We start from the raw sequence: 57,120 nt of genomic DNA on the forward strand, positions 1-57,120 counted from the left end.
GCCAGCGTGATCGTGATCGCGGCCGTCAGCGTCGTCTTGCCATGGTCAACGTGACCGATGGTGCCGATGTTGCAGTGCGGCTTATTACGTTCGAACTTTTCCTTGGCCATCTTCTTAGCTCCAGGACCCCAGAACCCTTCGAGATGGGGGGGCCTTTATCAAAACGGTTGGACGTCTGGGGTTGGTTGGAAGGGGCCCATAGAGCCCCTTCCCATTCCGGCGTCTAGGCTTTTCCGCGAGGAAAAACTTAGGCGTACTTCTTGATCACTTCGTCGGCGACGTGTTGCGGCACCGGATCGTAGTGATCGTAGACCATGCTGAACTGAGCCCGGCCTTGCGACATGCCCCGCAGGGTGTTCACGTAACCGAACATGTTGGCCAGCGGGACGAAGGCGTTCACGACGGTGGCGTTGCCGCGCATGTCCTGACCCTGGATCATGCCGCGACGGCTGTTCAGGTCGCCGATGACCGAACCCAGGTACTCTTCCGGGGTCACGACCTCGACCTTCATGATCGGCTCGAGCAGCTTCGGAGCGCCCTTTTCACGCAGCTCCTTGAAGGCGGCGCGAGCGGCGATTTCGAAGGCCAGGACCGACGAGTCGACGTCGTGGAACTTGCCGTCGGTCAGGGTCGCCTTGAAGTCGATCAGCGGGAAGCCGGCCAGCAGGCCGTTGTCCTTGACCGATTCCAGGCCCTTCTGGACGCCCGGGATGTATTCCTTCGGCACGGCGCCGCCGACGATCGAGTTTTCGAACACGAAGCCCGAACCCGGCTCGCCCGGCTCGAAGGTGATCATGACGCGGGCGAACTGGCCCGTACCACCGGTCTGCTTCTTGTGCGTGTAGTCGATGTCGACCTTGCGGCCCAGGCTTTCGCGATAGGCAACCTGCGGCGCGCCGATGTTGGCTTCGACCTTGTAGGTCCGCTTCAGGATGTCGATCTTGATGTCCAGGTGCAGTTCGCCCATGCCCTTCAGGATCGTCTGGCCGCTTTCGAAGTCGGTCGAGACGGTGAAGGACGGATCTTCGGCGGCCAGCTTCTGCAGGGCGACGCCCAGCTTCTCCTGGTCGGCCTTCGACTTGGGCTCGACGGCGATTTCGATAACCGGGGCCGGGAACTCCATGCGCTCCAGGATAACCGGCGACTTCAGCGGATCGCACAGGGTGTCGCCCGTGCGGGTTTCCTTCAGGCCAGCCAGGGCGACGATGTCGCCGGCGTAGGCTTCCTTGATGTCTTCACGGTTGTTGGAGTGCATGAGCAGCATGCGGCCGACCCGCTCGCGCTTGTCGCGCGTCGAGTTCAGCAGGCTCATGCCGGTTTCCATCTTGCCCGAGTACAGGCGGCAGAAGGTCAGCGAACCGACGAAGGGGTCGTCCATGATCTTGAACGCCAGAACCGACAGCGGCTCTTCGTCCGAGGCCTTGCGAACGATTTCTTCTTCGGTCTTGAAGTCGATGCCCTTGGTCGGCGGGATGTCCACCGGCGAGGGCAGGTAGTCGACGACAGCGTCGAGCAGGGGCTGCACGCCCTTGTTCTTGAAGGCCGAGCCGCAGAGGATCGGGTAGAAGGCGCCGGTCAGCACGGCCTTGCGGATGCACTTCTTGATGGTCGCTTCCGACGGCTCTTCGCCGCCCAGATAGGCTTCCATGGCGTCGTCATCGAGCTCGACGGCGTTCTCGACCAGGTAGGCGCGAGCGGCCACGGCCTTGTCCAGCAGGTCGGCCGGGATCTCTTCGTCGCGGTAGGTCGCGCCCAGGCCGTCGTTGTCCCAGACCACGGCCTTCATGCGGACCAGGTCCACGAGGCCCTTCAGGTTCGACTCCGAACCGATCGGGAATTGGATCGGCACGGCCTTGGCGCCGAGGCGGTCGCGGATCGACTCGACCGACTTGTCGAAGTCGGCGCCGATCTTGTCCATCTTGTTGACGAACACGATCCGCGGAACCTTGTACTTGTCGGCCTGGCGCCAGACGGTTTCGGTCTGCGGCTCGACGCCGGCGTTACCGTCCAGCACCGTCACGGCGCCGTCGAGGACGCGCAAGGAACGCTCGACTTCGATGGTGAAGTCGACGTGCCCGGGGGTGTCGATGATGTTGAGGCGCTTTTCGTTCCAGAAAGCGGTCGTCGCGGCCGACGTGATGGTGATGCCGCGTTCCTGCTCCTGCTCCATCCAGTCCATGGTGGCGGCGCCGTCGTGGACTTCGCCGATCTTGTGGGACTTACCGGTGTAATACAGGATCCGCTCGGTCGTCGTCGTCTTGCCCGCGTCGATGTGGGCCATGATGCCGAAGTTGCGGTAGTCTTCGATTTTATGCGTGCGGGGCATAGCGATCGCTCTGCGAAACGGGGCGGCCCTGACGGACACGACCGGGATTTAAACGTGCGGCGCGGGCGGTTTATCGCAAACCGCCCGCGCCTGAAAGGGTGCTGGTAAGAAAGCTTACCAGCGGTAGTGCGAGAAGGCCCGGTTGGCTTCAGCCATCTTGTGGGTGTCTTCGCGCTTCTTCACGGCGGTGCCGCGGTTGTTCGAAGCGTCGAGCAGCTCACCAGCCAGCTTTTCGGTCATGGTGTTTTCACCGCGCTTGCGAGCGGCGGTCACCAGCCAACGGATGGCCAGGGCGCGGCGACGGTCCGGACGGACTTCAACCGGCACTTGGTACGTGGCGCCGCCGACGCGGCGCGAACGGACTTCGATCGCCGGGGCGACGTTGTCCAGAGCGGAGTGGAAGGTTTCAAGCGGACCTTGGTCCTTGCGCTTGGCTTCCAGGATGTCGAAAGCACCGTAGATGATGTTTTCGGCGACGGCTTTTTTGCCTTCGTACATCACGTAGTTCATGAACTTCGTGACAACCAGATCCCCAAACTTGGGGTCCGGCAGGACTTGACGCTTCTCTGCGCGGCGACGGCGGGACATTCTTCTTCTTCCTTACTTCGGACGCTTGGCGCCGTAGAGCGAACGACGCTGCTTACGATCCTTGACACCTTGGGTGTCGAGGACGCCGCGCAGGATGTGATAGCGGACGCCGGGCAAGTCCTTGACGCGGCCGCCGCGGATGAGCACCACCGAGTGCTCCTGCAGGTTGTGGCCTTCGCCCGGAATGTAGCACACGGCTTCGATGCCGGTGGTCAGACGGACCTTGGCGACCTTACGCAGAGCCGAGTTCGGCTTCTTCGGGGTCGTCGTGTAAACGCGGGTGCAGACGCCGCGACGTTGGGGGCAGCCCTTCAGGGCGGGCACCTTGTTCCGGACCGGCTTCGGAGAGCGCGGCTTACGGATGAGCTGGTTGACGGTAGGCATTAAGTCTCTGCTCTGATGGAAGCGTGTGCCTTTCGGCCGAGGCGCTTCAGGGTCCTTGTTGTTCTTCTTTCCGGCTTCAAGGCTCCGGTTGGAGACCTGATAAACACGAAACTCGCCGGGACGCGGAAAGCGTTCCGGCGGGCCTGCCGTCGGTTAAGAGACGGACGCTCATCAGGACGGGCGCAAGACCCACCTCGAAAAGAGCGCGGAACCTACTCGCGAAGGGGCTCCACGTCAATCGTCGCCTTCTGCGTCGGTTAATGGGACGTTTACCCGTCCCGCGAGACGGCCACGCTTTCGCCATCAGCGATCGCCAGCCTGGACCTGCAACCCTCCCTTGTCGTCGAGTCCCTCGTGGTCGAAGCCGCCGCGCGATCCATAACCCTGCTGCTGGATCGTCCCGTCGAAGCCAAGCCCGACAAGCGGTTCTGGGCCGTGGCGGGCGGTTCGGCCGCGGTGCACCTGGCGGTTCTGGCGTGGCTGGCCCTGCCCGTGCGCGAGGTGTTCCCCGACCAGGACACGGTCTCGACCGTGACCATCGACCTGATGACCGATGCGCCGCGCGAAGCCCCGCGTGAGACAGCCCAGGCCGCGCCGGCGACGGCGTCCAGCCCGGCGCCGATTCCACGGCAGGCCCGCCGTCCGGCTCCTGCGGGAATCGCCCCCTCCCCGTTCGTGGCCGCGCCGTCGGCAGGCCCGCGCGATCGCGGCGCCTCGGATCATCCAGCGCCCCTGCCCGCCGCCCAGCCCGGCGGCGACCTCAGGAGCGCCCTGCGGGGCAGCAGCACGGGCTGCGCCAACGACAAGGCCGTGGGCCTGAACCGGCGGGAAAGGGAGCGCTGCGACGAGCGCTGGGGCGAGGCGGCCCGCAAGGCGCCCGAATACGCCGCCCCGATCGAGGCGGGCAAACGCCGCGAGCTCGACATGCAGGCCCTGCGGCAGGAGGCCGATCGCGCCTATCGCGACGCGCCCATGGGCCCCGGCGTCGACCATCGCAGCCGCGACGGCCCGGGCCGGGGCAAGGACATCCCGATGGTCGGGGGCCTGGAGCAGGACGGCCTGGGCCGCCAGCGCGACGCCACGCAGCAGAAGCTGCGCCTGCTGGAGATGCAGCAGAAGAAGGCGAAGAAGAACTAGCCGGCGCGACGCAGGCTGGACGGCGCCGCCTGCGAGGTCCGGAAACGGGCGACCATGCCCGACAGCTCGTCGGCGGCGGTCACCAGGTTGCGGCTGTCGCCGGCCGAGCGGCTGATCAGGGCGGCGTTGCGCTGGGCGCCCTGGTCCATCTGGTTGACGGCGGTGTTGACCTGCGAGAGGCCAACAGACTGTTCCTGGGCCCCGGCGGCGATCTGGCTGACGATGCCGTCGATGGCCTCGACCTGGGCGACGATCTTCTGCAGGGCCTCGCCCGTGCGGCCGACCAGCTTCACCCCGGCCTCAACCTGGCGGGCGCTGTCGGCGATGTGGACCTTGATCTCCTTGGCGGCCTCGGCCGAGCGCTGGGCCAGCGCCCGCACTTCCTGGGCGACGACCGCGAAGCCCTTGCCGGCGTCGCCGGCGCGGGCGGCTTCGACGCCGGCGTTGAGGGCCAGCAGGTTGGTCTGGAAGGCGATCTCGTCGATCACGCCGACGATCTGGCCCACCTGGTGCGACGAGGCCTCGACCCCGCCGATGGCGGCGATCGTATCCTCGACCACGGCGCGCGAACGGCCGGCCTCGGTCTGGGCCTCGCGGACGGCCATGTGGGCCCCGCGCGCGCCCTCGGCGGTGCGGCGGACGGTGACGGTGATCTCTTCCAGGGCCGCGGCGGTCTCTTCGAGGCTGGCGGCCTGTTGCTCGGTGCGGTCGGAAATGTCGGACGAGGCGTCGGCGATGCTGCCGGCGCCGGCGTTCAGGGCGCCCACGGCGTCGACCACCGAGCTCATCGCCGCTTCCAGGCGCTCGACGGCCTGGTTGAAGTCGCTGCGCAGGCCCTCGTAGTCATGGGCGAAGGGCTGATCGAGGCGGACGGTCAGGTCGCCGTTCGACAGACGGCCAAGGCCTTCGGCCAGGCTGCTGACCACCTGGCTCTGCTCGCGGGCCGAACGGGCGTCGCGGGCCTGGGCGGCGGCGCGGTCGGACTCGGCCTGGTCGCGCTGGCTGGCGGCGTCGGCCTCGATGCGCTGCTTGGCCTCGGCGTCGTCGCGGAAGGCGTGGACCGCGTCGGCCATCAGGCCGATGTCGTCGCGGCGGCCGGCGAACGGCAGGGCCACGTTGAGGTCGCCCTTCATCAGGCGGGCCATGGCCTCGCGCAGGGTCTTCAGCGGCGACAGCTGGCGGCGGACGGTCAGCACCGAGGCTACGCCGCCCGCCAGGCCCAGCACCACGCCGGCCACGCCCAGCCAGGCCAGCTGGCGATAGACGGGGCCGAAATAGATGTCCTTGGGCACGCCGACGAACATCACGCCGATCACCTGGCCCGAGGCGTCCTTGATCGGGTCGTAGGCCACGAAGTAGTCGCGCTTGAGGATCTTGGTCTCGCCGCGATAGGGCTCGCCACGGCCGAGCACGGCCTCATAGACGGGACCCTGGGCCAGGCTGGTGCCGACCGCGCGCGAGCCGTCCGGCTTTTCGACGTTGGTGGTGATGCGCTTGTCGCCGGCGAACACGGTGGCCACGCCCCCGGCCAGCGCCTTGACGCGGTCGACGCCGGCCAGGTCGCCGTTCAGCACATGGTCGCCGACCAGCAGCTGGTCGCCGTCGCGGCGGAAGGCCTGGCCCTGGCGGCCGATGACGTCCCAGGCCACCCGCATGCTGGTCTCCTGCTGGGCCACGGCCTGGCGCTTGGCGAAGCCGAGCGAGCTCCAGGCGACCACGACGAGCAGCCCGGCCAGGAGGACGGCGAAGGCGGCGGCGATGGTCAGGCTGACCTTGGTGGAAATGTCCGAGCGCATGGGGTCCGGGCGAAGAGGGAAGGAATTTGCACTCCTTTTCAGCCCGCCCGGCTGAAATTTCATTTAACGCCCTGAAATAACGAGAGTCTTTTTACAATACGTCACATTGCCACCGAAGGTTGCCCGGTCACAGCTGGGTCTTCGCCGGCTTGATCTGCGCGCCCTGGCAATAGTCTTTCCAGCCCGTCCAGTAATTGACGTCGATATGCGCGCAACCGGCCTGGTTCATGGCGGTTTCGGCCTCGTACCAATCGACCGCGGCCTCGCCCAGATACTTCAGGACCAGCTTGCGGCATTGCGGCAGAGCGCGGGGCGACAGGCTGTCGCCGGCGATCAGAACCTGGAACTCGTCCTGCGCCGCGCCCTTGCGGACGATAATCCCCTTCCACGCCTCGCCTGGCAGGGCTGCGTCGCCGCACAGGCTCCTGCCCTGTCCGGGCGTGTCGCTGATCGCCAGGTCGCGGAAAACGACCGACGCGCCCAGATCCTGAGCGATGACCTGGGCGGCGCCGTCGACGAAGGCGCGGTCGGCGACGGGAAAGCTGTCCGACGGCTTGGACGCAGGCGGCGCGGCCGCCTCAGGCGCGCAGGCGGCCAGCCCCAGGATCGCGACGGCGGTCGCCTTGACGAAATTGCGAAACATGGACGTCCCCCGACATCCGGCCGCCCCGGCGACCGCGCAAAACAAAAGAGCGGCCGGGTTTCCCCGACCGCTCCTTGTCTAGCACAACCTGTGAGGTCGTCTTCCGCCGAGTAGCCTCGGACGCCTACTCGGCGTCCGAGAGCGCGATCTCGGCCGGCAGCGGCTCCATCGCCTCTTCGCGCTGGGCGGCCAGCTGCTCGTCGCGCTTGGCGGCGACGCGCTGCAGGCTGCGCAGATAGGAACCCGTACCAGCGGGGATCAGGCGACCCACGATGACGTTTTCCTTCAGGCCTTCCAGGGTGTCGGTCTTGCCGTGCACCGAGGCTTCGGTCAGGACGCGGGTCGTTTCCTGGAACGACGCGGCCGAGATGAAGCTCTTGGTCTGCAAGCTCGCCTTGGTGATGCCGAGCAGCACCGGCTGGGTCACAGCCGGACGGCCGCCGCGGGCGATCGCCTTGTCCTGCTCCTTGTCGAACTCCGGCTTATCAAGGTGGTCGCCCTTGATGAGGCCGGTGTCGCCGGGCTCGATGATCTCGACCTTCTGCAGCATCTGACGAACGATCGTCTCGATGTGCTTGTCGTTGATCGGCACGCCCTGCAGTCGATAGACCTCCTGGATCTCGTCGACGAGGAAGTTGGCCAGGGCCTCGACGCCCAGGATGCGCAGGATGTCGTGCGGATCCGGGTTGCCGTCGATGATGTACTCGCCGCGCGTGATGTAGTCGCCATCATGCACCGCGATGTGCTTGCCCTTCGGGATCAGGAACTCGACCGCTTCGGGCTGGTTGCCGTCGGCGTCGACGTCCGGAGTGATCTTGATCCGGCGCTTGTTCTTGTAATCCTTGCCGAATTCGACACGGCCGTCCATTTCCGCGATGACCGCGCAGTCCTTCGGACGGCGGGCTTCGAAGAGTTCGGCGACGCGCGGCAGACCACCGGTGATGTCCCGGGTCTTGGCGCCTTCGGTCGGGATACGGGCGATGACTTCACCCGGCTTCACTTCGTCGCCGTCGGCCACCGAGAGAATGGCGCCGACCGACAGGAGGTAGCGAGCCTCGCCGCCGTTCGACAGGCGCTTGTACGAGCCGTCTTCAGCCAGCACGCCCATGGCCGGGCGCAGGTCCGAACCGCGGGCCGACGCACGCCAGTCGGCGATGACGCGCTGGGCGATGCCCGTCGCTTCGTCGACTTCCTCGCGGACCGAGAAGCCGTCCACCAGGTCTTCGGCGCGGATGCGGCCGCCGACTTCGGTGATGATCGGCGTGGTGTAGGGGTCCCAGTCGGCCAGGCGCTGGCCGCGCTTGACCGTGTCGCCATCCTTCACCTTCAGGCGAGCGCCGTACGGCGGCTTGTAGTTCTCGCGTTCCTTGCCGTCGACCAGCACGCTCACCGAAGTGTTACGGCTCATCACGACCAGGGCGCCGTCCGAAGCGGTGACGGTGGCGCCGCTGACGCGGACGACGCCGTCGTTGCTGCTTTCGAAGAACGACTGCTCGGCCACCTGGGCGGTGCCGCCGATGTGGAAGGTACGCATGGTCAGCTGCGTGCCCGGCTCACCGATCGACTGGGCGGCGATGACGCCGACAGCTTCACCGATGTTGACCGGGGTGCCGCGAGCCAGGTCGCGGCCGTAGCAGGCGCCGCAGACGCCGATCTTGGCTTCGCAGGTCAGGACCGAGCGGACCTTCACCGACTGGACAGCCGCCGCCTCGATGGCGTCGGCCATGTTCTCGTCGATATAGGTGTCGGCCGGAGCGACCAGTTCGCCCGTCGACGGATCCTTGACGTCCTCGGCCGTGAAGCGGCCCAGGACGCGGGTGCCCAGCGAGACCAGCACGTCGCCGCCTTCGACCACGGCGTGAAGGGTGATGCCCTTCGTGGTGCCGCAGTCTTCCTCGACGATGATGCAGTCCTGCGCGACGTCGACCAGACGACGGGTCAGGTAACCCGAGTTGGCGGTCTTCAGCGCGGTGTCGGCCAGACCCTTACGGGCGCCGTGGGTGGAGTTGAAGTACTCCTGAACGGTCAGGCCTTCCTTGAAGTTCGAGACGATCGGGGTCTCGATGATTTCACCGGACGGCTTGGCCATCAGGCCGCGCATGCCGCCCAGCTGCTTCATCTGGGCTTGCGAACCACGGGCGCCGGAGTGGGCCATCATGTAGATGGCGTTGATTTCCTTCTCGCGGCCGTTCTCGTCCTTATGCTTCATCTGAAGCTCGGCCATCATCTCGTCGGCGACGCGATCGGTGGCCTTGGCCCAGGCGTCAACGACCTTGTTGTACTTCTCACCCTTGGTGATCAGGCCGTCGGCGTACTGCTGCTCATATTCCTCGGCCAGGGCGCGCGTCTCGGCGACGATCGCTTCCTTGCGCTTCGGAATGATGATGTCGTCCTTGCCGAACGAGATGCCGGCCTTGGCGGCTTCCTTGAAGCCCAGGCCCATGACCTGGTCGGCGAAGATCACCGTCGCCTTCTGACCGCAGTGGCGGTAGACGATGTCGATGAGGTTGCCGATTTCCTTCTTGGTCAGCGCCTTCTCGATCAGTCGGTGACCGATCGCCGGGTGGCGCGGCAGCAGGGCGGCGATCTTCATGCGGCCCGGGGTGGTGTCGATCACGCGGCGGCGAGCCACGCCATCGGCGTCCACTTCGGTGAAGCGCGACTTGATCTTGGCGTGCAGCGACACGACGCCGGCGTCCATGGCCGCTTCGATCTCGCCCAGGTCCGAGAAGATCTTGCCTTCGCCCGGCTCGCCGTCACGAGCGACCGACAGGTAGTACAGACCCAGGACGATGTCCTGCGACGGCACGATGATCGGGCGACCGTTGGCGGGCGACAGGATGTTGTTGGTCGACATCATCAGGACGCGCGCTTCCAGCTGGGCCTCGAGGCTCAGCGGGACGTGCACGGCCATCTGGTCGCCGTCGAAGTCGGCGTTGAACGCGGCGCAGACCAGCGGGTGCAGCTGGATGGCCTTGCCCTCGATCAGCTTCGGTTCGAACGCCTGGATGCCCAGACGGTGGAGCGTCGGCGCGCGGTTCAGCAGCACCGGGTGCTCGCGGATCACCTCTTCGAGGATGTCCCACACCTGGGGCTGTTCGCGCTCGACCATGCGCTTGGACTGCTTGACGGTGCCCGACAGGCCCTTGGCGTCCAGCCGCGCGTAGATGAACGGCTTGAACAGCTCCAGAGCCATCTTCTTGGGCAGGCCGCACTCGTGCAGCTTCAGGTCCGGACCCACGACGATGACCGAACGGCCCGAATAGTCGACGCGCTTGCCGAGCAGGTTCTGACGGAAGCGGCCTTGCTTGCCCTTCAGCATGTCGGCCAGCGACTTCAGCGGACGCTTGTTGGCGCCCGTGATGACGCGACCGCGACGGCCGTTGTCGAACAGGGCGTCGACCGACTCCTGCAGCATCCGCTTTTCGTTGCGGATGATGATGTCGGGCGCGCGCAGTTCGATCAGGCGCTTGAGGCGGTTGTTACGGTTGATGACCCGGCGGTACAGGTCGTTCAGGTCCGAGGTCGCGAAGCGGCCGCCGTCCAGCGGCACCAGCGGGCGCAGTTCCGGCGGAATGACCGGAACGACGGTCAGCACCATCCACTCGGGACGGTTGCCCGACTCCTGGAAGGCTTCCAGGATCTTCAGGCGCTTGCTGAACTTCTTCTGCTTCATGTCCGACACGGTGCCGGCCAGTTCCTCGCGCAGACGCTCGGCCTCTTTCTCGAGGTCGATGGCCTTCAGCAGGTTCTGGACGGCCTCGGCGCCGATCTCGGCGGTGAAGCTGTCGTCGCCGTACTCGTCCTGAGCGCGGATGTAGTCGTCTTCGCTCAGCAGCTGGTGCTGCTTCAGCGGGGTCAGGCCCGGCTCGGTGACGATGTAGTATTCGAAGTACAGGACGCGCTCGATGTCCTTCAGCGGCATGTCGAGCATCATGGCGATGCGCGAGGGCAGCGACTTCAGGAACCAGATGTGGGCGACCGGCGAGGCCAGCTCGATGTGGCCCATGCGCTCACGGCGAACGCGGGCGAGGGTGACTTCCACGCCGCACTTTTCGCAGATGATGCCCTTGTACTTCATGCGCTTGTACTTGCCGCACAGGCATTCGTAGTCCTTGGTCGGGCCAAAGATACGGGCGCAGAACAGGCCGTCACGCTCGGGCTTGAACGTGCGGTAGTTGATGGTCTCGGGCTTCTTGATCTCGCCGAACGACCACGAGCGGATCTTTTCCGGCGAAGCGAGCGAGATGCGGATCTGGTCGAAGGTCGGCGTGGCCTGGACCGGATTGAAGATGTTCAGGACTTCCTGGTTCATCTTGGTTCCTTCTGCGGGACTACCCGCGAAAATTCAAAGTGGAGAAGAGGCTGATGGGGCCCCTCCCCGGCTCCGGGAGCCGAGGAGGGAGATCCAGATCAGCTGTTCTCCAGCTCGACGTTCAGGCCGAGCGAGCGCATTTCCTTGACCAGCACGTTGAAGCTTTCCGGGATACCGGCTTCGAACGTGTCGTCGCCACGGACGATCGACTCGTAGACCTTGGTCCGGCCAGCCACGTCGTCCGACTTCACCGTCAGCATTTCCTGCAGGGTGTAGGCGGCGCCGTAGGCTTCCAGAGCCCAGACCTCCATTTCCCCGAAGCGCTGACCGCCGAACTGGGCCTTGCCGCCCAGCGGCTGCTGGGTGACCAGCGAGTACGGACCGATCGAACGGGCGTGGATCTTGTCGTCGACCAGGTGGTGCAGCTTCAGCATGTAGATGTAGCCGACCGTGACCGGACGCTTGAACTGCTCGCCGGTGGTGCCGTCGAACAGGATCGACTGACCCGAACGGTTCACGCCGGCCATCTCGAGGTGATCCTCGATGTCTTCCATGCGCGCGCCGTCGAAGACCGGGGTGGCGATCGGGATGCCCTTGCCGAGGTTCTTGGCCAGTTCGACCAGGTCTTCCTCGGTGTCCGGCAGCTCTTCGTCCGGGCCGTAGACGTCACGCAGACGCTGGACCAGGGCTTCCTTCTGGCCGCCGTGCTGCCAGTCCTCGAGCAGACCGGTGATCTGCTTGCCGAGGTTGGCGCAGGCCCAGCCCAGGTGGGTTTCGAAGATCTGACCGACGTTCATGCGCGAAGGCACGCCCAGCGGGTTCAGCACGAGGTCCACGTGGGTGCCGTCGGCGAGGAACGGCATGTCCTCGATCGGCAGGATGCGCGAGATGACGCCCTTGTTGCCGTGACGGCCGGCCATCTTGTCGCCCGGCTGCAGCTTGCGCTTCACCGCGACGAAGACCTTGACCATCTTCATGACGCCCGGGGGCAGTTCGTCGCCGCGCTGCAGCTTGTCGACCTTGTCTTCGAAACGACGGTCGAGGCGCTTGCGGTTCTCGTCGAACAGGCGGCGGAGCGACTCCAGTTCGCCCATCGCCTTCTCGTCTTCGAGAGCGATCTGCCACCACAGGCCCGAAGCCACGGCGGCCAGGCCTTCGGCGGTGATTTCACCGCGCTGCAGGCCCTTGGGACCCGACAGGGCGACCTTGCCGATCAGCAGGTCCTTCAGACGGCCCGAGATGTTGCGGTTCAGGATCGCGAACTCGTCGTCGCGGTCCTTGCCCAGACGGTCGATTTCCGAACGTTCGATGGCCAGGGCGCGCTCGTCCTTGTCGACGCCGTGACGGTTGAAGACGCGCACGTCGACGATCGTGCCGGCGACGCCCGGGGGCAGGCGCAGGCTGGTGTCGCGGACGTCCGAAGCCTTCTCGCCGAAGATGGCGCGCAGCAGCTTCTCTTCCGGGGTCATCGGGCTTTCGCCCTTCGGCGTGACCTTACCCACGAGAATATCGCCGGGTTGCACTTCAGCGCCGATGGCCACGATGCCGGCTTCGTCGAGGTTGCGCAGGGCTTCCTCGCCGACGTTCGGGATGTCGCGGGTGATTTCTTCCGGACCAAGCTTGGTGTCGCGGGCCATGACTTCGAATTCCTCGATGTGGATCGAGGTGAAGACGTCGTCACGGACGATGCGCTCGGAGATCAGGATGGAGTCTTCGAAGTTGTAGCCGTTCCAGGGCATGAACGCGACGAGCGCGTTGCGGCCCAGGGCCAGTTCGCCCAGCTCCGTCGACGGACCATCGGCGATGATGTCGCCGGCGCTGATCTTGTCGCCCACCTTCACCAGCGGACGCTGGTTGATGCAGGTCGACTGGTTCGAGCGCTGGAACTTCGACATGCGATAGATGTCGACGCCCGAGCGGGCCGGATCGGTCTCTTCGGTGGCGCGCACGACGATACGGGTGCCGTCGATCTGCTCGACGACGCCGGTGCGCTTGGCGATGACCACGGCGCCCGAGTCACGGGCGACGACCGCTTCCATGCCGGTGCCGACCAGCGGAGCGTCCGACTGCACCAGCGGCACGGCCTGACGTTGCATGTTCGAACCCATGAGGGCGCGGTTGGCGTCATCGTTTTCGAGGAACGGGATCAGGGCGGCGGCCACCGACACGACCTGGCGCGGCGACACGTCCATCAGGTCCACCGTCTCCTTTTGCAGGAGGGTCGGTTCGCCGTTGATGCGGCCCGGAACCAGTTCTTCCACGATCTCGCCGCTGTCGACCTTGATGTTCGACTGGGCGATGACGTGCTTCGACTCCTCCATCGCCGACATGTAGACGACTTCGGCCTGCGGCTTGCCGTCCTTCACGCGACGGTACGGGCTCTCGATGAAGCCGTACTTGTTGACGCGGGCGTGGGTGGCCAGCGAGTTGATCAGACCGATGTTCGGGCCTTCCGGCGTTTCAATCGGGCAGATCCGGCCGTAGTGGGTCGGGTGAACGTCGCGGACTTCGAAGCCGGCGCGCTCACGGGTCAGACCGCCCGGGCCGAGGGCCGAGAGACGACGCTTGTGGGTGATTTCCGACAGCGGGTTCGTTTGGTCCATGAACTGCGACAGCTGCGAGGAGCCGAAGAACTCGCGGACCGCAGCGGCGGCCGGCTTGGCGTTGATCAGGTCGTGCGGCATGACGGTGTCGATATCGACCGACGACATGCGTTCCTTGATGGCGCGCTCCATGCGGAGCAGGCCGACGCGGTATTGGTTTTCCAGCAGTTCGCCGACCGAACGCACCCGGCGGTTGCCGAGGTTGTCGATGTCGTCGATTTCGCCGCGGCCGTCGCGCAGGCCGACCAACAGCTGCAGAACGGCCAGGACGTCTTCCTTGCGCAGAACGCGGACTTCGTCCGAGACTTCCTGCTCAAGGCGCATGTTCATCTTCACGCGGCCCACCGACGACAGGTCGTAGCGTTCGGCGTCGAAGAACAGCGACTTGAACATGGCCTCGGCGGCTTCCACCGTCGGCGGCTCACCCGGACGCATGACGCGGTAGATGTCGAACAGCGCGTCCTCGCGGACGGCGTTCTTGTCCACGCGCAGGGTGTTGCGCATGTAGGCGCCGACCGTCACGTGGTCGATGTCGAGCACGTCGATGGTGTCGAAGCCTTGATCGGCCAGGGCCTGGATCGTGGTGACGTCCAGCTCGTCGCCGGCTTCGGCGTAGATTTCGCCGGTCTCGAAGTTGACGGCGTCACGGGCCAGGTAGCGGCCGGTCAGGGCTTCCGGACCGAGCAGCAGGGTCTTGAGGCCGCCGTCGGCGAGCTTCTTGGCCGTGCGGGCGCTGATCTTCTGGCCGGCCGGAGCCACTTCCTCGCCGGTGTCGGCGTCGATCAGGGCGACTTCCGGCTTCACGCCGCGCCAGCGCTCGGCCTTGTACGGGGTGGCCCAGCCGCCCGAACGCTTCTCGAACGGGACGACGTCGTAGAACGTGGTCAGGATCTCTTCGCCGTCCATGCCCAGGGCATAGAGGAAGGTCGTGGCCGGCAGCTTACGGCGGCGGTCGATACGGACGTAGACGATGTCCTTGGCGTCGAACTCGAAGTCGAGCCACGAGCCGCGGTACGGGATCACGCGGGCGGCGAACAGCAGCTTGCCCGAGGCGTGGGTCTTGCCCTTGTCGTGGTCGAAGAACACGCCCGGCGAGCGGTGCATCTGCGAGACGATGACGCGCTCGGTGCCGTTGACGATGAAGGTGCCCTTGTCCGTCATGAGCGGGATGTCGCCCATGTAGACGTCCTGCTCCTTGATGTCCTTGACCGAGCGGGCGCCGGTTTCTTCTTCGGTTTCGAACACGATCAGGCGCAGCTTGACCTTCAGCGGCGCAGCGAAGGTCATGTCGCGCTGAATGCACTCTTCAACGTCGTATTTCGGCTCTTCGAATTCGTACGAGACGTATTCGAGCACGGCGCGCTCGTTGAAGTCCTTGATCGGGAACACCGACTTGAAGACCGCCTCGACGCCCTCGTCGCGACGCTGGCCCGGACGGACCTCGCGCTGAAGGAACTGTTCGTAGGAGGAGCGCTGAACCTCGATGAGGTTCGGCATCTGCACAGCCTCGGGAATGCGGCCGAACGACTTCCGGATCCGCTTCTTGCCGGTGAAGGATTGCGCCATGTTGTTTCCCTGCGGCGCGGATGGACTCCGCGCGTGAGTTCGAATGTCCGTAGCGTCCACCCTCGCCGCTCCCCTTGCCGGAGAGCGCTGGACGCTGGAATTCCCCTGACTGGCGACCGGGACCGGAAGCCTGTCGGGCGCCCCTTCGCGCGGATCGGAGGGCGGCTGATCGCGCCTCGGGGCGTTGAAGAGCGGACGTGCGTGGACGCACTCCGCCGAAATGTCTTCGTGAACGGGTCGATATAGGGGATCGATGCGGGGATGAAAAGGGGGAAATAGCGCCCAATCTCACGGAGAGGTTCCGTTCAACCCGGCGACGCTTCTTTCCTGCGAAGGCCCGCCGATGACCGCCGCGCTCAAGACCCGCCCCGCCGTCCGGCCCGCCTCGCCCCTGCAGCGCATCGCCGCGCGCCTGGACGAGGTCCCCGCCGCCGCCCGCAAGCGGCTGATCGCGGCTGGGGATGCGCTGGCGGACGGCGACTTCGCCAGGGCCGAGAGCCTGGCCGCCGCCACCCTGCCCGAGGGCGCAAGCCTGGCCCTGCGCCTGATCGGCCTGGTGCGCGAGCGGGCCGGCGCCCTGCCCCAGGCCTTCGAGGCCTTGCGCGAAGCCCATCTGAAGGCCCCGGCCGATCCCGACGGCGTGCGCGACCTGGCGCGCCTGGCCCGGCGCATGGGCCAGCCGGCGCTGGCCGCCGACCTGCTGGCGCGTGTGCGCGCCGCCTGCCCCGGTGATCTCGCCGACGCCCAGGACTTAGCGGCCGTGCTACGCGACCTCGACCGCTGCGCCGAGGCCCTGGCCATCGTGCGTGAGGCGATGACAGACGCGCCCGAGGCGCCGCACCTGTGGAGCCTGCTCGGCTCGATCGCCGCCCAGAAGGGCGACGACGCCGACGCCCGGATCTTCCACGACGAGGCCCTGCGCCTGGCGCCGCGCGACGTGCCGATCCTGGCCAATGCGGCGCTGGCCCGCCTCGACGTCGGCGACGCGGGCGCGGCGAAAGCGGCCTGCGACGCCGCCCTGGCCGCCGGGCCCACGCCGCCCCAGGCCGCCGCCGTGCGGCTGGCCCGCGCCACGGCCCGCCTGTGCCTGGGCGACCTGGGCGGCTGGGACGACTACGCCGCCAGGCTCGCCCCGGAGCGGCGCGAAGCGCTGGCCTTCGACATTCCCGGGACACGCTGGACGCCGGCCGCGCCGCTGCGGGGCCTCGGCTTGCTTCTGGTCGGCGAGCAGGGACTGGGCGACGAGGTGATGTTCGGCTCGATGATCGGCGACGTGCTTTCCGCGCTCGGACCGGCGGGCCGGCTGACCCTGGCGGTCGAGCCTCGCCTCGTCCCGCTGCTGGCCCGCGCCTGGCCGGCCGCGCAGGTGGTCAGCCACGCCACCACCAGCCTCGCCGGCCGCCTGCGCCGCACGGTTCCGGACGCCGGACCGGTCCAGGCCTGGGCCCCGATCGGCGACCTGCTGCCGCTGCTGCGTGGGACGCTGGATAGGTTCGAAGGCGCGAAGGCCTTCCTCGAGCCCGATCCGGCGCGGGTGGAGTATTGGCGCGGCTGGCTCTCGAGCCTGGGCCCCGGTCGAAAGATCGGCATCCTCTGGCGCAGCGGCCTGATGGCCGGCCTGCGCTCGCGCCGCTTCGCCCCGTTCGCGGCCTGGACGCCGGTGCTGGCCGCGCCCGGCGCGGTCTTCGTGAACCTGCAGTATGGCGACGCCGGGCCGGATCTGGCCCGCGCGCAGGCCCAGGGCCTGACGATCCATCGCCCGCCGGGCCTCGACCTGATGCAGGACCTGGAAGGCGTCGCCGCCCTCTGCCGCGCGCTCGACCTCGTCATCGGCCCGCCGACCGCCACCACCAACCTCGCCGCCGCGACCGGCGCCGAAACCTGGATCGTCTCGGCCAACCCCAATTGGCCGGCGCTGGGGACGGCGGGCTATCCCTGGTACCCGGCGGTCAAGGCGTTCCAGCCGGATGGGGCGAAGGCGTGGCCGGCGCGGTTGGAGGAGGTGGCGCGGGCTCTGACCCAAACCCCTCTCTCTTAGAGAGAGGGAGGGGCCCGCCGCGAAGCGGTGGGAGGGTGAGAGGTTTCACCCTTGGCCAAGGAGGCCCCTTACGTCTGCGTGGCGCGGCCCAAAGAAAGACCACAACGGCCTCGCGCCATCCTGTGAGATTGTACCCTCTCACCCTCCCATGGCTTCGCCATGGGCCCCTCCCTCTCTCCATGAGAGAGGGGAAGAAAAGGGGAGGACGTTTCCGCCCTCCCCTCTTCGCCTACTTCACCACCTGGACTGCGCCTTGCGCCTGGACCGCTAGGCCCTTGTCGCCGGTGGCGGTCAGCTTGCCGGCCTTGTCGTCCCAGCGCAGCTTCACCGTCTTGCCGACGCCCTTCTCGTAGGCGTTGGTGACGCCGTCATCGTCATAGAGCGAGAACTCGGCGTCGCGGCCCGGATAGACCTTCACCGCGCTGATCGCCTGGGTCTGGCCGGTGTTCATGATCGGCGCGCCCAGCGGCACGATCGAACCGGCGCGGACGAACAGCGGGATGACGTCGATCGGCGCCTTCACGCGGATCGTCTGGCCGCCCGTGAACTTCTGGTTGGTCCAGTAGTCGTACCAGTCGGCGCCGGCCGGCAGGTAGACGTCGCGCTCGGTCTGACCCTGCTGCGTGACCGGAGCCACCAGGAAGGCCGGGCCGAACATGTACTGGTCGCCGATGTTGGCCACCTGCGGATCGTTCGGGAAGTCCATGAACAGGCCGCGCATGAACGGCGCGCCGGTGTCGTAGGTCGTCTTGCCCATCGAGTAGAGGTACGGCATCAGCTCGTAGCGGAGCTTCAGGTACTTGCTGAGCACGCCCTCGGCCTGCTTGCCGAACGACCACAGCTCGGTCTCCTTGCGCATGCCGTGCACCCGCAGGGTCGGGGTGAACACGCCGTACTGGAACCAGCGGGTGAAGAGTTCGGGATAGTCGTTGTTCTGGCCGACCACGGCGCGGGCGTCCGACGGATCCAGCAGCGGCGCCTTGGTCGCCGTGGTGGTCTGCGGCAGCCACTGCCAGCCGCCGATGTCGTTGCCCCAGTACGCGAGGCCGGACGCGGTGAAGTTCAGGCCCGCCGGCACCTGGCGACGCAGGGCCTCCCAGGTGGGCTGGATGTCGGACGACCAGAACAGCGAGCCGTTGCGCTGGGCGCCGGTATAGGCGGCGCGGGCCAGGATCAGGTTGCGCTTGTCCGGCCGATCGCGGCGCGAGCCGTCGGCGGCCAGCTGGGCGTGCATCAGCGGGAAGGCGTTGCGGATGCGGTCGCCCGTGCCGGCGTGGAAGTAGAAGCCCGACGGCACGAGGTCAGGCTCGGTCTCGTCCAGCCACAGCCAGTCGAAGCCCTGCGAGATGATGTTGTCGCGGATCTTGCCCCAGAACCACTCGCGGGCCTGCGGGTTGGTGCTGTCGATCAGCGCGCCGGTGCGGTCGCTGCGGAACGGCAGGCCGTCGACCGGATTGCCGTTCTCGTCCTTCAGGAACCAGCCCTTGCCGGCCAGATAGTTGAAGTAGCGGCCTTCCTGCTCGAAGCGGGGCCAGACGCTGATGATGGTGTGGACGCCGCGGTCGTGCAGCGTCTTGTTCATGCCGGCCGGATCGGGGAACTGCGCCGGATCGATGTCGATCTGGCCCATGCGGGTCCAATGGAACCAGTCCAGCACCATGATGTCGAGCGGCAGCTGGCGCTTCTGGTAGCCGTCGGCCACGGCCATGAACTCGGCCTGGCTCTCGTAGCGGGCCTTGGACTGGATGTAGCCGAAGGCGGCCTTGGGCGGCAGTGGGGTGACGCCGGTCAGGGTGCGGTAGCCGGCGTAGATCTCGTCGGTGGTCTTGCCGGTGATGACGAAGAACGACACCCGCTCGCCGACATTGCTCTGCCACAGGGTGCGGCCGTTGACGCCCGGGTAGATCTTGGTGGCCGACGGATTGTCCCAGAGGACGCCATAGCCCTTGCTGGTCACGAGGAAGGGTACGCAGACGCTCTCGCCGTGGGGCGCGTCATAGTCGTGCTTGCAGTCGATGGTGCGGCCGCGCAGGTCGAGCGCGCTTTCCGACTCCTGGTTCTGGCCCAGGCCGTAGAAGTGCTCGTCGGCGGTCGTCGAGAAGCTGGCGCCGGCGCGGAAGGTCTTCTCGCCGCTGACCACGTGGGGGGCCATCTCCCAGCCGGTCATGTCGACCAGCGAGGTCCCGTCGGGCCTGCGCACCTTGATCGAGACCGGCGGCAGGGCCGGGGCGAAATAGCGCTCCTGCAGGCTGGGCGCGCCCGGCCAGGGCTGGGCGACCACTTCCAGCGACAGTTCGGCGGAGGTGAAGATGTCGGCGCCGGCCTTCTGGTCGTGGCGCCAGCCCTTGTCGGTGGCCGTGCCGTTGACGCCGTAGCCCGGCGCGGCCTTGGCCAGGTCCTTGTCCTGGCTGATGGTCACGCGGATCACGTTGGGGGCGTAGGTCTCGACCGAGACATAGGCGCCGTTGCGGTCCACCGTCGTCTGCGGCGCGGCGACCGCCATGCCCGCCCCGACGCTGAGCGCCAGGCCCGAAACCAGACCCAGGACGCGCGCCTTTGCGCCGTTACCCAGCCAAACCATGCGATTCCTCCACTAAGTTACCGCTATCATTTTCCTGATACCGGCGTAGTGGCGGCTGACAGCGCCGTCAACGCAGAAGGTGCGATTTATGGGATGAATACAAACCTCTCCCTCAAGGGGGAGGTGTCGGCGGATCCGATGGAGGGGGACGTGACCTGTGAGACAGCGACCCGCCAGATCGTCGGAAGGAACTTCCCCTCCGCCCTTCGGGCCACCTCCCCCCCTTCAGGGGAAGGATCTGGGCAAACGAAAACGGGCCCGGAGGTTTCCCTCCGGGCCCGTCTCGTAAGGTCATGAAGACCAGATCCGCGTCAGGCGACGCGGAGCCGGATTACTTCACTTGGACCTTGGCGCCGGCTTCGGTCAGCTTCTTGGCGACTTCGTCGGCCTGCTGCTTCGAAACGTTTTCGACGACGTTCTGCGGAGCGCCTTCGACCAGGTCCTTGGCTTCCTTCAGGCCGAGGTCCGGACGGACGCCGCGGACTTCCTTGATCACGTTGATCTTCTTGTCGCCGCCGTCGACCAGGACAACGGTGAACTCGGTTTGCTCTTCAGCAGCTTCAACCGGAGCAGCAGCGCCACCGACGGCGGCCACGGCGACCGGAGCGGCGGCCGAGACGCCCCACTTTTCTTCCAGCAGCTTCGAGAGTTCAGCGGCTTCCAGCACCGACAGGGTGGACAGTTCTTCGACCAGCTTTTCGAGCTTCGACATGTGTCAGTTCCTTAGAGAGATTGGGATAGATTTGCGGGGATGACCGTTACGCGGCGTCTTTGGTCGCGTAGGCGTTGAAGACGCGAGCCAGCTGGCCGGCCGGAGCCTGCAGGACGCCAGCGATCTTGGTCGCCGGAGCCTGGATGAGGCCGATGAGCTTGCCACGCAGTTCGTCCAGCGACGGCAGGGTCGCCAGAGCGCGCACCGCGTTCTCGTCCAGCACGTTGGTCTGGTCCAGGACGCCACCGACAATCTTAAGCTTGTCGTTTTCCTTGGCGAACTGCACCGCGATCTTCGCGGCCGAGACAGCGTCCGGGCCGTAGGCGATGGCGACCGGACCGGTGAAGAGCTTATCGCCCTGTTCACCGAGCTTGCCGTCCAGAGCCTTGAGGGCCAGGGTGTTCTTCACAACCTTGATCGCGGCGCCTTCCTTGCGGAGGCGAAGACGAAGGTCGGTCATTTCCGCAACGGTCAGACCCATGTAGTGGGTCACGACGACAGCGCCGGCATCGGCGAAGACGCTTTTCAGCGACTCGATCGATTCCTGCTTTTGAGCGCGGTCCATTGCGGTCTCCTACTCAGTTGCAGGCGGCCGGACCATTCCGGCAGCCAGATGCTCGTCCCATGCGGAATTGCTCCCGCGCGCGAGTTGCATCAGCCTGTTCCAAGGAAAGTCGGCCGCGCACCTGACTCGGGCTAGGCCGCGAGTAGGAGGTCTTGGCGTCTCTATCCCTGTCTCCCGACGGCGAGGAAGGGCTCTTCCTCGATTATGGCGCTGGTGACCCCGCGCCCCGCAGTTCTCAAACAGGTTCGCCGCCAAACCGGAGTCCAGCGGAGAGGCGGGCCGTATAGAGGATTTGCGCAAGGAACGCAACGGGTGTCGGAACACAGCGCGCTCGAACGTCTTCAAGGCGGTGAAACCCGTGAAGGAGCCTTGCGATGCTCGGCCAGTTCGACGCCTCCCCCACCCTGCCCGTCAAGGACCTGGCCCGCGCCAGGCGCTTCTACGAGGAGACGCTGGGCCTCGCGCCCGAAGGCGATTCCGAGATGGGCGTACGGGCCTACCGCGCCGGCGGCGTGGTGCTGACCGTCTACGAATCCGAATTTTCAGGAACCAACCAGGGCACCGCCGTGACCTGGCCCGTCGGCCAGCGCTTCGACGCCGTGGTCGCCGCGCTGCGTGACAAGGGCGTGGCGTTCGAGACCTACGACATGCCGGGCGTCACCGTGGAGGACGGCGTGCATGGCGCCGGAGGGATGAAGCTCGTGTGGTTCAAGGACCCGGACGGCAACATCCACCACGTGGGTAGTTTCTGAGGGGGAGAGAGCTCCGCCCGCTCGCTCTTCTTCGCCCCTCTCCTCTGATTTCCCGGGCCTTGCGCCCAGGACCCATGCTTCAGCCTGCTCAGACCCTTCGAGTTCGGTACGGATCTGGGCAGCCGCCAGCCTGGGCCCTCGCCACAACGGCGAGGGAAGCGATGAAGATGATCGAGTTGCCTAAGCGCCCAGCCTCTCCTCCGCAGCCCTGGCCGCGGCCACGCCGGTGGCGAAGCAGGCCTGAAGCAGGTAGCCACCGGTCGGGGCTTCCCAGTCCAGCATCTCGCCGGCCAGGAACACGTCGGGACGCAAAGCCAGGGCCAGGCCGTCCAGTCCCTCGAAGGCGACCCCGCCAGCCGCTGAGATCGCCCTCTCCAGCGGCCGGGGCGCCGTCAGCCGGATCGGCGCGGCCTTGATCGCCGCGGCCAGGGCCGCCGGCTCGCCGGGCAGGTCCAGGCCATGGGCCTCGCGCAGCAGGTTCACCTCCACCGGCGACAGCTTCAGGGCCTTGCGCAGGTGATTGGCGAGGGACTGGCCGCCGCGCGCGCTCGACAGGCGGCGCTCCAGCGTCTCGGCCGGCAGGTCGGGGCGCAGGTCGATGGCCAGCATCGCCTCGCCGTCGCGGCCGATCGCCTCGCGCGGCGCGGCCCCCAGGGCGTAGACCGCCCCGCCCTCGATCCCGTAGCCGGCCACCATGGCGTCGCCCCGGGCCTGACGGCCCCCGCAGGTCAGGCGCACGTTCTTAAGCGGCTCGCCGGCGAAACGGTCGCGGAAGACCTCGCTCCAGCCCACCTCGAAGCCGCAGTTGGCCGGGGCGAAGGGCGCGATCCTGGCGCCCTGCCCCTCCAGCACGCCCGTCCAGGCGCCGTCGGAGCCGAGCTTGGGCCAGCTGGCCCCGCCCAGGGCCAGGACCGTCGCGCGCGGGCGCCAGGCCTCGCGGCCGTCCTGACCATCGACCAGCAGCGCGCCTTCGGCGTCCCAGCCCGCCCAGGCGCAGCGCGTGCGCAAGGTCACGCCCAGTCCTTCCAGACGCGCCAGCCAGGCCCGCAGCAGCGGCGAGGCCTTCATGGCCTTGGGAAACACCCGGCCGCTGGCGCCGACGAAGGTCTCCTGGCCCAGGTCCTTGGCCCAGGCGACCAGATCGACCGGCGTGAACGCCTCCAGCATCGGCCGCAGAACGCCAGCGCGCTCGCCATAGCGTGCCGCGAAGCGCTCGAAATCCTCGGAATGGGTCAGGTTCAGCCCGCCGCGCCCGGCCATCAGGAACTTGCGCCCGAAGGTCGGCATCTTCTCGAACACCACGACGCTGCGGCCCGCTTCGGCGAGGCGCTGGGCCGCGATCAGCCCGGCGGGCCCGCCGCCGACCACGGCGACGTCGATGATCCTGGAAGCGTTGGAAGTCACGCGGCCTCGATATCCGTCAGAGTAAAGTCGCCGCCCTTCGCTATCGCCGAGGTCACGACAACTTCAGCTCCCGCCAACCTCAGGCGAAAGGCATCCGCCTCCGGCTCACCGAGGAGTATGGCCGTCCAGGCCAAAGCATCGACGAACATCAATCGTCGTTGAGGCTGTCGAAGAACGCCTTGTCGGCCTTGAGGCCCGTCCTCGGCACACGAGCCATCCGGTCGCTGATCGCCCGCATGTTCGCCAGCTTCTCCTCCCTCGCCTTCTCGCGCGCCGCTAGGGCCTCGGCGGCGGCCAGCTTTACTGTCTCAGTGATGCCAAGACGCGTCTTCTCGGCCAGCTGGCGCACCAGGGCGTCGGTCTCGGGATCGCGGATGTGGAAGGCCATGACCAATCTCCGTCTAGACGAAAGTTAGCATCGGCTAGCCGCGCCAAACAGAGGGCCTCAAACGCAAGACGGGCGCTGGATCGCTCCAGCGCCCGCCTCCGAAGTCAGTGAACTCCGACCGGTCGATTAGACGCCGATCGAGGCCACGTCGACCTTGAAGCCCGGACCCATCGTCGACGACAGGCCGATCTTCTTGACGTAGACGCCCTTGGCGCCCGACGGCTTGGCCTTGTTCAGGGCGTCGATCAGAGCCTTGACGTTGATCAGCAGGGCTTCCTCGGTGAACGAGGCCTTGCCGATGCCGGCGTGCACGATACCGGCCTTTTCGACGCGGAACTCGACGGCGCCGCTCTTGGCGTCCTTGACGGCCTGGGCGACGTTCGGGGTCACGGTGCCGACCTTCGGGTTCGGCATCAGGCCGCGCGGGCCCAGCACCTTACCGAGGCGACCGACCAGGGCCATCATGTCCGGCGAGGCGATGACGCGGTCGAAGTCCATGAAGCCGTTCTGGATCTTTTCGACCAGGTCTTCGGCGCCGACGACTTCGGCGCCGGCGGCGGTGGCTTCGGCGGCCTTGGCGTCCTTGGCGAAGACGGCGACGCGAACGTCACGGCCCGTGCCCGACGGCAGTTGAACGACGCCACGGACCTGCTGGTCGGCGTGACGCGGGTCGACGCCCAGGTTCACCGAGATCTCGATGGTCTCGTCGAACTTGGCCTTGGCGTTGGCCTTCACCAGAGCGATGGCTTCGGCGACGGCGTGGGTGGCGTCACGGTCGCCGGTCCAGGCCTTGATGCGCTTGGGTTGGGTAGCCATTGGATTAGGCCTCCACGATCTTCAGGCCCATGGCCTTGGCGGAGCCTTCGATGATCTTGGCGGCGGCCTCGATGTCGTTGGCGTTCAGGTCCTTCATCTTCTTTTCGGCGATTTCGCGCAGTTGGGTGCGCGTCACTTCGCCGACGGTCTCACGACCGGTCAGCTTCGCGCCGGACTTCAGGCCGGTGATCTGCTTCAGGTAGTGGGTCGCCGGAGGCGTCTTGGTGATGAAGGTGAACGACTTGTCCTGGTAGACCGTGATCACGGTCGGCAGGGGGGTGCCCTTTTCGACGTTCTCGGTGCGCGCGTTGAACTCCTTGCAGAAGCCCATGATGTTGACGCCGCGCTGACCCAGAGCCGGGCCGATGGGGGGCGAAGGCGTGGCCGAGCCAGCCTTCACCTGGAGCTTGATGTAGCCCAGGATCTTCTTAGCCATACTATCCTCTCGTGAGGGCCGGGGCCCTCGCTGGTGAGCCGTGGTGCGGGCTTGGCGGCCCTGCCACGGATTTGGTTCCGCCTTAACGGCGAACACGCCCCGGAATCAGATCCCGGAGCGAGGTCGCGGCGTGTAGCAGGCGTGGGGCGGAGAGTCCAGCCGGCCAGGCGGGAGCGCTTCAGACGCGGGCGGCGACCAGAGCGGCCAGGTCGCGTGCCGCGGCCTCGACAGCGGGGATCCAGCCCTCCTCGAGCGAGGCCTGCCGATAGAGTTTCATCGAGCCGTACCACGCGGTGTCCGCCCCGGTCACGCCCCAGCGCCAGTCGGGCGCGAACGGGATCATGGTCCAGACCGGCCGCCCCAAGGCCCCGGCCAGGTGGCACGGGGCCGAATCCACCGACACGACCAGATCCGCCAGGGTCATCACGGCGGCAGTATCGGCAAAGTCCTTCAGTTCGCCGCCCAGATCGAGCACGCCCAGCCGGCGAGGCAGGTCGGCGGCCGCCGGCCCCTTCTGCAGGCTGATCCAGCGCACGCCGGGGACCTGCAGCAAAGGCGCGAGGTCGGCCAGCGCCATCGAGCGGTTGTGATCGTTGGTATGGTCGGGGTTGCCCGCCCAGACCAGAGCGACGGTAAGGTCGGCGCTGTCGCCCAGGCGGGCCTTCCATGCCGCCACGCGCCCCCGGGGGCGCCGACAGGTAGCCGCCGCGCGCCGGAATCGTCTCCAGCCGGGTCCCGCAATAGAGCGGCAGGCTGGGCAGGGGGCAGCAGACGTCGAACGAGGGCCTGTCTCCCGGCTCCAGCACCCGTACGCCGCCCAGCGAGGCGCGGGCCAGGGCCGTCAGCGGGCCGGGAACCATGGCCGTGACCCCCACGCCTTGCTCCGCCAGCCGCGGCAGGAACCGCAGAAACTGCAATCCGTCGCCCAGCCCCTGTTCGCCATAGGCCAGCAGGGTGCGTCCACGAATGTCCTCGCCTCGCCACTGGGGCGCAAAGCCGGGATCGGCGCCTTCCACCCGCGACTCGCGAAATTCGTAGTCGATCAGCCCGGAGGCGAAGTCACCTTCGAGCAGGCTGAGGAAGCCGCGGCCGAAGCGAGCGTCGATGTGATCCGGCGCCAACTGCAAGGCCGCCTCGAAGGCGGCCCTGGCCTCGGTCAGCCGGCCCAGATAGCGCAGGATATTGCCCAGGGCGGCCATGATCAGCGGATCGTTCGGGTCGGCGGCGGCAGCCCGGCGGGCATGCGGTTCGGCCGCTGTCGGCGACACAGTCTGCAGAAGCATCAAGGCCAGGGACGCCTCGGCGCGGGCGTTGGCCGGATCGAGGGTGACGGCGGCGCGGAACGCCTGCCCGGCGGCCTTCCACTTGCGCTCCCCGCGCAGGGCCAGGCCGAGATGATAGTGCGCCGGAGCCGAACGCGGATTCACCGCCACCACGGCCCGCAGGGCGACCTCCGCCGGCCGCGTCCGCCCCGCCTGCAGGTGCGCGATCGCGGCGTCGTACTTGTGCTCCTGCCTCATACGATCGTGGCGCACGGCCCGCCCTCCTCTCGCGACACGCGAGGGCTAAAGGCGCCAAGGCGCCGCGCCACTGGCCTTTAGCACAGCGACAGACGGGAAAAGCGGAGCCCGAAAAGCAAAAACCCCGCGCCGTCGCCGGCGCGGGGTTTTCGAAAGCTCGATGGAGGGATCGCCTAGGCGATCTTCTCGACCTGGCTGTATTCCAGTTCGACCGGAGTGGCGCGGCCGAAGATCGAGACGGTGACCCGCAGGCGGGCCTTCTCCTCGTCGACCTGCTCGACCGAGCCGTTGAAGCTGGCGAACGGACCGTCGATGACGCGGACGTTCTCGCCGACTTCGTACAGCACGACGGTCTTGGGCTTCTCGACGCCCTCTTCGATCGCGCCGACGATGCGCTGGACTTCCTTTTCGGAAACCGGCGTCGGCTTGGAGCCGCTGCCCAGGAAGCCCGTCACCTTCGGGGTGTTCTTGATCAGGTGGTAGGCCTCGTCCGAGAGGTTCATCTTCACCAGGACGTAGCCCGGGAAGAACTTGCGCTCGGCGTTGACCTTGCGGCCGCGGCGGATCTCGACGACGTCCTCGGTCGGCACCAGGATCTCGGAGAAGCTGTCTTCCAGGCCCTGGGCCTTGGCTTGCTCACGGATGCTCTCGGCCACCTTCTTCTCGAAGTTCGAGTAGGCGTGGACGATGTACCACTTGTGGTTCGGGTTGGTCGCGGTTTCGGTGCTCATGGTCTTTATATGTCTTATCCGGCCGCGAACTTCAGCAGCAGATTGGCCAGCGTACCCAGAATCCAGTCGACGCCGAAGAAGAACACAGAGGCGACGATCACCATGATGAAGACCATCACCGAGGTGATCCAGGTCTCCTTGCGGGTGGTCCAGGTGATCTTGCGGGCCTCGGCGCGCACTTCACGGATGAACTGCACCGGGTTGAAAGGCTTCTTGGGGGCGGCGGCCGCCGCGGACGGAGCCTGACCGGCAGGGGCCAGCGCCGCGGCCGTACGGGCGGCGCGGTTCTTGATCGCTGACGGGCTGGATCCCGGTTTCCTGGCCATGGTTTCAGAGGCTCGCGTATCTGACAGGCCGGGCCGAACGCCGGACCGGCCGATGACATATAGTGGCAGGAGTGGAGGGACTCGAACCCCCGGCCCTCGGTTTTGGAGACCGATGCTCTACCAGCTGAGCTACACTCCTGCAGAACTCCGGTCCCGATAGAGAGGACCGCAGCCTTGGCGTCGGTCGAGGCCGGAGGGCCGCGAGCGGCGCCGCCGACGCTTCCCAGCGCCAGAGCGGCGTCGTGTAGCAGGGTCGTTTGCGCCCGGCAAGCGGATCAGGAGGCCTTCGACACGCGTTGTTGCGTAAGTCGCGGGCCAAACGGCGCCTTTTCACAGGTTTCTTGGCCCGCCCCGCCCTTGAAAGGATGAAATATGGCCGCGAACACCGGCGAGCGCCCCTCCAATCGAGAGGTCGAGCACGAGAATCAGCGACCGAATCCGAACGCAGACGGCAAGCCGCCCCGCCCCGCCACCGAACCGGCCGGCGCCGAAGACAGCGTCGATACGTCGAAGACGCGAACCGACCCCGGCTCCGGCGAAGGCTGAAGCGCAACCTTCACCGAAGCCCTAGAGCCGTTCGAAGAGCGGACGGCGAAGCGATCGGGCGGCCTCAGCCGTCTTTCTTTTCCTCCGCGCCCGTCGAGGCGCTCGGCGTCGCCGCCGCGCACTGGACGTTCAGGTAGGACCATTTGACGTCCGTGAGCTCACGGCCGCATTCGGTGTTCTTGCCCTGGTCGCGACCACGCAGCGAGACGCCGACCCCCTTGGCGGGGTCCGGAGCCGGGCTGGCGCTGGAAACGTCGTAATAGCCGCCATTGGGGCCGCGCACGACGAGGCACTTGGTGTTCTCGACCGGCCGCACGCAGCCGCTCGCCGTCACCGACTTGCCTTCCAGGGTCACTTGTTGGGCCTTGGCGGCTTTGGATTGGGCGCCGCCTTCACAACCCGCTACGCCTAACGCAAACAGACTGGCCGCCGCGGCGGCCATCACGAACCTTACCCGCATACGTTCCTCCGTATCGTTGGCTTCGCGAACGAAGCAAAAGGAAGTCTGCGCCCCGTTTGGGTGGCCGGCAATCACATTTTTGACACAGTCGGAAAAAGCGAACCGCGTTATTTTGGGCTGCTCGTAGAATTTTTTCTCAAAGCGGGTTCAGAGAGCAAAAGTTGACATCCGCTCTCAACTTCTCACATGAGACGCGGGTCGCTTTCAGGGCCGGAGCGACGCCCGACTTTTCTTACGCACGTCGCGCGCGAACAGGATCGATATCACAGACATGACGGCCGAGACCGCCACCGCCGCCGCCCCTGCTCCCGCCAAGGAGTCCCCGCATCACCTGGAGACCGTCCTCTGGGTCAAGCACTGGACCGACCGGCTGTTCAGCTTCGCCATCACCCGTCCGGCCAGCTTCCGCTTCCGCTCGGGCGAGTTCGTGATGATCGGCCTGCCCGCCCGCGAGGAACTGGGCGAGAAGAAGCCGGTCCTGCGCGCCTACTCGATCGGCTCGCCCTCGTTCGCCGAGGAGCTGGAGTTCTTCTCGATCAAGGTGCCCGACGGCCCCCTGACCTCGCGCCTGCAGCAGATCAAGGCCGGCGACCAGATTCTTCTCGGCAAGAAGCCGACCGGCACCCTGGTGCTGGACGCGGTCAAGCGGGGCAAGCGCCTGTTCCTGTTCGGCACCGGCACGGGCCTGGCCCCGTGGCTGTCGGTCGCCCGCGACCCCGACGCCTACAGCCGCTTCGAGAAGGTGATCGTCGCCCACGGCGTGCGCGAAGTGCAGGAGCTGGCCTATCGCGACCTGTTCACCAGCGAGATCCACGAGGATCCGCTGGTCGGCGACGAGGCCAAGGCTCAGCTCGTCTACTACCCCACCGTCACCCGCGAGGCGTTCGAGCGGCAGGGCCGCTTCACCGACCTGATCACCAGCGGCAAGCTGTTCGAGGACCTGGGCCTGGAAGGCGGCAAGTTCGATCCCGAGCACGACCGCGCCATGCTGTGCGGCTCGATGGCCATGATCAAGGACACCGCCGCCCTGCTGGAGGCCCACGGCCTGGTCGAGGGCTCCAACGCCGAGCCCGGCGACTTCGTCATCGAGCGCGCCTTCGTCGGCTGATCCAGCCAGGGTCGCTTCAAACGAAAAGGCCAGCCGCGAGGCTGGCCTTTTTGCTGTCTGGCCTGAGCCCTCATCGCCTCCGGGTGTTCGGCAGGAAGGCGGCCAGCAGGCCAAGGGCCGGCAGCACGGCGCAGACCTTGTAGACGGTCTCGACGCCCTTCCAGTCGGCCAGTTCGCCCAGCACCGCAGCCCCCAGGCCGCCCATGCCGAACGAGAAGCCGAAGAACAGGCCCGAGATCATGCCGATCCGGCCCGGCGCCAGCTCCTGGGCCAGCACCACGATGGCCGGGAAGGCCGAGGCCAGCAGCAGGCCGATGATCACGACCAGCGGTCCGGTCCAGAACAGGTCGGCGTAGGGCAGAGCCAGCGTGAACGGCAGCACGCCCAGGATCGAGATCCAGATCACCGCCTTGCGGCCGAAGCGGTCGCCCACCGGTCCGCCGGCGACCGTGCCCAGGGCCACCGCCGCCAGGAAGGCGAAGAGGTGCATCTGGGCGCTCTCGACCGAAACGTGGAAGCGCTCGATCAGGTAGAAGGTGAAGTAGCTGGTCAGGCTGGCCATGTAGACGTACTTCGAGAAGATCAGCACCAGCAGGATGGCGATGCCCTTGCCGGCCGCGCCCTTGGGCAAGTCGAGGGCGATCTTGCGGCCGCCGCCCGCCGCCAGGCGCGCCGCGCCGTGATGGCGGGCCCAGACGGCGACGTTCCACAGCACCGCCCCGGCCAGCAGGGCCAGCAGCGCGAACAGCGCCAGGCTCGATTGGCCCCAGCGCACGACGACCAGGGCCGCGGCCAGCGGTCCAAGCGCCTGGCCGGCGTTGCCGCCCACCTGGAACAGCGACTGGGCCAGGCCCGGCCGGCCGCCCGCCGCCATCCGCGCCACCCGCGAGGACTCCGGGTGGAACACCGACGAGCCGACGCCCAGCAGGCACGCGCCCAGCAGGACAAGGCCGTAGACGTGGGCCACCGACAGCACCGCCAGGCCCGCCAGCGAGAACAGCGTCCCGCCCGGCAGCACCCACGGGTTGGAGCGGCGGTCGGCATAGAGCCCCACCAGCGGCTGCAGGATCGAGGCGGTGATCTGGTAGGCCAGGGTGACCAGGCCGATCTCGCCGAAGCTCAGGTGCAGGTCGATCTTCAGGTTCGGATAGATGGCCGGCAGCAGCGACTGCATCATGTCGTTGAGCAGGTGGCAGCCGCTGATGGCGAGGATCACGCCGAACACCGTGGTCTGCGCCTGCGGGCTGGACGGATCGGCGGCGGGGGATCGGATCGCGGTGTCGGTCATCGAGCTCTTCCAGTGAAGGTGCGACCGCGATAGGACCTGAAACAGCGTCCCGCATTCCGCATCGGGACTTTCACTTTCGCAAGTGGGACAGATGGCCAAGCCCTGGGTCAATCCCGACGACTACGACCGCTCCCCCCGTCCGGTGGTCGCCACCGGCAACGAATACCCGCCCTCGTTCGAGCTGGACTGGCACCAGCACGGGCGCGGCCAGCTGCTCTACGCCGCCGCCGGCGTGGCCGTGGTCTCAACGCCGCACGGCGCCTGGATCGCCCCGCCCGAACGCGCCGTCTGGACGCCGGCGGGCGTGCCCCACTCAGTCCGCATGGTCGGCGCGGTCAGCACCCGCAGCGTGCTGCTCGACGAGCGGGCGTCGTCCGCGCTGGGCGACGCCGGGCGGGTGATCGGCGTCTCGCCGCTGGTGCGCCATCTGCTGATCGCCGCCTGCGACATCCCCGTCGATTACGACGAGGCAGGCCGCGACGGCCTGGTCATGAACCTGCTGCTGGCCGAGCTGGCCCGCGCGCCGGTGATCCCGCTGGCGGTGCCCTTCCCCGCCCTGCCCGCCCTGGCCCGCCGCTGCCACGCCTTTCTCGAGCGCCCGACCCCGCACGAGACCATCGACGACTGGTGCGGCGAACTGGGCCTTGGCCGCAGGGCCTTCACCCGCGCCTTCCGCCGCGAGACCGGCATGAGTTTCGGCGCCTGGCGGCAACAGGCCCTGTTGCTCGCCGCCCTGCCTCGTCTCGCGGCCGGCGAGCCGGTGACGACCATCGCCCTGGACCTTGGCTACGACAGCCCGGCCGCCTTCTCGACCATGTTCAAGCGCCTGCTGGGCATTCCGCCAAACCGGTACAAGCCGGGCGGGGCCGGCGCAGGTTTCGATTGACCCACGCCGCCCCCTGACGGAGACCTCCGGTCCGTGAGCCAGACCCTGAAGAACCTGACCGTCGAGGACGCCCGCGGCCGCATGCTGGACGGCGCCGCGCGCCTGGGCGTCGAGGCCGTCGCCTTGTCTCAGGCCGTCGGCCGGATGCTGGCGGAAGACATCGTCGCTGACCGCCACCAGCCGCCCTTCGACGCCTCGGCCATGGACGGCTGGGCGATCCGGCGGGCCGACTACGGCGCTGTCGACAGCTTCGCGATCGTCGGCGAAAGCGCCGCCGGCCGGGCCTACCGGCAGGCTGTGCAGGCTGGCCAGGCGGTGCGGATCTTCACCGGCGCCCCCGTGCCGGCCGGCGCCGACCTTGTTGTCATCCAGGAGGAGGCGACCCGCGACGGCGAGCGCGTGACCTTCGCGGCGGGCGACAATCCCAAGACCAACATCCGCCCGGCCGGCGGCGACTTCCGTTCGGGCGATCGCCTGCTGGAGGCCGGCGTGCGCGTCGATCCCTGGCGGCTGTCGCTGGCCGCCGCCGCCGGCCGCGCCGAGCTTTCGGTCGTTCGCCGCCCCAAGGTGGCGATCCTGGCCACCGGCGACGAACTGGTTGCGCCCGGCGGCGCGCCCGCGTCCGACCAGATCTTCGAGTCCGGATCGTTCAGCCTGGCGGCCCTGATCGAGGCCTGGGGCGGACAGGCGATCAAGCTCGCTCCCGCCGCCGACTCCGTCGAGGCCATCGCCGCCGCCGTGGCCGGCGCGGCCGTCGACCTGGTGGTGACGATCGGCGGGGCCTCGGTCGGAGACTACGATCTGGTCAAGCCCGCCATGCAGCGGCTGGGCCTGGATCTGCGCGTCCAGACCATCGCCCTGCGCCCGGGCAAGCCCACTTGGTTCGGCTTCATCGAGGGCGGTCGCCGGGTGCTGGGCCTGCCGGGCAATCCGGCCTCGGCCCTGGTCTGCGCCGAGCTCTTCCTGCGCCCGTTGCTGGCGGCCCTGTCAGGCGCCGATGCGGCCCTGCCGTTCGGCGTCGCGCGCCTGGCCGCCCCCCTGCCCGCCAACGGCCCACGCGAGCACTGGATGCGCGCGGCCCGCACGATCGACGCCGAGGGCCGGGTGAGCGTCACCCCCTTCCCCGACCAGGATTCCTCGCTGGTCGGCGTTTTCGCCCGCGCCGACGCCCTGGTCATGCGCCCGGCCGGCGCGCCAGCCGCCCTGGCTGGCGATCTAGTGACCACCCTGGCGCTGGCCCGCGCCTGAATCGGCCCTGAATCGGCGACGAGCCGTCAGGAGCGTGCTAATCCGCGAAAGTTGAACGGAGTTCGAGCGTCCATGGGTCGCGCCGGCAAGATCGCAGCGCATGTTTTCCTGGCCTTCCTGGCCTTGCTGATCGGGCAGGTGCTGGCCGCCGGCTTCGACACCGACCGGCCGGGCCTGCTGGCCCATGCCGGCCTCTACGCCCTGTCAGCCTTCGTTGTGGAGCTGCTGTTCCGGCTGGAGCGGGCGCCCTGGCGGTTCGTAGCCGCCGCCGACCACCTGCGCATCGCCCGCTCGGCGGCCCTGACGGCCCTGACCTTCTCGCTGCTGGCGCACCTGTTCCTGCCCGACCTCGACGGCGGCCTGCGGACCATCCTGGGCGCCTTCGTCGTGCAGATCGGCCTGCTGGCCGCCCTGCGCGTCGGCCGCCGGGCCCTGCACGAGGGCGTGCTGGCCGAGGCCCTGCTGCGCCTGCGTCCTGCGCCCGCCCACCCGGCCCTGCCGCGCCTGCTGATCATCGGCACGGCCGCCGAGGCCGAGGCCTTCCTGCGCGAGCCGGCTCTGGCCGAGCGCTACGCCGTGGTCGGCCTGCTCACTCCCCAGGCCCGAGAGACCGGCGACGAGATCCGCGGCGTCTGCGTGCTGGGCGCCATCGACCGCTTCGACGCCGTCATGCGCCAGCTCAGCGACGGCGGCCTGTCGCCGGCCGCCGTACTGTTCCTGGCCGAGGCGCCCCTGAGCGCCTTCGGGGCCGAGCGCCTGGGCCGGCTGAAGAGCGAGGGCGTGCGCCTGCTGCGTCGCCAAGGCGTGGTCGAGATGGGCGAAGGTCCCACGGCGGCCGCTCTGCGCGAGATCAGCCTTGAGGAGCTGCTCAGCCGCGCGCCCGTGCGCCTCGACCCCGCCCCCGTCCGCGCCCTGGTCAGCGGCCGCCGCGTGCTGGTCACCGGGGCCGGCGGCAGCATCGGCTCGGAGCTGTGCCGCCAGATCGCCGCCAGCGGCGCGGCCCACCTGACCCTGGTCGACGCCTCGGAAGCCAACCTCTTCCTGATCGACCGCGAGATCGCCGAGGCCTGGCCGGCCCTGCCGCGCCGCGAGGCCCTGTGCGACGTGCGCGACGAAGGCCGCGTGACCCGCCTGCTGGCTGCCGAGCAGCCGGACATCGTCTTCCATGCCGCCGCCCTCAAGCACGTGCCGATGGTCGAGAGCCATCCGTGCGAGGGCGTGCGCACCAACGTGCTGGGCACCCGCAACGTCGCCATGGCCGCCAAGGCCGCCGGCGCGTCGCACTTCGCCCTGATCTCGACCGACAAGGCCGTGGCCCCCTCCAGCGTCATGGGCGCCACCAAGCGCGTGGCCGAGGCCGTGGCCCGCCAGTTCGGCGGCGGCGGCAGGATGCGGGTCGGCGTCGTGCGCTTCGGCAACGTGCTGGGCTCGGCCGGCTCGGTCGTGCCGGTGTTCCGCCACCAGATTGCCCGCGGCGGCCCGGTCACCCTGACCGACGCCAATGTCGAGCGCTACTTCATGACCATCCCCGAGGCGGTGTCGCTGGTTCTGCGGGCCGTCGCCCAGTCGGCCGCCGACGCCGCCCCGCCGGCCGGCGTGCTGACGCTGGAAATGGGCGAGCCGGTGAAGATCATCGATCTCGCCCATCGGATGATCGAGCTGCAGGGCCTCGTCCCCGGCAAGGACATCGAGATCCGCATCACCGGCCTGCGTCCGGGTGAGAAGCTCACCGAGGAACTGGTCGACATCAACGAGACCGCCGCGCCGAAAACGGCCGGCGTGATCGAGGCCACGCCCGTAGTGCCGACGCCGCGCATCGACGAGGCGACCCTGGCCGCCCTAGAAGCCGCCGCCGTCGCCGGCGACGAGTTCGGCGTGCGGGCGCAGCTGTTCGCCCTGGTCGAGCGCCTGCGGGCGACGACGGCGGAGAAGGCGACCGCCTGATCTTTCCACCTCGCGGCTCGAACGCGCGAGACAGTCGTCCATAACCGTAAAACCCCCGCGAAGGCGGGGCCCCAGGCGTTTTATCGTCGAGCGCCGCGCGTTTCAGAAAAAGCCTGGGTCCCCGCCTTCGCGGGGATTTTACGGAAGGAAGAGCAAGCGCCTTCCCTGTTCTCCTCAGTGAAAATCCCGGCTGCGCAGCAGGCGCCCGGACACCTTCTGGCGCACTCTCGGCGCCGGCGCGCCCGGCTCGTCCCTCAGCGTCGACAGCTGCGCCGACAAGTCGGTGAAGCCCTCGGCGACGATGTGGATCACGCCCTCGGCCGCCTGTACGCGGCCGTGCACCACCAGGAAGGAGGCGGTCATCACCACGTTGCGGTCGGCCTCGAAGCGGTCCTTCCAGACGACCGCGTTGGCCACGCCCGTCTCGTCCTCCAGGGTGACGAACACCACGCCCTTGGCCGTGCCCGGCCGCTGGCGGATCAGGACAAGCCCCCCGACCGACACCTTCTGGCCGTTCCTGAACCTGGGCAGCTGGTCGGCGGTCACCGCGCCCATCTTAGCCAGCATCGGCCGGTAGAAGCCGCACGGATGGGCCTTCAGGGAAAGGCTGGTGGTGCGGTAGTCCTCGGCCACCTCCTGCGGCGCGCCCATGGCCGGCAGGGCGACCCTGTCCTCGAACAGCGGCAGGCCGGCCAGCAGCGGGGCCTGGACCGGCGCCTTGTGTTCGCCCTTCAGCCCCTTGACCGCCCATAGCGCCTCGCGCCGCGACAGCCCCACCGAGGCGAAGGCGTCGGCCTCGGCCAGCAGCTCCAGGGCCCGCTGGGGCACGCCGCCCTGCGCGAACTCGGCCGGGGTGCGCGCACCTTCGTCGCGGGCTTTCGACAGGGCTTTGACGTCGGCTTCCTTGAGTCCCTTGATCTGGCGGAAACCCAGGCGCAGCGCCTTCCAGCGGGGACGGGTGTCCTCGTTGGAGACGAAGCGTGGGTCTCGTCGCTCCTCCCCCGAGAAACGGGGGAGGTGGCGCGGTGCGGATACGCACCGTGACGGAGGGGGCGAGTGACGGAGCGCGGCGCTTGAACTCGCCCCCTCCACCGCTTCGCGGTCCCCCTCCCCCGCTGAAGCGGGGGAGGAACGATGTTCCAGCGTGCAGTCCCAATCACTGCTCATCACATCCGGCGGCCGCACCTCGACCCCGTGCTCGCGGGCGTCGCGCACCAGCTGCGAGGGTTGGTAGAAACCCATCGGCTGGGAATTGATCAGGGCCGCGCAGAACACGTCCGGCCAGGCCCATTTGATCCAGGCCGAGATGTAGACGAGCTTGGCGAAGCTGGCCGCGTGGCTTTCCGGAAAGCCGTAGTGGCCAAAGCCCTCGATCTGCTTGAAGCAGCGCTCGGCGAAGTCGCGCTGGTAGCCGCGCGCCACCATGCCCTCGACGAACTTCACCCGATACTCGGCCGGCGTGCCCAGGTTGCGGAAGGTGGCCATCGCCTTGCGCAGGCCGTCGGCCTCGTCGGGCGAGAACTTGGCCGCCTCGATGGCCAAGCTCATGGCCTGTTCCTGGAACAACGGCACGCCGTAGGTCTTGCCGAGAATGCCCTTCAGTTCGTCTTCAGAACCATGCTTCGGATCCGGCTTGGGCCAGTCCACCGGCTCCAGCTTGTTCCGGCGCTTGAGATACGGATGCACCATGTCGCCCTGGATCGGCCCGGGGCGCACGATCGCCACCTCGATGACCAGATCGTAGAACTCCCGGGGCCGCAGCCTGGGCAGCATCGACATCTGCGCCCGGCTCTCCACCTGGAACACCCCGATGCTGTCGGCCACGCACAGCATGTCGTAGACGCCCGCCACCTCCTTGGGCACGTCGGCCAGGTCATGGATCGGCTCGCCGTGATCGGCCCGCAGCATGCCGAAGGCCCGCTGGATCGCCGTCAGCATGCCAAGCGCCAGCACGTCGACCTTCATCAGCGACAGGCTGTCGATGTCGTCCTTGTCCCACTCGATGAAGGTGCGGTCCTTCATCGCCGCGTTGCCGATCGGCACGGTCTCGTCCAGCCGCCGCTTGGTCAGCACGAAGCCGCCCACGTGCTGCGACAGGTGGCGGGGAAAGCCCATCAGCTCGGTGGCCAGGGCCACGGCGCGGGCGATCTCCGGGGCCTTGGGATCCAGTCCTGCGTTCTTCAGGTGCTCCTCGGGCAGGCCGTCGCCCCAGCTGCCCCAGACCGTGCCGGCCAGCAGGCTGGTGACGTCCTCGGTCAGCCCCAGCGCCTTGCCGACGTCGCGGATGGCGCTGCGCGGGCGGTAATGGATCACCGTGCCGCAGATGGCCGCATATTCCCGGCCATAGCGCTTGTAGACGTACTGCATCACCTCCTCGCGCCGCTCGTGCTCGAAGTCGACGTCGATGTCGGGCGGCTCGCCCCGGTTCTCGGAGATGAAGCGGGTGAACAGCAGCCGGTGCTCGGTGGGATCGATGGCCGTCACCCCCAGGCAGAAGCAGACCGAGGAATTGGCCGCCGAACCGCGCCCCTGGCACAGGATTCCCATCGACCGCGCCTCACGCACGATGTCGTGCACGGTGATGAAGTAGTTGGGGTAGTCCATCTTGGCGATCAGCCGCAGCTCTTCCTTCAGCTGGGCGGCCACCTTTGGCGGAACCCCGTCCGGATAGCGCCAGGCCGCCCCGGCCCAGGTCAGGTCGGTCAGGTGCTGCATCGAGGTCTTGCCCGGCGGCACCGGTTCGTCGGGATACTCTTCCTTCAGATCCTTGAGGTCGAAGCCGATGCGATCGACGATCTCGACGGTGCGCGCGATGGCCCGCGGCCAGCGCTCGAAGAGGCGCGCCATCTCGGCCGGGGCCTTGATGTGGCGCTCGGCGTTGGCCTCCAGCCGGAAACCGGCCTCCTGGATCGTGCAATGCTCGCGCACGCAGGTGATCACGTCCTGCAGGGGCCGCCGCTCGGGACCGTGATAGAGCACGTCGTTGGTGGCGACCATCGGCGCCCCGGCGCCCTCCCCCAGGGCGTCCAGCCTCGCCAGGCGCTTGAGGTCCTGGGCTGCGTAGGCGCGGGACGCGGCCAGCCATACCCGGCCTTTCAGCGCGGCGGCGATGCGATGCAGGTCGGCCTCGAAGGCCGCGTCCAGCGTCTGGGGCGGCACGACCAGGACCAGTTGCCCCTCGCCGTGCTCGACGAAGTCGGCCCACGACAGGATGCATTCGCCCTTGCCCGCCCGCCGCTGGCCCACCGTCAGCAGGCGGGTCAGCCGCGCGAAGGCCTCGCGGTCGGAGGGATAGCACAGCAGGCTCGGCGTTCCGTCGGCGAAATCCAGGCGACAGCCGGCCAGGGCCCGGACCTTCAGCTTCCTGGCGGCCGTCCAGGCCCGCACCACCCCGGCCAGGCTGTTGCGGTCGACCACGCCCACGGCGGCAAGGCCCAGGGCCTCGGCGGTCAGCATCAGCTCCTCGGCGTGGGAGGCCCCGCGCAGGAACGAGAAGTTGGTCGTGGCCTGGAGCTCGGCATAGGCTGTCATGAAGCTCCTCCCTCGCGAAGCGGGGGAGGTGGCGCGCTGCGGATACGCAGCGTGACGGAGGAGGCGACGGCTCGCACGGCGCCCAGTCTAGCCCCCTCCACCGCTTCGCGGTCCCCCTCCCCCGTTTCACGGGGGAGGAGCAAGGATGAGCCGGCCAGCAAGATCCTCCCCCCGTGGGGGAGGTGTCCGCGAAGCGGACGGAGGGGGGAGCGGCTGGTGAACGTCAGCCGTCGCGGAAGCTGAGAACGGCCCCCCTCCGGCCCTACGGGCCATCTCCCCCAGAGGGGGAGGATCTGATCAACCAAACAGGCCATGCAGCCACCACTTCGGCAACGCATCGTCGCCATAGAGCCCTTGCCGATAGATCCAGAACCGGCCGCCGGCCTCATCCTCCACCCGGTAATAGTCGCGGATCCGGCCCGGACCCGTGTCGTCGAAATCGCCGCGCCACCATTCCTGGCCGATGCGCTCGGGCCCCTCGGCGGCGCGCACGCGGTGACGCCGGTTGCGCCAGGTGAAATGCATCGGAGGCTCATCAGGAAGCATGGCCATCACCTCGATGGGTTCGGGACGCTTGAGCAGCCGCGTCGGGCGCGGCAGGTCGGGGTTCCATGGCTGGGCGGTCGTCGGCGCGGCCAGGGGCGCGGCGCGGGCCACGGCGCGCTCGGGCACGTGGCTCTCCACCGGATCGGGCCGCCAGACCCGCCCTTCTCCCAGGCGATTGACCAGCCGGTCGACCAGCGGCGCCAAGGCCTCGGCCGCGTCGAGCTCGGCGTCGATCCGGCCCTGTCCCTGCGCCAGGGCCTCGACCGCATGGGCATGGACGGTGATCACGTCGATCCCAAAGCCCGGATCGACCCGGTCGAGCTTGGGCGCCACCAGCCTGGCCAGCCGCACCGCGTCGCGCCCCGGACGCGCCAGGCCGACGGGTACGGGAAAGGTCTTGCCGTCCAGGCGGTGGAACACGACCTCGAAGCGCTTGGCCCCGCGCCCCCCGCCCTCCAGCCGCTTGCAGATCAGGGCCAGCACGTCGGCGGCGACGCGGGCCAGGTCTTCGGGCGCGCTGATCGGCTCGAAGAAGGCCAGGCGCTCGAACCAAGGACTGGCTGGCCGGCGGAAGGCCAGGGCCTCGCCCGCAGCCCCCAGGGCCTGGTCCAGGCGCTGGGTGAAGGAAAGTCCGAAGCGCTTGGCCATCTGGGCGCGCGGCAGGGCGTAGAGCTGGCCCACGCGATGCAGGCCAAGGCGCGGCAGCTGGGCCTGCGCCGCCTCGTCCAGCCGCAGGGCCGCCACCGGCAGGTCGGCGAGCGCCTCGCGCTGGCCGCCGGGCGCAACCACCGCCTGGCCCCGTCCGAAACGCGCCTCTCCATAGCGAGCCAGGGCCCAGGCCGCGCCGGCGGTGTCGGCGATCGCCCCGCGGGCCGGAACGCCCCAGCGTTCCAGCCGCTCCAAGAGGTCGACCAGCATGGCCTCCTCGCCGCCCCACAGGTGGTCGGTCCCGGTGATGTCGAGCAGCAGGCCGTCATCGCCGTCGACCGCCACGGCCGGCGAGAACCGCACGCACCAGTCGCAAAGGCTCTCCAGCGCCCGGCGGTCGGCGTCGGGATCGTGGTCGGCGGTGACCAGTTGCGGAACCAGGGCCAGGGCGTCGGCGGCCTTCTGGCCGGCGGACAGGCCCAGGCGCCGCGCGGCGGCGTCGACGGCGGCGAGACGACGGGTCCCGCGTTCGGAGACCAGCAGGGCGAAGGGGGGATCTTGCGAAAAAGACCCCCTCCGGCCCTCCGGGCCACCTCCCCCAGGGGGGGAGGATCTGGCTGGCGCGGCGCCAAGATGCTGCCCCTTTGGGGGAGCTGTCGGCGAAGCCGACTGAGGGGGTCCCCCCTCACCCGGCCCTGCGAAGACGTTCGGGTGGTGTCTGCGCCAAGTCGTGATCGGCCAGTTCGGACACCACACGGAAAGGATGCGGGCCATGATCGGCCTCCGAATGTTCCAGGATCCACGCCCCCGGGCGTCCGCCACGGCAGCGTTCCAGCGCCACGCGCCAGGCGGGCGGGCCAAGGCCTAGCCCATCCGGCGGCGCACGCCCTGGCGCCGGCCCCACCCGCCAGCGACTGAAGGCGGCCGAGCCGGTCGCGCCCCTGGCCGGTCCGCCATAGGGCCGGCGATGCAGCACCACCCCAAAGCCTCCCGACCGCTCGCAGGCCAGTTGCAGGCGGCGGCCGGCCACCAGGTCGGGAGCCTCGGCCTCGCCGATGGCGACGGCGACGCCGGGCGTGGCCAGGGCGTCCTCCAGCACGCTCAGCCCCTCGGCCTCGTCGCGGACCCGCACCATCACCAGCCGCTCGACCGGAAAGCCCAGGTTCACCAGGCCTGGGACATAGAGATCCGAACGCCGCAGCACCCAGACCACCGCCCCCTTCGCAGCCCCCGAAAGCGCCTTGGGCCGGGCCAGCAGCGCGGCGAAGGCCGCCGTCGCCGCCCCGCTCTCGCCCTCCAGCCCCTCGCCGACCACTTCGTGCCAGCCTGCCCTTGGCAGCCCCCCGCCGGGCAGGTGGCCGTCGATGCTCGGATCGCCGAACGGCAGGACCTGAGTCGGAGTCCGAGTCCCCGCCTCAATGGCGGCGATCCGACCTCTCAGGGCCTCGATACGCGCCTCGCGCGAGCCGGGCATGGCGACCTCCGTTCACATTTTGTTCTGATCCCGATGGAGGCCGGAGTCAAGGTCGCGAGATGCGGCGGGGTGTCGCCAGCGGCGTCCCTAGACCCGCTCCACCCGCCGCCCCGCAAGGGCGCTGACCAGCGCCTCGGGGGCGGCCGGCTTGTGCAACACGGGACCGTCGTCGAGGCCCGGCTCCTGGTAGCCGGTCAGGTAGACGAAGGGGATCGCCCGCTCGGCCAGGGCCTTGGCAACGGGGGTGACCATCCGCCCGCCGAGGTTCACGTCGAGCACGGCGCGGTCGATCAGGCTGCTCTCGATCAGTTCCAGGGCCTCTTCGACGTCGCCGGCGGGACCCACCACCTGGGCGCCGGCCAGGGCCAGCACGCGGGCCAGCTCCATGGCCACCAGGGCCTCGTCCTCGACCACCAGCACCCGCTGGTCCTGCAAGCCGCCGTCGGGCGGAGCGCTGGTCGTGGCGGTCGAGCGCTCGCCGCAGCTCGCATGGGGCAGCGCGCCTCGCGACAGCTCGATCCGGCAATGCAACCCCTCGGCCCGCCAGTCGTGCGCGACCTGCGCGCCCAGCTGCTTGCCGGCGTTCTGGATCAGGGTGGAGCCGAAGCCCCGCCGCACCGGCGCCGCCGTCGGCGGCCCACCGCTCTCGCGCCAGTCGACGATCAGGCGCCCGGCCTCCCAGGTCCAGCGCACCTCCAGCACGCCGCCGGGGGCCGACAGGGCGCCGTACTTGCTGGCGTTGGTGGCCAGCTCGTGCACGACCAGGCCCAGCGACTGGGCCGCCTCGGCGCGGATCAGCACCGGCGGGCCGTCGAGCACCACGCGGCTCTCGTGTTCGACGCTGTAGGCCTCCAGCTCCTGCTCCAGCAGGGCGCGCAGCACAGCCCCGGTCCAGCGGGTGGTCGACAGCAGGCTGTGCGAGCGGGCCAGCGAGCCGATGCGGCCGCTGAGCGCGGTGACGTACTGGCGCTTGTCGACAAAGGGCGTCAGCTGAACCAGCGACTGCACCACCGCCAGCACGTTCTTGGCCCGGTGGTCGACCTCGCGGATCAGCAGGCGCTCGGTCTCCTCGGCCTGGCGCAGGGCCGCATCGGCCCTGGCCCGGCCGCTGGCGGCCCAGATCAGCTCAGCCACGTCGCCGACGAAGGCGACCTCGTCGACGCCCCAGGTGCGGGCGCATTCCTGGCAGACGAAGAGGTAGGAAACCAGCCGCCCGGCCTTGACCAGCGGCACGGCCACGAAGGCCCGGATATCGAGCGCCACGTAAGCTTCCAGGCTGTGACGGGTGCGCACGTCCTCACGGACATCGTCGATGACCACCTGCACGCCGGCCCGCAGGTCGTCGCTCATCGCCGGACCGAAGTCGTCGAGCACGAACAGCGGCCCGACCAGGGGCTGCACGCCCTGCCCGCCCCACTCGCCGATGATCTGGGTCGAGACGCCGGCCAGATCCACCTCGGCATAGCCGGCCCGCTGGGCGCCCAGTTGAGCGGCCAGCACGGCGCAGGCCTTGTCGGCGATGGCCGAAACCTCGCTTTCCTCGCGCAGCTGGCGGCCCAGATCCAGCATCAGGGCCCGGCGCCGCTCGCGCACCAAGAGGCGCGCCAGCTCGGCCTCGGCCCGCTTGCGCGCCGAGATGTCGGTGACCAGCACGTAGTAGCCCAGCACCGCGCCGTCCGGGGCCACGTCGGGCACGTACTTGGCCTCGACATGGCGCAGGCCCGCAGCCTGGTAGGGCACCTCGCCCTCGAAGGTCAGGCTATGGCCTTCCAGGGCCCCATCCACATGGTCTCGCACCCGCTCATAGGCGTCCGCGCCCATGACCTCGAGCAGGGACCGGCCCTCGATCTCCTCGCGGCGGACGCCAAACCAGGTCTCGTAGGCGCGGTTGACGAAGCGGTAGCGGCGGTCGGCGTCGACATAGCCGATCAGGATGGGCACGGCGTCGGCCATGGTCGCCGAGAACGTGTCCCGTCGACCGGCATGCGAGGGCGAAGGGGCGTCGTCGGTCATGGATTACGGCGCTCGTTTCGCGAAGGAGCGGCAGGCTGGCACGCCCACCTCCCCAGGTGGAGTGAGACAAACGGTCGCGCCCCGCCTCCTTGTCGGAGCGCCTTCAGTCTTCCCGGCGGAAGGTGACCACCAGCACGTCGCGCCGCGCCTCCCGGCCCTCATCGAGAGGCCGGATCGCGGTCACCCCGTGCAGCACCCGATGGTCGTCGAGGAACACCGCGTCCCCCGGCGCCGTCAGGGTGAAGGTGCCCAGGGGCCGTCCGTCCGGGGCGAAGATGTCGGTGACGCCGCTGGCCACATTGCAGCGCTCGACCAGCATGACGATCACCCAATCGACGCCGTCGCGGTGCGCGCCCTCGGGCGTCGGCAGGCCGGCCTCTCCGTCGTGGGCCTCGATGCGGAACTGGTGCAATTCGACGTGCCACGCCGCCGGCGGATCGGCGGTCAGCGGCTGAAAGATGTCGAGCCCCGCCTTCAGCACGCCCTGCGTGACCGGATGCTCGGCGATCCCTTGCGTCACCGGCTCGAACCAGCGCTGCACGCCGCCGTTCAAGGCGTTGTAGTCGCGGCTCTGGTAGTGGGGCTGGTGCGGCTTGCGCGCGATCGTCCCGTCGGCGTCCGCGGAAAAGGCGGCGAACCGGCGGCGGCGATAGCGCCCGCCGTCGGCCATGAAGCCGTCGACGCCCAGATCGTTCCAGCTGTCGGCGAAGAGGCCCCAGTCGCTCAGGCCGCCCAGCAGGTCCCGTGTTCGCGCGGCCGGCACGATGGCGAAGCCTTCAGCCTCGATCTTTTCCGAAATCCCGCTCATGCCGGCGCTCCTGGCCGGAAGAACAGCCCCAGTTTCAGAGAGCGGGCGATGCGTTCGGCCTTCTCGCCGATGATCGCCGCGCGCGGGGCGTCGAACAGCTCCACGCAGGTGGCGTGGAACAGATTGAGCCACGGCGTGAACATCCACTCCTGGAATCCCTCGATCCGCTGGTGCACCGCCATCGGCGAGCCCTTGTAGCGGCCCGAGCCCTGCAGCACCGTCGCCCAGAAGTCCTTCAGCATGGCCATGTGGTGCGGCCAGGCCTCCTCGGCGATCTGGCCGTTGAACACCGGCCCGATGCGCGGATGACGGCGGACCTTGGCGTAGAAGGTCTCGACCAGGGCGTCGATCTCGGCGTCGGTGAAGGTCGGTTCTTTGGGAGCGGGCTCGGACATGGGCCCTAGATGGTCCCAAGCGGCCCGCCAGCCAAGCTAGGGATCAGTACCTAATCCTCAACGCCTCCCAAATCGTCATCCCGGCCAGCGGTTCGCGCTTTCCGGGATGACGAGAATTGGGGGAGCGACCTGGGGCTCTAGGCTTTCCCCGTCAGCCCCTGCTGCGGGGCGTTGCCCTGCAGGGTCCAATCGCCGGGCTTGGCCTCAGGCCCACGGTCCAGGCGCAGGTTGTTCTGCACGTTGTCGACGCCGCTGACGCTTTCGGCCAGCAGCTCGGCCCGGCGCTTGTCGTCGCGGGCATGGACCGTGCCGCTCAGCGTCACCTCGCCGTCCTTGACCGCCACCTCGATGGCCGAGGCGTCCAGCCAGCCGTCGTCGGTCAGCCGGTCGCTGACATCCTCGCGGATGCGCTCGTCCGAGCGGCGATAGCCCTTGGGGCCCCGGCCGCGATGATCCGCGCGCACGGCCGCGTCGTGCTCGCGACGGCGCTGGGCGTCGTGGTCGCCCATCCAGGCCGAGACCTCGTCGCGGGCCCGGTCGAACCAGCCGCGATCATCGTCGTGGCGGTCGCGCGGGTGGCGGGCGTAGGCCCAGTGCTCGCGGTCATGGCGCCCGCGCCCCGGACCGTCGGTGTAGTAGTTGCGCTCGCGCTCATGACGGCCGTCGAAATAGGCCCGGTCGCCGTAGTCGGGCGCATCGCCGCGATAGCCGCCCCCGCCGTAGTCGGCTGTCGAGCCGCCGAAGTCGAAGCCGCCCACCTGGCCGTAATCGCCCGGCGCGCGGTAGCCCCGGCCCGACGCGTAGTCCGAGCCCGAGCGGATACTGCCATAACCGATGTCGCCGCCCTGGCTGACCGCCCGGCGCAGCTCGGCCCGGCCCGAAGAACGATGGCGCGGCTCGCCGTAGCTGCGCTGCTCGCGGGCGGCGTAGCGGTCGCGCCAGTCGCCGCCCTCATAGCGTTCCTGGCGGCGTGAAGCGTCGTAGCCGTAGCCGCGCTCCTCGTCGAAATCTCGGTCGCGGTCGATCTCGAAGCGGCCTTCACGGTCGTTCCAGCGGGACTCGGGCATCGTGTCTTCTCCGTGGCGTCTGTGATCCGTGGACGCGTCGAGGCGTCCTGGCCCTGACAACGGGAGGTGTCGGACGGCTGTTCCTAAGGCGCCGTTTTCCACAGGCCGATTGTCAGTTGTTAACGACGCTCCGCCAGGTGTGCACACCTGCACACGTGCACACCAGCACACTCGGCCTTATGTTGGCGCCCTACCGCCATGCGCTTCGACGACCGCTTCCTTGAAGAACTGAAATCCCGACTTCGCCCCTCCGACGTGGTCGGAAAGACGGTGAAGCTGCGGCGGCAGGGTCGCGAGTACGCGGGGCTGTCGCCCTTCACCAAGGAAAAGAGCCCGTCGTTCTTCGTCAACGACGACAAGGGCTTCTATCACTGCTTCTCCAGCGGCAAGCACGGCGACATCATCAGCTTCCTGCAGGAGACCGAGCGGCTCACCTTCTCCGAGGCGGTCGAGCGCCTGGCCGCCGAGGCCGGCATGAGCCTGCCCGAGCCCGACGCCCGCGCCGCCCAGGACGACCGCAAGCGCGCGTCCTTGGGCGACTGGATGGAGCTGGCGGCGGCCTGGTTCGAGGCCGAACTGCGCCGCCCGGTCGGCAAGGACGCCCGCGCCTATCTCGACCGCCGCGCCCTGCCCGAGGACCAGTGGAGCCGCTTCCGCATCGGCTTCGCCCCCAATGGCCGCACCGCGCTGAAGGACTATCTGGTCGCCAAGGGCGCCAAGCCCGGCGACCTCGTCGAGGCGGGCCTGCTGATCGCGCCCGAGGACGGCGGCGCGCCCTACGACCGCTTCCGCGACCGGATCATCTTTCCGATCACCGACACCCGCGGCAAGGTCGTCTCGTTCGGCGGCCGGGCCATGGATCCCAACGCCCGCGCCAAGTACCTGAACGGTCCCGAGACCAGCCTCTTCCACAAGAGCCGCGTGCTCTACGGCCTCTACGACGCGCGCAAGATCCTGCATGCGGCCCAGGCGGCGGCGCCCAACGAGCAGACGCCGATGCTGGTGGTCGAGGGCTATATGGACGTCGTGGCCTGCCAGCGCGCCGGTCTGGCGGCCGTGGCGGCCATGGGCACGGCCCTGACCGAGGAGCAGATGGAGGCGCTGTGGCGCCTGCATCCCGAGCCCACACTGTGCTTCGACGGCGACAAGGCCGGCCAGCGCGCCGCCAGCCGCGCCATCGACCGCGCCCTGCCCCTGCTCAAGCCCGGCCGCTCGTTCCGCTTCTCGATCGTCAGCGGCGGCAAGGACCCCGACGACGTCCTGCGCGAGCAGGGTCCCGCGGCGCTGAAGGCCCAGGTCACCCAGACCACGCCCTTCGTCGAGGCCCTGTTCGTGCGCGAGCGCGACCTGGAGCCGCTGGACACGCCTGAGCGTAAAGCTGGATTGAAGCAGCGCCTGCGCGCGGCGGCCGGAACCATCGCCGACAAGGACCTGGCGTCCGCCTACAAGGACGACCTCTACGCCAAGCTCGACGTCCTCTTTCCCAAGCCGGCCTATGGCGGCGGGCAAGGCGGCGGCCAGGGCGATCGCCCGTTCACGCCGCGCAACGGCGGCGGCGGCTGGAAAGGCCGCGAGCGCGGTCCGCCCGACCCCGGCATCCGCGGCGTCGCCCGCGAGCAGATCGGCCGCCGGCTCAATCCCTTCCACGCCGCGGTGGCCATCGCCGCCGTCGACCATCCGGGCTGGGCGCGCCCCTATGACGAGGCGCTGGAGCGGATCGGCTTTGGCGAAGCGCGTCTCAAGGGCCTGGCCCACGAGATCTTCGAAGCCCTGATCGACGACATCGGCGACGACACGCCGTTCCGCGACATCCTGGTCCGCAAGGGTCGGGGCGAGGAACTGGCCGAGCTCGACCGCCTGGCCCAGACCCTCAAGCCGCCCTTCCTGGATCCCAAGATGGAGCGCGAGCGCGCCCGCGCCCTGTGGGCCGCCTGCTACGAGGCCATCGTCGAGGTCGGCGACGCCCAGCGCGCCCTCCTGGCCATGCGCGAGGAGCCGGTCACCGCCGCCAGCCTCACCGCCACCCGCGACCTGCGCGACCGCATCGCCATCCTCGAGCGCCAGATCAGCAACCTGGAATTCTGGCAGCCCGCGCACTGATCCCCTGCGGGCTTCCAAAACAGGGGCGAGGAAAGCGAATCCAGGAACCTCTTCCCGGTGGAAGGCTCCTCGCGAGCGCGCCCTTCACCGCCAAGCTGCAACCGGCTAACAACGCCGCCATGCGCATCGTCGTCGTCGGAGCCTACGGGCTGATCGGATCCTACGTGACCGCCCGCCTGCTGGCCGACGGCCATGCGGTGGTCGGGGTCGGCCGCGACCTCGTCCAGGCGCGCCGGCGGTTCCCGAACGTCGACTGGCGCGCCGCCGACCTGCGCACGGCCAGCGCCGCCGACTGGACCGCCCTACTGACCGGCGCCGGCGCCGTGGTCAATTGCGCGGGGGCCTTGCAGGACGGCCCGCGCGACGACCTCAAGGCCGTCCATTCCGACGCCGTCGCCCGGCTGGTCGAGGCCTGCCAGGCGACCGGCGCGCGCCTCGTCCACGTGTCGGCGGCCGGCGTCGCGGCCGGCCGCGCCGATCCCTTCGGCGCCACCAAGCAACTGGCCGAGAGCCTGATCGCACAAAGCCGCATCGACTGGATCGTGCTGAAGCCCGGCCTGGTGATCGCCCCGGCGGCCTATGGCGGCACGGCCCTGCTGCGGGCCCTGGCCGCATTCCCGCTCGCCATCCCCGCCGTCCATGCCGACGCCCGCGTCCAGGTCGTGGCCGCCGACGACGTCGCCGCCGCCGTGTCGATCGCCGTCCGGCCCGACACGCCGTCCGGCCAGAGCCTCGACCTGGTCCATGCCGAACCGATCGCATTGTGCGACCTGCTGATCCGGCTGCGCGGCTGGCTAGGCCTGCCGCCCGCGCCCGTCCTTGCCCTGCCCAGCCCCCTCGCGGCCATCCCGGCCAAGGCCGCCGACGCCCTGGCCTTCCTGGGCTGGCGCAGCCCGATGCGCAGCACCGCCCTTCAGCAGTTGCGCCTGGGCGTGGCCGGCGAAGCCGCGCACGCCGAGCGGCTAGGCCTCATTCCCAAATCGCTGGACCAGATCCTGGCGGCCATGCCCTCGGGCGTTCAGGAACGCTGGTTCGCCAAGGCCTGGCTGGCCAAGCCGCTGATCCTGGCGACCCTGAGCGCCTTCTGGCTGGTCTCGGGCCTGATCGGCCTGACCGTCAGCCGAACGGCCGCCGTCGCCCTGCTGACCAGCGCCGACATGCCAGGGCCGCTCGCCAAGGCCTTCGTGGTCGGCGGCGGGATCGTCGACGTCGCCCTGGCGCTGATGGTCGCCCATCGCCGCACCGCACGCCTGGCCCTGCTGGGCATGATCGCGGTGACCGCCGGCTACCTGACCGGCGGGGCCGTCGTGCGCCCCGACCTCTGGCTGGACCCGCTGGGTCCGCTGGTGAAGAGCATTCCCGCCGCCGTACTGGCCCTGGCGGCCCTGGCCCTCCTGGACGAACGCTGATGGACCTCTATCTCCTGCTGAAGGCCGCCCACGTGGTCGGGGCCACGGTGCTGCTGGGCACCGGCGCCGGCATCGCCTTCTTCATGCTGATGGCGCACCGCACCGGCCAGCCGGCCCTGATCGCCCACACCGCCCGCGTCGTGGTGATCGCCGACACGGTGTTCACCGCCACCGCCGTGATCATCCAGCCGATCACCGGCGCCGCCCTGGCCCATGTCGTCGGCTATCCGCTGTTCAGCGGCTGGATCGGCCTCAGTCTCTTGCTCTACGTCGTCACTGGCCTGTGCTGGCTGCCTGTCGTCTGGATCCAGATCCGCCTGCGCGACCTGGCCGACGCCGCCGCCAAGGCTGGCCAGCCCCTGCCCGAGCGCTACCACCGCCTGTTCCGCGCCTGGTTCATGCTGGGCTTCCCCGCCTTCGCCGCCGTGCTGGCCATCGTCTGGCTGATGCTGGCCAAGCCGAGCTTCTGACCATGACCGCCTATTCCAGCGCGGACGTCGCCCAACTCGCGCAGGGCCTGCTCGATCGCAGCCTGCCTAAAGCCGAGTGGACCCATGCAGCCCACCTGACCGCTACCCTGCACCTGGTGCGCACCCGCGACGAGGGACTGGAACGCGACCTGCCCGGCGTCATCCGCGCCTACAACGAGGCCGTCGGCGGGGTGAACGACGACGCCAGCGGCTACCACGAGACCATCACCCAGGCCTATCTGGCCGCCATCCGCGCCTTTGCCGCCGCCCTGCCGGCCGACATGGACGACGGCGAGGCCGCTGCGCGCCTGCTGGCCACCCCGCTGGGCGACAAGGCCTGGCCGCTGGCCTTCTGGTCGCGCGAGCGGCTGTTCAGCGTCGAGGCTCGCCGGGGCTGGATCGATCCCGATCTCGCCCCGCTGGAAAACATGCCGCCGGAGCACGTGCGGTGAGCCTGATCCTCGGCCTGGCCCTGCTGGCGGCCAACCTCTTCTGCTTCCTGCTGTTCGCCCACGACAAGGCCGCCGCCGTGCACGGCGAGCGGCGGGTGCCCGAGCGGGTTCTGCTGCTGTCGGCGGCGATGTGCGCCGCGCCCGGCGCCTTGCTGGCCCAGCGCTGGCTGCGCCACAAGACCCGCAAGCAGCCGTTCGGGGCCTGGCTGACCTTGATCGTCTTCGTCCAGGCCTGCGCCGTCGCCGGCCTCGTCGCCCTGGCCTATAGAGTCCCATGACCCAGCGCCTGCTCACCCTGCTTCGCGGCAAGACCCCCATCCGCCCGCTCGACGCCCTGAAGGGCGGCGGCGGCGCGCTGATCGGCCTGCTGTTCGCGGGCCTCTTGGGTCGCTTCGCGGTCGGCGGCGGCGACTGGCTGCATCCCCTGCTGGTCGCGCCGATCGGGGCCTCGGCGGTGCTGATCTTCGCCGTGCCCGCCAGCCCCCTGGCCCAGCCGCGCGGCGTCATCGGCGGCAACGTCGTCTCGGCCTTCATCGGCATCACGGTGGCCATGCTGCTGCCGACACAGCCGCTGATCGCCGCGCCGCTGGCCGTGGCCCTGGCGATCTCGACGATGATCCTGCTGGGCTGCCTGCACCCGCCCGGCGGTGCGGTGGCCCTGATCACGGTCATCGGCGGCCCGGCCGTGACCAAGGCCGGCTATCTGTTCGCCCTCAATCCGGTGGCCGTGGACTCGATCCTGCTGGTGCTGGCCGGCATGGCCTGGAACCGCCTGGTCGGTCGCTCCTATCCGCACAAGGCCCCTGCCCCGCCGCCCAGCCCGCACGGCACGGCCGATCCCCTGCCCGCCTCGCGCATCGGCTACGACGCCGGCGACCTCGACAAGGCCCTCGCCCGCTACGGCGAGCTGCTCGACGTCAGCCGCGAGGACCTCGACGTGCTGTTCCGCGAGGTCGAGATCCAGGCTCACCAGCGCCTTCACTCGCAGATCCGCTGCGGCGAGATAATGTCGCGCGACGTCATCCGGCTCGACCGGTCGCAGTCGGCGCAAAGCGCCCTGACCTTCCTGCAACAGCACGACCTGCGCGCCGCCCCGGTGGTCGACGAAGACAACCGCGTCATCGGCATGGCCCGCCGAGCCGAACTGCAGGCCAACCGCCGCCACACGGTCGAGGCCGCGCTCGACCCGTTCGTCCACCGGGTGCGCGAAGGCACGCCGATCGCCGCCCTGCTGCCGATTCTCTCCAGCGGCCAGACCCATGAGGCCATGGTCGTCGACCGCGACCGCAAGCTGGTGGGCGTGATCACCCAGACCGACCTGATCGCCGTGCTCTATCGCGCGCACATCGTCGAAAGCGTCCTCTGACAAGGCTTGACTGACGCACGCGTCGCCGCGCCATGCTGACGGCAAATCGCTAGGGGAAAAGCCATGCTCGTCGTCCACCACCTGAACAACTCGCGCAGCCAGCGCGTGCTGTGGCTGCTGGAAGAGCTGGGCGCGCCCTACGAGGTCAAGCGCTACGAGCGCGACGCCAAGACCATGCTGGCCCCGCCCGAGCTGCTGGCGATCCATCCGCTGGGCAAGTCGCCGGTGATCACCGACGGCGACAAGACCATCGCCGAGACCGGCGCGATCATCGAATACATCCTCGACACCTACGGCGAGGGTCGCCTGATTCCCGCGGCCGGCACGCCGGAGCGCCTTCGCTTCACCTACTGGCTGCACTACGCCGAAGGCTCGGCCATGACGCCGCTGCTGCTGAAGCTGGTGTTCACCGCCCTGCCCGCCCGCGCGCCCGGCCTGCTGAAGGGCCTGGTCAAGACCATCGCGGCCAAGGCCCAGTCGGGATTCGTCGACCCGCAGCTGAAGAGCCACATCGACTACTGGAACGCCGAGCTGTCCAAGTCCGAATGGTTCGCCGGCCCGGAGTTCACCGCCGCCGACGTGATCATGAGCTTCCCGCTGGAGGCGGCGGTGTCGCGCGCCGGAGCCGGCTCGCGGCCCAAGGTGAAGGCCTTCCTCGACCGCATTCACGCCCGGCCGGCCTATCGCGCCGCCCTGCAGCGCGGCGGAGAGTACGCCTACGCCGACTGAGATCCGGGCGCGCGTCAAGCCCTGCGACATGGCGACGCTCGCCCCGCTTCTTAAGACTTCCAACACCACGGAGGCGCAAAACCTCTCCCTCCAAGTGACCATTCCATGGTTCAGCTTGCCCGGAGATGAAGGTTGTCCCTGTCGCGTGTTCGAACCTGGCGTGATCTGCTTCACGCCCTGGGTCGAACATTGGCCGCAACCTCCGCGATCATCGTCACGCTGCTGGCCGTCACGTTGTCCAGCGCATCGCCGCGCGACCCGGGCCGGGTCGCCGCGGTCTTCCCGCCCTGGTGGAAGCCCGCCCGCGCGGCCAGCGCGGCCACCTCGGCCGGCGACATCGCTGGCGCCGGGGCTGTCCCCTTCGTCCTGATCCTGCGCGGCGACCCCGCCACGCTGAGCAGCCGTCTGCGCGCCGCCGGCGCCCTCGTCCTGCTCGACCCCGACACCGCCGGCGTCTGCGCCAAGACCGTCCTGGAGCCCCGCCCATGAGCACCAAGCCCTCGAACCTCGACGCACAGCGCCGCTCGGGCGGCCGGCTGATCCTGCTGCTGACCGCGCTGATGGCCCCGATCGTCATCGCCGCCCGCTTCATGGTCGGCGAGCCGGTGCCTGGCATGGCCGTCGCCACCGTCATGGTCACCGCCCTGGCGGCCGGCGCCGTCCTGCATCGCGGCGAGACCGCCACGGGCCGGATCCTGTCGGGCGTGGCCCTTATGGCCCAGGTCTCGCTTCTGGTCGCCGCTCTGGGCGGCCACGCCTGGCAGATCGACATGCACATGGCCTATTTCGCAGCCCTGGCGCTGCTGGTCGTCTACTGCGACTGGACCGTCATCGCCGCCGCCGCCGCCACGGTCGCCATACACCACCTGACGCTCAGCTACCTCCTGCCCACCGCCGTCTTCCCGGGCTCGGCGAGCCTTGGCCGCGTGCTGGTCCACGCCGTCATCCTGATCGTCGAGGCCGGCGCCCTGATCGCTGCGACCTTGAGCATCCACCGCGTCATCGGCCTTGCCGAGCGCGCCCGCGCCAAGGCCGAGGCCGCCATGCAGGAGGCCCGCGACGCGGACGCCGCCGCCGACAGCGCCCGCCGCTCGGAGGAAGAAGGCCGCATCGCCCACGCCGCCGTGCAGGCCGCCGCCGAGCGCCAGCGCGCCGACATGGTCGACGCGCTGGCCCAAAGCCTGTCGCGCCTGGCCAAGGGCGACCTTTCGGTGCGCCTGGTCGAGCAGTTCTCCGAGTCGTACGAGCAGCTTCGCGCCGACTTCAACCAGGCGGCGGGCAAGCTGGCCGGGGCCCTGGCCATCATCGACGAGCGCGCCTCGGGCGTGCGCCATGGCTCGGACCAGATCGCCGACGCCGCCGCCAACCTGTCGCGCCGCACCGAGCAGCAGGCCGCCAACCTGGCCGAGACGGCCAGCGCCATGGACGAGATCACCGCCACGGTGGGCCAGACCGCCGACGGCGCCCGAAAGGCCGCCATCGTCGTAGCCCGCGCCCGCGACGACGCCCGCCGCTCGGGCGAGGTCGTCGGCGAGGCCGTCGACGCCATGGGCGCGATCGAGACCTCGGCCACCCAGATCTCGCGGATCATCGGCGTGATCGACGAAATCGCCTTCCAGACCAACCTTCTGGCCCTGAACGCCGGAGTCGAGGCCGCCCGCGCGGGCGAGGCCGGCAAGGGCTTCGCCGTGGTCGCGTCCGAGGTGCGGGCCCTGGCCCAGCGCTCGGCAGAGGCCGCCAAGGAAATCAAGACCCTGATCACCACCTCGACGCGCCAGGTCGGCGAGGGCGTGGAACTGGTCGGCCGCACCGGCGAGGCGCTTGAGCGGATCGTCCAGCAGATCGCCGAGATCGACGGCCTGGTCTCCGAGATCGCCGCCAGCGCCCAGCACCAGGCCCAGGGCCTGACCCAGGTCAACACCGCGGTGAATCAGATGGACCAGGTGCTGCAGCAGAACGCGGGCCTGGTCGAAGAGACCGCCGCGGCCACCCATGCGCTGAACGACGACGCCGGAGAGCTGGCCCGTCTGGTCGGCCAGTTCCAGCTGCCCGGAGATCGCCTGGCGGGCGCTTCGACCCGCAACGCGAAGCGGGCCTGAGGCCGCGCCGCCCCGATCAGCTTGGCCACGCAACCCTTGCGGCGCGTGAGACTTGCTTATCCGGAATGCGGCGCCTATCCTCTCAGCCCCCGGTCGCGCTCGCCAGCGACTGGAAGTCTTCCTCCCCTTAGGGCGAACCGAGCTAAAATCCACTATGGAAAAAGTGCCGATGACCGTCGTGGGTTATCAAACCCTCGACGAAGAACTGAAGCGTTTGAAGACGATCGAGCGGCCCGCCGTGATCGCCGCGATCGCCGAGGCGCGCTCGCACGGCGACCTCTCGGAAAATGCCGAATACCACGCCGCCAAGGAACGCCAGGGCTGGATCGAAGGCCAGATCGCCGAGATCGAGGACAAGATCGCCCGCGCCCAGGTCATCGACGTGTCGAAGCTTTCGGGTTCGCAGGTGAAGTTCGGCGCCACGGTCAGCGTGGTCGACGAGGACACCGAAGAAGAGGCCCGCTACCAGATCGTGGGCGACCACGAGGCCGACGTGAAGTCGGGCCGCATTTCGCTGAGCTCGCCGCTGTCGCGCGCGATGATCGGCAAGGAAGTCGGCGAGGTGGTCGAGGTCAACACGCCCGGCGGCGTGAAGGCCTATGAAATCCTCAAGGTCGAGTGGGTCTAGGGGTCAGCCCCAAACCCGCCATGAAGTTCGGCCAATCGCCGCGGAGTCGCCTGTCGAGGGCGGTTCCGCGGCGTTCGCCGTTTTGAGGGCTGGAGCGATGAGCGCCAATCAGACGCCAGGTTCCGAACCGCTGACCATCTGGGCCGTCTCGGACGGGCGGGCCGGCATCGAGGCCCAGGCCGTGGGCCTGGCCGAGGCCATCGCGCGCAAGCGTCCGGCCAGGATCATCGTCAAGCGCGTGGGCTGGAAGGGCCGCACCGGCCGCCTGCCCTGGTGGCTGGCCTGGCTGCCGCGCCGCTGGCTGACGCCCGAAAGCGAGATCACCGCGCCCTGGCCCGACCTCTGGGTCGCCGCCGGCCGCGCCACCTTGCCGCTGTCGATCCGCGCCCGGAGGTGGTCGGGCGGCAAGTCCTATGTCGTGCAGATCCAGGACCCGCGCGTTCCGGCCCACATGTTCGACCTGGTGATCCCCCCCAAGCACGATCGGCTGACCGGCGACAATGTCGTGCCGATCACCGGCTCGCCGCATCGCGTGTCGCAGGCCCGCCTCGACGCCGAGTACGAGAAATTCAAGGACGCCATCGAGGCCCTGCCGCATCCGCGCGTGGCGGTGCTGCTGGGCGGCAAGTCCAAGGCCTTCGACCTGCCCGTCGAGCGCGCCGCCCAGATGGCGCACGAGATCCAGCTGCCGCTGGAGCAGGAAGGCGGCAGCCTGCTGATGACCTTCTCGCGCCGCACGCCCGAGCCGGCCCGCGCCCTGCTGGCCGCCCGCCTGCGCGACCTGCCCGGCATCATCTGGGACGGCGAAGGCCCCAATCCCTATTTCGCCTTCCTGGCGGCGGCCGACTACATCCTCGTCACCGAGGACTCGACCAACATGGCCACCGAGGCGGCCTCGACCGGCAAGCCGGTTTTCATCCTCAAGATGGAGGGCCAGAGCGTGAAGTTCCGCCTCTTCCACGAGGAACTGGAGCGCCAGGGCGCGGCCCGTCCCTATGGCGGCGCCTTCCACGGCTGGACGTACGAACCGGTCGACGAGACCGGCCGCGCCGCCGCGGAGGTCCTGGCGCGGATGGACGCCCGCAACGCCAAAGCCTAGCCTGGCCCGATGATCCTCGCCGTCCTGCAAGCGCGCATGAGCTCCACCCGCCTGCCGGGCAAGGTGCTGATGCCGATCGTCCGCGCGCCGATGATCATTCGCCAGATCGAGCGCGTCGCCCGCTCTCGTCGGATCGACAAGCTTGTGGTGGCCACCAGCACCGATCCGCTGGACGACGCCATCGAGGCGGCCGTGCGCCGGGACGGCGTCGCAGTGCATCGCGGCCCGCTCGACAACGTGCTCGAACGCTTCGTCGGCGCGCTGGACGCCCACCCGGCCGACCACGTGGTGCGCCTGACCGCCGACTGCCCGCTGGCCGATCCGAGCGTGATCGACGCCACGATCGACCTGCACCTGTCGTCGGGCGCCGACTACACCAGCAACAGCCCCGAAGGCTCGGCCTTTCCCAAGGGCCTCGACGTCGAGGTGATCACCGCCGCCGGCCTGCGCCGCGCAGCCGCGCAGGCCGACAGCCCCGAGGCTCGCGAGCACGTCACCTGGGACGTCTGGAACAATCCCGACCGCTGGAACCTGGCCTGGCTGTCAGATGCGCCCGGCGAGGCCGCGGTGCGCTGGACCGTCGACCGGCCCGACGACTACGCCTTCGTGGCGGCGGTCTATGACGCGCTCTATCCCAACAACCGGGCCTTCACCTCCGACGATGTCCGCGCCTTCGTGAAGGGCCGGGAAGACCTGCTGAACTACGGCGGCGATCGCCGAGCCTGAGCGGCGGGTGCGACAATCACGCGCCTCTCCTTAAGGACAGGGTTAATAAAGTATTCGGCAAAGCGGCCCCAGGCTGCTGCTGCGACCGCTCCACCGGTTCGCGCCAGCTTTGAGGGGCCTCCGTTTCGGGGGCGGACGGACATGCGCGCCCTGCCGGACATCCGGGGTCTGAAGTACCCTGACGAGTTCATCGCCCGCCACTTCTTCAAGCGCGGCCTGCACCAGCGCGCCGGCAAGGTGGTCGAACTGGGCGGCGGCACGGGCAACAACCTGTCGCTCTACGCCGCCTACGGCTGGACCCTGGTCAATGTCGACTATTCGGCCGCGGCGCTGGAAGACGCCCGCTGGAACCTGGGCGAGGCGGCCAGCCTGATCCAGGCCGACCTGTCGCTGGGCCTTCCCGACGGGATCGAGGGACCGATCGACGTCCTGCTGATCCCCAACCTGCTCTGC

General features: G+C 68.9%; 48 protein-coding genes, 1 tRNA gene and 2 pseudogenes (1 of these 51 only partly in view). 21 read left to right on the plus strand and 30 right to left on the minus strand.

Features of this window, described 5'->3' with window-relative positions:
• From DDF67_RS20300 to rpsL, 4 genes are all read right to left on the minus strand, one after another.
• On the minus strand, positions 1-110 hold a 110-nt coding region (locus DDF67_RS20300), incomplete at its 3' end, for a GTP-binding protein (RefSeq protein ID WP_133149236.1).
• Between the two features lie 137 nt (positions 111-247).
• The gene (gene fusA / locus DDF67_RS20305) at positions 248-2,326 is read right to left on the minus strand and encodes an elongation factor G (RefSeq protein WP_109102649.1); all 2,079 of its coding nucleotides are present in this window, start codon (positions 2,324-2,326) and stop codon (positions 248-250) included.
• A gap of 114 nt (positions 2,327-2,440) precedes the next feature.
• Positions 2,441-2,914 (minus strand): 30S ribosomal protein S7, encoded by a 474-nt coding sequence (gene rpsG / locus DDF67_RS20310; RefSeq protein ID WP_004624018.1) that lies wholly within the window; start codon positions 2,912-2,914, stop codon positions 2,441-2,443.
• Between the two features lie 12 nt (positions 2,915-2,926).
• On the minus strand, positions 2,927-3,298 hold the full coding sequence (gene rpsL, locus DDF67_RS20315) for a 30S ribosomal protein S12 (protein ID WP_058350131.1): 372 nt from the start codon (positions 3,296-3,298) through the stop codon (positions 2,927-2,929).
• A 354-nt stretch (positions 3,299-3,652) separates the two neighbouring features.
• On the opposite strand from rpsL, the gene DDF67_RS20320 reads away from it, so the two are divergent.
• Positions 3,653-4,435 carry a hypothetical protein gene (locus DDF67_RS20320; protein WP_233247709.1) on the plus strand — a complete coding sequence of 261 codons (783 nt, stop codon included), beginning with the start codon at positions 3,653-3,655 and terminating at the stop codon, positions 4,433-4,435.
• Here DDF67_RS20320 and DDF67_RS20325 read toward each other — a convergent pair.
• From DDF67_RS20325 to rpoB, 4 genes are all read right to left on the minus strand, one after another.
• Positions 4,432-6,231, minus strand: coding sequence for a methyl-accepting chemotaxis protein (locus DDF67_RS20325; RefSeq protein ID WP_109102650.1), 1,800 nt, complete (start codon positions 6,229-6,231; stop codon positions 4,432-4,434). The two genes, DDF67_RS20320 and DDF67_RS20325, sit on opposite strands and share 4 nt — an antisense overlap.
• A 127-nt stretch (positions 6,232-6,358) precedes the next feature.
• Positions 6,359-6,874 (minus strand): hypothetical protein, encoded by a 516-nt coding sequence (locus DDF67_RS20330; RefSeq protein WP_109102651.1) that lies wholly within the window; start codon positions 6,872-6,874, stop codon positions 6,359-6,361.
• A gap of 124 nt (positions 6,875-6,998) precedes the next feature.
• Entirely contained in the window at positions 6,999-11,189 is a 4,191-nt protein-coding gene (gene rpoC / locus DDF67_RS20335) for a DNA-directed RNA polymerase subunit beta' (RefSeq protein ID WP_109102652.1), read from the minus strand.
• Between the two features lie 98 nt (positions 11,190-11,287).
• On the minus strand, positions 11,288-15,358 hold the full coding sequence (rpoB, locus tag DDF67_RS20340; protein WP_109102653.1) for a DNA-directed RNA polymerase subunit beta: 4,071 nt from the start codon (positions 15,356-15,358) through the stop codon (positions 11,288-11,290).
• Positions 15,359-15,701: 343 nt separating this feature from the next.
• Between rpoB and DDF67_RS20345 the strand changes: the two genes are divergently transcribed.
• Positions 15,702-17,396, plus strand: a complete 1,695-nt coding sequence (locus DDF67_RS20345; RefSeq protein WP_109102654.1) for a tetratricopeptide repeat protein — start codon at positions 15,702-15,704, stop codon at positions 17,394-17,396.
• Positions 17,397-17,625: 229 nt separating this feature from the next.
• Here the strand turns inward: DDF67_RS20345 and DDF67_RS20350 are convergent, their stop codons facing one another.
• The 3 genes from DDF67_RS20350 to rplJ form a co-directional block, all read right to left on the minus strand.
• Positions 17,626-19,977, minus strand: a complete 2,352-nt coding sequence (locus tag DDF67_RS20350) for a glycoside hydrolase family 31 protein (protein WP_109102655.1) — start codon at positions 19,975-19,977, stop codon at positions 17,626-17,628.
• A gap of 331 nt (positions 19,978-20,308) precedes the next feature.
• On the minus strand, positions 20,309-20,689 hold the full coding sequence (gene rplL, locus DDF67_RS20355; protein WP_058346458.1) for a 50S ribosomal protein L7/L12: 381 nt from the start codon (positions 20,687-20,689) through the stop codon (positions 20,309-20,311).
• A 46-nt stretch (positions 20,690-20,735) separates the two neighbouring features.
• Positions 20,736-21,254, minus strand: a complete 519-nt coding sequence (gene rplJ, locus DDF67_RS20360) for a 50S ribosomal protein L10 (protein WP_109102656.1) — start codon at positions 21,252-21,254, stop codon at positions 20,736-20,738.
• Positions 21,255-21,628: 374 nt separating this feature from the next.
• Between rplJ and DDF67_RS20365 the strand changes: the two genes are divergently transcribed.
• Positions 21,629-22,006: a VOC family protein gene (locus DDF67_RS20365; protein WP_109102657.1), complete on the plus strand. Its 378-nt coding sequence runs from the start codon at positions 21,629-21,631 to the stop codon at positions 22,004-22,006.
• 180 nt (positions 22,007-22,186) lie between these two features.
• Here the strand turns inward: DDF67_RS20365 and DDF67_RS20370 are convergent, their stop codons facing one another.
• From DDF67_RS20370 to DDF67_RS20420, 9 genes and pseudogenes are all read right to left on the minus strand, one after another.
• Positions 22,187-23,410, minus strand: coding sequence for a TIGR03862 family flavoprotein (locus tag DDF67_RS20370; protein WP_109102658.1), 1,224 nt, complete (start codon positions 23,408-23,410; stop codon positions 22,187-22,189).
• 148 nt (positions 23,411-23,558) lie between these two features.
• Positions 23,559-23,798, minus strand: a complete 240-nt coding sequence (locus tag DDF67_RS20380) for a type II toxin-antitoxin system VapB family antitoxin (protein WP_109102659.1) — start codon at positions 23,796-23,798, stop codon at positions 23,559-23,561.
• Between the two features lie 126 nt (positions 23,799-23,924).
• A complete protein-coding gene (gene rplA, locus DDF67_RS20385; RefSeq protein ID WP_109102660.1) occupies positions 23,925-24,614 on the minus strand; it encodes a 50S ribosomal protein L1 in 690 nt (229 codons plus the stop codon).
• A 4-nt stretch (positions 24,615-24,618) separates the two neighbouring features.
• Entirely contained in the window at positions 24,619-25,050 is a 432-nt protein-coding gene (gene rplK / locus DDF67_RS20390; RefSeq protein WP_058346464.1) for a 50S ribosomal protein L11, read from the minus strand.
• 178 nt (positions 25,051-25,228) lie between these two features.
• Entirely contained in the window at positions 25,229-25,726 is a 498-nt protein-coding gene (locus DDF67_RS20395; RefSeq protein ID WP_109102661.1) for a glycosyltransferase family 9 protein, read from the minus strand.
• Between the two features lie 433 nt (positions 25,727-26,159).
• A pseudogene (locus tag DDF67_RS26425) lies at positions 26,160-26,570 on the minus strand (tetratricopeptide repeat protein); the annotation flags it as partial.
• Between the two features lie 173 nt (positions 26,571-26,743).
• A complete protein-coding gene (gene nusG, locus DDF67_RS20410; protein ID WP_058346465.1) occupies positions 26,744-27,301 on the minus strand; it encodes a transcription termination/antitermination protein NusG in 558 nt (185 codons plus the stop codon).
• Positions 27,302-27,315: 14 nt separating this feature from the next.
• On the minus strand, positions 27,316-27,627 hold the full coding sequence (gene secE, locus DDF67_RS20415; protein WP_058346466.1) for a preprotein translocase subunit SecE: 312 nt from the start codon (positions 27,625-27,627) through the stop codon (positions 27,316-27,318).
• A gap of 63 nt (positions 27,628-27,690) precedes the next feature.
• Positions 27,691-27,766, minus strand: a tRNA-Trp gene (locus tag DDF67_RS20420).
• Positions 27,767-27,999: 233 nt separating this feature from the next.
• Here DDF67_RS20420 and DDF67_RS25810 point away from each other — a divergent pair.
• Positions 28,000-28,173 carry a hypothetical protein gene (locus tag DDF67_RS25810; RefSeq protein WP_199229292.1) on the plus strand — a complete coding sequence of 58 codons (174 nt, stop codon included), beginning with the start codon at positions 28,000-28,002 and terminating at the stop codon, positions 28,171-28,173.
• 64 nt (positions 28,174-28,237) lie between these two features.
• Here DDF67_RS25810 and DDF67_RS20425 read toward each other — a convergent pair whose 3' ends face one another.
• A complete protein-coding gene (locus tag DDF67_RS20425; RefSeq protein WP_109102662.1) occupies positions 28,238-28,633 on the minus strand; it encodes a hypothetical protein in 396 nt (131 codons plus the stop codon).
• Positions 28,634-28,904: 271 nt separating this feature from the next.
• Here DDF67_RS20425 and DDF67_RS20430 point away from each other — a divergent pair, with 271 nt between their 5' ends.
• The gene (locus DDF67_RS20430; protein ID WP_109102663.1) at positions 28,905-29,741 is read left to right on the plus strand and encodes a ferredoxin--NADP reductase; all 837 of its coding nucleotides are present in this window, start codon (positions 28,905-28,907) and stop codon (positions 29,739-29,741) included.
• Positions 29,742-29,811: 70 nt separating this feature from the next.
• On the opposite strand, the gene DDF67_RS20435 is transcribed toward DDF67_RS20430, so the two are convergent.
• Positions 29,812-31,029, minus strand: coding sequence for an MFS transporter (locus DDF67_RS20435; protein ID WP_109102664.1), 1,218 nt, complete (start codon positions 31,027-31,029; stop codon positions 29,812-29,814).
• A 91-nt stretch (positions 31,030-31,120) separates the two neighbouring features.
• Here DDF67_RS20435 and DDF67_RS20440 point away from each other — a divergent pair, with 91 nt between their 5' ends.
• From DDF67_RS20440 to DDF67_RS20450, 3 genes are all read left to right on the plus strand, one after another.
• Positions 31,121-31,915 carry an AraC family transcriptional regulator gene (locus DDF67_RS20440; protein WP_109102665.1) on the plus strand — a complete coding sequence of 265 codons (795 nt, stop codon included), beginning with the start codon at positions 31,121-31,123 and terminating at the stop codon, positions 31,913-31,915.
• 33 nt (positions 31,916-31,948) lie between these two features.
• Entirely contained in the window at positions 31,949-33,163 is a 1,215-nt protein-coding gene (locus DDF67_RS20445; RefSeq protein WP_269845466.1) for a molybdopterin molybdotransferase MoeA, read from the plus strand.
• A 72-nt stretch (positions 33,164-33,235) separates the two neighbouring features.
• Positions 33,236-35,107, plus strand: a complete 1,872-nt coding sequence (locus DDF67_RS20450) for a nucleoside-diphosphate sugar epimerase/dehydratase (protein ID WP_109102666.1) — start codon at positions 33,236-33,238, stop codon at positions 35,105-35,107.
• Between the two features lie 174 nt (positions 35,108-35,281).
• On the opposite strand, the gene DDF67_RS20455 is transcribed toward DDF67_RS20450, so the two are convergent.
• The 8 genes and pseudogenes from DDF67_RS20455 to DDF67_RS20485 all read right to left on the minus strand — a co-directional run bounded on the left by DDF67_RS20455 (position 35,282) and on the right by DDF67_RS20485 (position 45,589).
• On the minus strand, positions 35,282-38,638 hold the full coding sequence (locus DDF67_RS20455) for an error-prone DNA polymerase (protein ID WP_109102667.1): 3,357 nt from the start codon (positions 38,636-38,638) through the stop codon (positions 35,282-35,284).
• 4 nt (positions 38,639-38,642) lie between these two features.
• Positions 38,643-38,781, minus strand: a pseudogene (locus tag DDF67_RS25815) (hypothetical protein); the annotation flags it as partial.
• Positions 38,782-38,935: 154 nt separating this feature from the next.
• Positions 38,936-40,606: a DUF6504 family protein gene (locus tag DDF67_RS20460; RefSeq protein WP_109102668.1), complete on the minus strand. Its 1,671-nt coding sequence runs from the start codon at positions 40,604-40,606 to the stop codon at positions 38,936-38,938.
• Positions 40,518-41,306, minus strand: a complete 789-nt coding sequence (locus DDF67_RS20465; RefSeq protein ID WP_109102669.1) for an ImuA family protein — start codon at positions 41,304-41,306, stop codon at positions 40,518-40,520. Before DDF67_RS20465 ends, DDF67_RS20460 begins: the two co-directional genes overlap by 89 nt.
• A gap of 87 nt (positions 41,307-41,393) precedes the next feature.
• The gene (locus tag DDF67_RS20470) at positions 41,394-43,319 is read right to left on the minus strand and encodes an HWE histidine kinase domain-containing protein (protein WP_199229293.1); all 1,926 of its coding nucleotides are present in this window, start codon (positions 43,317-43,319) and stop codon (positions 41,394-41,396) included.
• A gap of 103 nt (positions 43,320-43,422) precedes the next feature.
• Positions 43,423-44,127, minus strand: coding sequence for a 2OG-Fe dioxygenase family protein (locus tag DDF67_RS20475; RefSeq protein WP_109102670.1), 705 nt, complete (start codon positions 44,125-44,127; stop codon positions 43,423-43,425).
• Positions 44,124-44,522, minus strand: coding sequence for a group III truncated hemoglobin (locus DDF67_RS20480; RefSeq protein WP_109102671.1), 399 nt, complete (start codon positions 44,520-44,522; stop codon positions 44,124-44,126). The genes DDF67_RS20475 and DDF67_RS20480 overlap by 4 nt, the downstream gene beginning before the upstream one ends.
• 137 nt (positions 44,523-44,659) lie before the next feature.
• Positions 44,660-45,589 (minus strand): BON domain-containing protein, encoded by a 930-nt coding sequence (locus DDF67_RS20485; RefSeq protein ID WP_109102672.1) that lies wholly within the window; start codon positions 45,587-45,589, stop codon positions 44,660-44,662.
• 198 nt (positions 45,590-45,787) lie between these two features.
• On the opposite strand from DDF67_RS20485, the gene dnaG reads away from it, so the two are divergent.
• From dnaG to DDF67_RS20550, 13 genes are all read left to right on the plus strand, one after another.
• Positions 45,788-47,689 carry a DNA primase gene (gene dnaG, locus DDF67_RS20490; protein WP_109102673.1) on the plus strand — a complete coding sequence of 634 codons (1,902 nt, stop codon included), beginning with the start codon at positions 45,788-45,790 and terminating at the stop codon, positions 47,687-47,689.
• A gap of 119 nt (positions 47,690-47,808) precedes the next feature.
• Positions 47,809-49,098 carry an SDR family oxidoreductase gene (locus tag DDF67_RS20495; protein ID WP_109102674.1) on the plus strand — a complete coding sequence of 430 codons (1,290 nt, stop codon included), beginning with the start codon at positions 47,809-47,811 and terminating at the stop codon, positions 49,096-49,098.
• The gene (locus DDF67_RS20500; RefSeq protein ID WP_109102675.1) at positions 49,098-49,568 is read left to right on the plus strand and encodes a DUF2269 family protein; all 471 of its coding nucleotides are present in this window, start codon (positions 49,098-49,100) and stop codon (positions 49,566-49,568) included. The genes DDF67_RS20495 and DDF67_RS20500 overlap by 1 nt, the downstream gene beginning before the upstream one ends.
• A gap of 2 nt (positions 49,569-49,570) precedes the next feature.
• Positions 49,571-50,020: a hypothetical protein gene (locus tag DDF67_RS20505; RefSeq protein ID WP_109102676.1), complete on the plus strand. Its 450-nt coding sequence runs from the start codon at positions 49,571-49,573 to the stop codon at positions 50,018-50,020.
• Complete coding sequence (locus DDF67_RS20510; RefSeq protein ID WP_109102677.1) at positions 50,017-50,298, plus strand: DUF1294 domain-containing protein; 282 nt, start codon at positions 50,017-50,019, stop codon at positions 50,296-50,298. Before DDF67_RS20505 ends, DDF67_RS20510 begins: the two co-directional genes overlap by 4 nt.
• The gene (locus tag DDF67_RS20515) at positions 50,295-51,386 is read left to right on the plus strand and encodes an HPP family protein (RefSeq protein ID WP_109102678.1); all 1,092 of its coding nucleotides are present in this window, start codon (positions 50,295-50,297) and stop codon (positions 51,384-51,386) included. Before DDF67_RS20510 ends, DDF67_RS20515 begins: the two co-directional genes overlap by 4 nt.
• A gap of 63 nt (positions 51,387-51,449) precedes the next feature.
• Entirely contained in the window at positions 51,450-52,115 is a 666-nt protein-coding gene (locus tag DDF67_RS20520; protein WP_109102679.1) for a glutathione S-transferase family protein, read from the plus strand.
• Positions 52,116-52,304: 189 nt separating this feature from the next.
• On the plus strand, positions 52,305-52,604 hold the full coding sequence (locus DDF67_RS20525) for a hypothetical protein (protein WP_233247711.1): 300 nt from the start codon (positions 52,305-52,307) through the stop codon (positions 52,602-52,604).
• Complete coding sequence (locus DDF67_RS20530; RefSeq protein ID WP_109102680.1) at positions 52,601-54,214, plus strand: methyl-accepting chemotaxis protein; 1,614 nt, start codon at positions 52,601-52,603, stop codon at positions 54,212-54,214. The genes DDF67_RS20525 and DDF67_RS20530 overlap by 4 nt, the downstream gene beginning before the upstream one ends.
• Before the next feature lie 154 nt (positions 54,215-54,368).
• On the plus strand, positions 54,369-54,842 hold the full coding sequence (gene greA, locus DDF67_RS20535; protein ID WP_058349843.1) for a transcription elongation factor GreA: 474 nt from the start codon (positions 54,369-54,371) through the stop codon (positions 54,840-54,842).
• 97 nt (positions 54,843-54,939) lie between these two features.
• Positions 54,940-55,941, plus strand: coding sequence for a mitochondrial fission ELM1 family protein (locus DDF67_RS20540; protein ID WP_109102681.1), 1,002 nt, complete (start codon positions 54,940-54,942; stop codon positions 55,939-55,941).
• Between the two features lie 9 nt (positions 55,942-55,950).
• Entirely contained in the window at positions 55,951-56,667 is a 717-nt protein-coding gene (locus tag DDF67_RS20545; RefSeq protein ID WP_109102682.1) for a cytidylyltransferase domain-containing protein, read from the plus strand.
• A gap of 141 nt (positions 56,668-56,808) precedes the next feature.
• Positions 56,809-57,120 carry the beginning of a class I SAM-dependent methyltransferase gene (locus tag DDF67_RS20550; protein ID WP_109102683.1) on the plus strand. Its footprint extends 336 nt past the window's final position, so only the first 312 of its 648 coding nucleotides appear in the window; it begins with the start codon at positions 56,809-56,811; its stop codon lies beyond the right edge, outside the window.

This window comes from Caulobacter endophyticus (assembly GCF_003116815.1).
Lineage (GTDB): Bacteria > Pseudomonadota > Alphaproteobacteria > Caulobacterales > Caulobacteraceae > Caulobacter > Caulobacter endophyticus.

Bases quoted from the DNA above. Each gene is read 5' to 3' on its own strand.
- rpoC (WP_109102652.1), bottom strand. From the start codon at position 11,189: ATGAACCAGGAAGTCCTGAACATCTTCAATCCGGTCCAGGCCACGCCG.
- DDF67_RS20435 (WP_109102664.1), bottom strand. From the start codon at position 31,029: ATGACCGACACCGCGATCCGATCCCCCGCCGCCGATCCGTCCAGCCCG.
- DDF67_RS25810 (WP_199229292.1), top strand. From the start codon at position 28,000: ATGGCCGCGAACACCGGCGAGCGCCCCTCCAATCGAGAGGTCGAGCAC.
- DDF67_RS20545 (WP_109102682.1), top strand. From the start codon at position 55,951: ATGATCCTCGCCGTCCTGCAAGCGCGCATGAGCTCCACCCGCCTGCCG.
- DDF67_RS20495 (WP_109102674.1), top strand. From the start codon at position 47,809: ATGCGCATCGTCGTCGTCGGAGCCTACGGGCTGATCGGATCCTACGTG.
- rpsG (WP_004624018.1), bottom strand. From the start codon at position 2,914: ATGTCCCGCCGTCGCCGCGCAGAGAAGCGTCAAGTCCTGCCGGACCCC.
- DDF67_RS20470 (WP_199229293.1), bottom strand. From the start codon at position 43,319: ATGACCGACGACGCCCCTTCGCCCTCGCATGCCGGTCGACGGGACACG.
- nusG (WP_058346465.1), bottom strand. From the start codon at position 27,301: ATGAGCACCGAAACCGCGACCAACCCGAACCACAAGTGGTACATCGTC.
- DDF67_RS20345 (WP_109102654.1), top strand. From the start codon at position 15,702: ATGACCGCCGCGCTCAAGACCCGCCCCGCCGTCCGGCCCGCCTCGCCC.
- DDF67_RS20425 (WP_109102662.1), bottom strand. From the start codon at position 28,633: ATGCGGGTAAGGTTCGTGATGGCCGCCGCGGCGGCCAGTCTGTTTGCG.
- DDF67_RS20500 (WP_109102675.1), top strand. From the start codon at position 49,098: ATGGACCTCTATCTCCTGCTGAAGGCCGCCCACGTGGTCGGGGCCACG.
- DDF67_RS20540 (WP_109102681.1), top strand. From the start codon at position 54,940: ATGAGCGCCAATCAGACGCCAGGTTCCGAACCGCTGACCATCTGGGCC.
- DDF67_RS20455 (WP_109102667.1), bottom strand. From the start codon at position 38,638: ATGACAGCCTATGCCGAGCTCCAGGCCACGACCAACTTCTCGTTCCTG.
- DDF67_RS20505 (WP_109102676.1), top strand. From the start codon at position 49,571: ATGACCGCCTATTCCAGCGCGGACGTCGCCCAACTCGCGCAGGGCCTG.
- rpoB (WP_109102653.1), bottom strand. From the start codon at position 15,358: ATGGCGCAATCCTTCACCGGCAAGAAGCGGATCCGGAAGTCGTTCGGC.
- DDF67_RS20515 (WP_109102678.1), top strand. From the start codon at position 50,295: ATGACCCAGCGCCTGCTCACCCTGCTTCGCGGCAAGACCCCCATCCGC.
- DDF67_RS20530 (WP_109102680.1), top strand. From the start codon at position 52,601: ATGAGCACCAAGCCCTCGAACCTCGACGCACAGCGCCGCTCGGGCGGC.
- DDF67_RS20520 (WP_109102679.1), top strand. From the start codon at position 51,450: ATGCTCGTCGTCCACCACCTGAACAACTCGCGCAGCCAGCGCGTGCTG.
- DDF67_RS20380 (WP_109102659.1), bottom strand. From the start codon at position 23,798: ATGGCCTTCCACATCCGCGATCCCGAGACCGACGCCCTGGTGCGCCAG.
- DDF67_RS20430 (WP_109102663.1), top strand. From the start codon at position 28,905: ATGACGGCCGAGACCGCCACCGCCGCCGCCCCTGCTCCCGCCAAGGAG.
- secE (WP_058346466.1), bottom strand. From the start codon at position 27,627: ATGGCCAGGAAACCGGGATCCAGCCCGTCAGCGATCAAGAACCGCGCC.
- rplJ (WP_109102656.1), bottom strand. From the start codon at position 21,254: ATGGACCGCGCTCAAAAGCAGGAATCGATCGAGTCGCTGAAAAGCGTC.
- DDF67_RS20330 (WP_109102651.1), bottom strand. From the start codon at position 6,874: ATGTTTCGCAATTTCGTCAAGGCGACCGCCGTCGCGATCCTGGGGCTG.
- rpsL (WP_058350131.1), bottom strand. From the start codon at position 3,298: ATGCCTACCGTCAACCAGCTCATCCGTAAGCCGCGCTCTCCGAAGCCG.
- DDF67_RS20485 (WP_109102672.1), bottom strand. From the start codon at position 45,589: ATGCCCGAGTCCCGCTGGAACGACCGTGAAGGCCGCTTCGAGATCGAC.
- DDF67_RS20465 (WP_109102669.1), bottom strand. From the start codon at position 41,306: ATGCCCGGCTCGCGCGAGGCGCGTATCGAGGCCCTGAGAGGTCGGATC.
- DDF67_RS20460 (WP_109102668.1), bottom strand. From the start codon at position 40,606: ATGGCCCGCATCCTTTCCGTGTGGTGTCCGAACTGGCCGATCACGACT.
- DDF67_RS20475 (WP_109102670.1), bottom strand. From the start codon at position 44,127: ATGAGCGGGATTTCGGAAAAGATCGAGGCTGAAGGCTTCGCCATCGTG.
- rplK (WP_058346464.1), bottom strand. From the start codon at position 25,050: ATGGCTAAGAAGATCCTGGGCTACATCAAGCTCCAGGTGAAGGCTGGC.
- DDF67_RS20450 (WP_109102666.1), top strand. From the start codon at position 33,236: ATGGGTCGCGCCGGCAAGATCGCAGCGCATGTTTTCCTGGCCTTCCTG.
- greA (WP_058349843.1), top strand. From the start codon at position 54,369: ATGGAAAAAGTGCCGATGACCGTCGTGGGTTATCAAACCCTCGACGAA.
- DDF67_RS20440 (WP_109102665.1), top strand. From the start codon at position 31,121: ATGGCCAAGCCCTGGGTCAATCCCGACGACTACGACCGCTCCCCCCGT.
- fusA (WP_109102649.1), bottom strand. From the start codon at position 2,326: ATGCCCCGCACGCATAAAATCGAAGACTACCGCAACTTCGGCATCATG.
- rplL (WP_058346458.1), bottom strand. From the start codon at position 20,689: ATGTCGAAGCTCGAAAAGCTGGTCGAAGAACTGTCCACCCTGTCGGTG.
- rplA (WP_109102660.1), bottom strand. From the start codon at position 24,614: ATGGCTACCCAACCCAAGCGCATCAAGGCCTGGACCGGCGACCGTGAC.
- DDF67_RS20350 (WP_109102655.1), bottom strand. From the start codon at position 19,977: ATGGTTTGGCTGGGTAACGGCGCAAAGGCGCGCGTCCTGGGTCTGGTT.
- dnaG (WP_109102673.1), top strand. From the start codon at position 45,788: ATGCGCTTCGACGACCGCTTCCTTGAAGAACTGAAATCCCGACTTCGC.
- DDF67_RS20325 (WP_109102650.1), bottom strand. From the start codon at position 6,231: ATGCGCTCGGACATTTCCACCAAGGTCAGCCTGACCATCGCCGCCGCC.
- DDF67_RS20480 (WP_109102671.1), bottom strand. From the start codon at position 44,522: ATGTCCGAGCCCGCTCCCAAAGAACCGACCTTCACCGACGCCGAGATC.
- DDF67_RS20365 (WP_109102657.1), top strand. From the start codon at position 21,629: ATGCTCGGCCAGTTCGACGCCTCCCCCACCCTGCCCGTCAAGGACCTG.